Origin of the sequence: Phenylobacterium haematophilum, from assembly GCF_014196295.1 — a bacterium.
In the GTDB taxonomy this organism is placed as follows: Bacteria; Pseudomonadota; Alphaproteobacteria; order Caulobacterales; family Caulobacteraceae; genus Phenylobacterium; species Phenylobacterium haematophilum.
Genome location: NZ_JACIDK010000002.1, coordinates 1 through 54337, shown reverse-complemented (window position 1 = coordinate 54337; position 54337 = coordinate 1). Strand labels below are relative to the sequence as shown.

General features: G+C 67.5%; 57 protein-coding genes, 2 tRNA genes and 3 pseudogenes (1 of these 62 cut by a window edge). 29 read left to right on the top strand and 33 right to left on the bottom strand.

From position 1 onward, the window contains the following. On the bottom strand, positions 1-803 hold the 5' portion of the coding sequence (locus GGQ61_RS06080; protein WP_183770721.1) for an MFS transporter. The gene continues 577 nt to the left of window position 1, outside the view; 803 of the gene's 1380 nt are visible here — the first part of the coding sequence; it begins with the start codon at positions 801-803; its stop codon lies beyond the left edge, outside the window. 14 nt (positions 804-817) lie between these two features. After that, the gene (locus GGQ61_RS06075) at positions 818-3109 is read right to left on the bottom strand and encodes a TonB-dependent receptor (RefSeq protein WP_183770719.1); all 2292 of its coding nucleotides are present in this window, start codon (positions 3107-3109) and stop codon (positions 818-820) included. Positions 3110-3484: 375 nt separating this feature from the next. On the opposite strand from GGQ61_RS06075, the gene ssuD reads away from it, so the two are divergent. Continuing rightward, a complete protein-coding gene (gene ssuD / locus GGQ61_RS06070) occupies positions 3485-4633 on the top strand; it encodes an FMNH2-dependent alkanesulfonate monooxygenase (RefSeq protein ID WP_183770717.1) in 1149 nt (382 codons plus the stop codon). On the opposite strand, the gene GGQ61_RS06065 is transcribed toward ssuD, so the two are convergent. The 3 genes from GGQ61_RS06065 to GGQ61_RS06055 are packed head-to-tail and all read right to left on the bottom strand — an operon-like array spanning position 4630 to position 6268. Beyond that, positions 4630-5397 carry a sulfite exporter TauE/SafE family protein gene (locus tag GGQ61_RS06065; RefSeq protein WP_425500999.1) on the bottom strand — a complete coding sequence of 256 codons (768 nt, stop codon included), beginning with the start codon at positions 5395-5397 and terminating at the stop codon, positions 4630-4632. The genes ssuD and GGQ61_RS06065 overlap by 4 nt on opposite strands. A gap of 12 nt (positions 5398-5409) precedes the next feature. Beyond that, positions 5410-5940, bottom strand: a complete 531-nt coding sequence (locus tag GGQ61_RS06060) for a rhodanese family protein (protein ID WP_183770713.1) — start codon at positions 5938-5940, stop codon at positions 5410-5412. Further along, positions 5900-6268, bottom strand: a complete 369-nt coding sequence (locus GGQ61_RS06055) for an ArsR/SmtB family transcription factor (protein ID WP_183770711.1) — start codon at positions 6266-6268, stop codon at positions 5900-5902. Before GGQ61_RS06055 ends, GGQ61_RS06060 begins: the two co-directional genes overlap by 41 nt. 73 nt (positions 6269-6341) lie before the next feature. On the opposite strand from GGQ61_RS06055, the gene GGQ61_RS06050 reads away from it, so the two are divergent. After that, complete coding sequence (locus GGQ61_RS06050; protein ID WP_183770709.1) at positions 6342-7208, top strand: MBL fold metallo-hydrolase; 867 nt, start codon at positions 6342-6344, stop codon at positions 7206-7208. A gap of 102 nt (positions 7209-7310) precedes the next feature. Continuing rightward, the gene (locus tag GGQ61_RS06045; protein ID WP_183770707.1) at positions 7311-7727 is read left to right on the top strand and encodes a cupin domain-containing protein; all 417 of its coding nucleotides are present in this window, start codon (positions 7311-7313) and stop codon (positions 7725-7727) included. A gap of 42 nt (positions 7728-7769) precedes the next feature. On the opposite strand, the gene GGQ61_RS06040 is transcribed toward GGQ61_RS06045, so the two are convergent. After that, positions 7770-7845 (bottom strand) — tRNA-Ala (locus tag GGQ61_RS06040). A 125-nt stretch (positions 7846-7970) separates the two neighbouring features. Between GGQ61_RS06040 and GGQ61_RS06035 the strand changes: the two genes are divergently transcribed. Together GGQ61_RS06035 and GGQ61_RS06030 are read left to right on the top strand one after the other, a co-directional pair. Continuing rightward, positions 7971-8282, top strand: coding sequence for a YggT family protein (locus GGQ61_RS06035; RefSeq protein WP_183770705.1), 312 nt, complete (start codon positions 7971-7973; stop codon positions 8280-8282). A gap of 4 nt (positions 8283-8286) precedes the next feature. Further along, the gene (locus tag GGQ61_RS06030; protein ID WP_183770703.1) at positions 8287-8571 is read left to right on the top strand and encodes a DUF167 family protein; all 285 of its coding nucleotides are present in this window, start codon (positions 8287-8289) and stop codon (positions 8569-8571) included. Here the strand turns inward: GGQ61_RS06030 and GGQ61_RS06025 are convergent, their stop codons facing one another. From GGQ61_RS06025 to GGQ61_RS06015, 3 genes are read right to left on the bottom strand one after another with little or no spacing between them, the layout of a single operon-like run. After that, complete coding sequence (locus GGQ61_RS06025) at positions 8572-10872, bottom strand: methyl-accepting chemotaxis protein (protein ID WP_183770701.1); 2301 nt, start codon at positions 10870-10872, stop codon at positions 8572-8574. Between the two features lie 52 nt (positions 10873-10924). After that, positions 10925-11389 carry a chemotaxis protein CheW gene (locus tag GGQ61_RS06020; RefSeq protein ID WP_183770699.1) on the bottom strand — a complete coding sequence of 155 codons (465 nt, stop codon included), beginning with the start codon at positions 11387-11389 and terminating at the stop codon, positions 10925-10927. Then, complete coding sequence (locus tag GGQ61_RS06015) at positions 11389-13296, bottom strand: methyl-accepting chemotaxis protein (protein ID WP_183770697.1); 1908 nt, start codon at positions 13294-13296, stop codon at positions 11389-11391. Before GGQ61_RS06015 ends, GGQ61_RS06020 begins: the two co-directional genes overlap by 1 nt. 277 nt (positions 13297-13573) lie before the next feature. On the opposite strand from GGQ61_RS06015, the gene GGQ61_RS06010 reads away from it, so the two are divergent. Next, complete coding sequence (locus GGQ61_RS06010) at positions 13574-14317, top strand: SIR2 family NAD-dependent protein deacylase (RefSeq protein ID WP_183770695.1); 744 nt, start codon at positions 13574-13576, stop codon at positions 14315-14317. Between the two features lie 5 nt (positions 14318-14322). On the opposite strand, the gene GGQ61_RS06005 is transcribed toward GGQ61_RS06010, so the two are convergent. Then, on the bottom strand, positions 14323-14616 hold the full coding sequence (locus tag GGQ61_RS06005) for a hypothetical protein (protein ID WP_183770693.1): 294 nt from the start codon (positions 14614-14616) through the stop codon (positions 14323-14325). Positions 14617-14917: 301 nt separating this feature from the next. Between GGQ61_RS06005 and GGQ61_RS06000 the strand changes: the two genes are divergently transcribed. Then, positions 14918-15814 (top strand): SurA N-terminal domain-containing protein, encoded by an 897-nt coding sequence (locus GGQ61_RS06000; protein ID WP_183770691.1) that lies wholly within the window; start codon positions 14918-14920, stop codon positions 15812-15814. A 110-nt stretch (positions 15815-15924) separates the two neighbouring features. On the opposite strand, the gene GGQ61_RS05995 is transcribed toward GGQ61_RS06000, so the two are convergent. The 5 genes from GGQ61_RS05995 to hemC form a co-directional block, all read right to left on the bottom strand. Then, positions 15925-16000, bottom strand: a tRNA-Thr gene (locus tag GGQ61_RS05995). A 42-nt stretch (positions 16001-16042) separates the two neighbouring features. Next, positions 16043-17569 (bottom strand): heme biosynthesis HemY N-terminal domain-containing protein, encoded by a 1527-nt coding sequence (locus tag GGQ61_RS05990; protein WP_183770689.1) that lies wholly within the window; start codon positions 17567-17569, stop codon positions 16043-16045. Next, positions 17566-18426: a COG4223 family protein gene (locus GGQ61_RS05985; RefSeq protein ID WP_183770688.1), complete on the bottom strand. Its 861-nt coding sequence runs from the start codon at positions 18424-18426 to the stop codon at positions 17566-17568. The genes GGQ61_RS05990 and GGQ61_RS05985 overlap by 4 nt, the downstream gene beginning before the upstream one ends. Next, entirely contained in the window at positions 18423-19130 is a 708-nt protein-coding gene (locus GGQ61_RS05980; RefSeq protein WP_183770687.1) for a uroporphyrinogen-III synthase, read from the bottom strand. The genes GGQ61_RS05985 and GGQ61_RS05980 overlap by 4 nt, the downstream gene beginning before the upstream one ends. A gap of 62 nt (positions 19131-19192) precedes the next feature. After that, entirely contained in the window at positions 19193-20161 is a 969-nt protein-coding gene (hemC, locus tag GGQ61_RS05975; RefSeq protein ID WP_183770686.1) for a hydroxymethylbilane synthase, read from the bottom strand. Between the two features lie 83 nt (positions 20162-20244). Here hemC and tsaD point away from each other — a divergent pair, with 83 nt between their 5' ends. The 4 genes from tsaD to GGQ61_RS05955 are packed head-to-tail and all read left to right on the top strand — an operon-like array spanning position 20245 to position 22989. Further along, positions 20245-21336: a tRNA (adenosine(37)-N6)-threonylcarbamoyltransferase complex transferase subunit TsaD gene (tsaD, locus tag GGQ61_RS05970; RefSeq protein WP_183770685.1), complete on the top strand. Its 1092-nt coding sequence runs from the start codon at positions 20245-20247 to the stop codon at positions 21334-21336. Then, entirely contained in the window at positions 21333-22322 is a 990-nt protein-coding gene (locus GGQ61_RS05965) for an NAD(P)H-dependent glycerol-3-phosphate dehydrogenase (protein ID WP_183770684.1), read from the top strand. Before tsaD ends, GGQ61_RS05965 begins: the two co-directional genes overlap by 4 nt. An 11-nt stretch (positions 22323-22333) precedes the next feature. Next, entirely contained in the window at positions 22334-22624 is a 291-nt protein-coding gene (locus tag GGQ61_RS22445; RefSeq protein WP_183770683.1) for a YciI family protein, read from the top strand. Further along, the gene (locus GGQ61_RS05955; RefSeq protein ID WP_183770682.1) at positions 22624-22989 is read left to right on the top strand and encodes a Rieske (2Fe-2S) protein; all 366 of its coding nucleotides are present in this window, start codon (positions 22624-22626) and stop codon (positions 22987-22989) included. Before GGQ61_RS22445 ends, GGQ61_RS05955 begins: the two co-directional genes overlap by 1 nt. A gap of 2 nt (positions 22990-22991) precedes the next feature. Here GGQ61_RS05955 and GGQ61_RS05950 read toward each other — a convergent pair whose 3' ends face one another. From GGQ61_RS05950 to GGQ61_RS05940, 3 genes are all read right to left on the bottom strand, one after another. Then, positions 22992-23747: a creatininase family protein gene (locus tag GGQ61_RS05950; RefSeq protein ID WP_183770681.1), complete on the bottom strand. Its 756-nt coding sequence runs from the start codon at positions 23745-23747 to the stop codon at positions 22992-22994. A gap of 106 nt (positions 23748-23853) precedes the next feature. Continuing rightward, positions 23854-24093, bottom strand: a complete 240-nt coding sequence (locus GGQ61_RS05945; RefSeq protein ID WP_183770680.1) for a helix-turn-helix domain-containing protein — start codon at positions 24091-24093, stop codon at positions 23854-23856. Beyond that, positions 24093-24626 carry a DUF2975 domain-containing protein gene (locus tag GGQ61_RS05940; protein ID WP_183770679.1) on the bottom strand — a complete coding sequence of 178 codons (534 nt, stop codon included), beginning with the start codon at positions 24624-24626 and terminating at the stop codon, positions 24093-24095. Before GGQ61_RS05940 ends, GGQ61_RS05945 begins: the two co-directional genes overlap by 1 nt. 329 nt (positions 24627-24955) lie before the next feature. On the opposite strand from GGQ61_RS05940, the gene rdgB reads away from it, so the two are divergent. From rdgB to GGQ61_RS05910, 7 genes and pseudogenes are all read left to right on the top strand, one after another. Further along, a complete protein-coding gene (rdgB, locus tag GGQ61_RS22000) occupies positions 24956-25555 on the top strand; it encodes an RdgB/HAM1 family non-canonical purine NTP pyrophosphatase (protein WP_221220904.1) in 600 nt (199 codons plus the stop codon). Beyond that, entirely contained in the window at positions 25552-26694 is a 1143-nt protein-coding gene (gene hemW / locus GGQ61_RS21995; RefSeq protein ID WP_221220903.1) for a radical SAM family heme chaperone HemW, read from the top strand. Before rdgB ends, hemW begins: the two co-directional genes overlap by 4 nt. Before the next feature lie 26 nt (positions 26695-26720). Then, positions 26721-27587 (top strand): 16S rRNA (cytidine(1402)-2'-O)-methyltransferase, encoded by an 867-nt coding sequence (gene rsmI, locus GGQ61_RS05930; protein WP_183770678.1) that lies wholly within the window; start codon positions 26721-26723, stop codon positions 27585-27587. Beyond that, positions 27584-27958, top strand: a complete 375-nt coding sequence (locus GGQ61_RS05925) for a YraN family protein (protein ID WP_183770677.1) — start codon at positions 27584-27586, stop codon at positions 27956-27958. Before rsmI ends, GGQ61_RS05925 begins: the two co-directional genes overlap by 4 nt. Before the next feature lie 11 nt (positions 27959-27969). Next, positions 27970-28785 carry a transglutaminase family protein gene (locus GGQ61_RS05920; protein ID WP_183770676.1) on the top strand — a complete coding sequence of 272 codons (816 nt, stop codon included), beginning with the start codon at positions 27970-27972 and terminating at the stop codon, positions 28783-28785. Positions 28786-28967: 182 nt separating this feature from the next. After that, positions 28968-29915, top strand: a complete 948-nt coding sequence (gene gshB, locus GGQ61_RS05915) for a glutathione synthase (RefSeq protein ID WP_183770675.1) — start codon at positions 28968-28970, stop codon at positions 29913-29915. Between the two features lie 132 nt (positions 29916-30047). Then, positions 30048-30884: pseudogene (locus GGQ61_RS05910) on the top strand (ATP-binding protein); the annotation flags it as partial. A 413-nt stretch (positions 30885-31297) separates the two neighbouring features. On the opposite strand, the gene GGQ61_RS05905 reads toward GGQ61_RS05910, so the two are convergent. Further along, a complete protein-coding gene (locus GGQ61_RS05905) occupies positions 31298-32152 on the bottom strand; it encodes an ImmA/IrrE family metallo-endopeptidase (protein ID WP_343056057.1) in 855 nt (284 codons plus the stop codon). Positions 32153-32196: 44 nt separating this feature from the next. Then, the gene (locus GGQ61_RS05900; protein ID WP_183770672.1) at positions 32197-32520 is read right to left on the bottom strand and encodes a helix-turn-helix domain-containing protein; all 324 of its coding nucleotides are present in this window, start codon (positions 32518-32520) and stop codon (positions 32197-32199) included. Positions 32521-32658: 138 nt separating this feature from the next. Between GGQ61_RS05900 and GGQ61_RS05895 the strand changes: the two genes are divergently transcribed. The 6 genes from GGQ61_RS05895 (at position 32659) to GGQ61_RS05870 (ending at position 36849) form a co-directional block, all read left to right on the top strand. Then, positions 32659-32904: a DUF2188 domain-containing protein gene (locus GGQ61_RS05895; protein WP_183770671.1), complete on the top strand. Its 246-nt coding sequence runs from the start codon at positions 32659-32661 to the stop codon at positions 32902-32904. 65 nt (positions 32905-32969) lie between these two features. After that, positions 32970-33257 (top strand): hypothetical protein, encoded by a 288-nt coding sequence (locus GGQ61_RS05890; protein WP_183770669.1) that lies wholly within the window; start codon positions 32970-32972, stop codon positions 33255-33257. A 367-nt stretch (positions 33258-33624) separates the two neighbouring features. Continuing rightward, positions 33625-34113, top strand: coding sequence for a hypothetical protein (locus GGQ61_RS05885; protein ID WP_183770667.1), 489 nt, complete (start codon positions 33625-33627; stop codon positions 34111-34113). A gap of 227 nt (positions 34114-34340) precedes the next feature. Further along, entirely contained in the window at positions 34341-34613 is a 273-nt protein-coding gene (locus GGQ61_RS05880) for a hypothetical protein (RefSeq protein WP_183770665.1), read from the top strand. Between the two features lie 36 nt (positions 34614-34649). Continuing rightward, entirely contained in the window at positions 34650-36188 is a 1539-nt protein-coding gene (locus tag GGQ61_RS05875; protein WP_183770663.1) for a hypothetical protein, read from the top strand. A 436-nt stretch (positions 36189-36624) separates the two neighbouring features. Then, positions 36625-36849, top strand: coding sequence for a hypothetical protein (locus tag GGQ61_RS05870; RefSeq protein ID WP_183770661.1), 225 nt, complete (start codon positions 36625-36627; stop codon positions 36847-36849). A 34-nt stretch (positions 36850-36883) separates the two neighbouring features. Here the strand turns inward: GGQ61_RS05870 and GGQ61_RS05865 are convergent, their stop codons facing one another. The 5 genes from GGQ61_RS05865 to GGQ61_RS05845 form a co-directional block, all read right to left on the bottom strand. Continuing rightward, a complete protein-coding gene (locus tag GGQ61_RS05865; RefSeq protein ID WP_183770659.1) occupies positions 36884-37246 on the bottom strand; it encodes a hypothetical protein in 363 nt (120 codons plus the stop codon). Between the two features lie 283 nt (positions 37247-37529). After that, a complete protein-coding gene (locus GGQ61_RS05860) occupies positions 37530-38123 on the bottom strand; it encodes a 7-cyano-7-deazaguanine synthase (protein WP_183770657.1) in 594 nt (197 codons plus the stop codon). A gap of 2 nt (positions 38124-38125) precedes the next feature. Then, positions 38126-39325 carry a PfkB family carbohydrate kinase gene (locus GGQ61_RS05855; RefSeq protein ID WP_183770655.1) on the bottom strand — a complete coding sequence of 400 codons (1200 nt, stop codon included), beginning with the start codon at positions 39323-39325 and terminating at the stop codon, positions 38126-38128. Beyond that, positions 39325-39519 (bottom strand): hypothetical protein, encoded by a 195-nt coding sequence (locus GGQ61_RS05850; protein WP_183770654.1) that lies wholly within the window; start codon positions 39517-39519, stop codon positions 39325-39327. Before GGQ61_RS05850 ends, GGQ61_RS05855 begins: the two co-directional genes overlap by 1 nt. 104 nt (positions 39520-39623) lie before the next feature. Next, entirely contained in the window at positions 39624-40499 is an 876-nt protein-coding gene (locus GGQ61_RS05845) for an 8-oxoguanine DNA glycosylase (RefSeq protein WP_183770652.1), read from the bottom strand. A 1047-nt stretch (positions 40500-41546) separates the two neighbouring features. On the opposite strand from GGQ61_RS05845, the gene GGQ61_RS05840 reads away from it, so the two are divergent. Beyond that, positions 41547-42854: a hypothetical protein gene (locus tag GGQ61_RS05840; protein WP_183770650.1), complete on the top strand. Its 1308-nt coding sequence runs from the start codon at positions 41547-41549 to the stop codon at positions 42852-42854. Here the strand turns inward: GGQ61_RS05840 and GGQ61_RS05835 are convergent. From GGQ61_RS05835 to GGQ61_RS05820, 4 genes are read right to left on the bottom strand one after another with little or no spacing between them, the layout of a single operon-like run. After that, positions 42851-44059 (bottom strand): TniQ family protein, encoded by a 1209-nt coding sequence (locus GGQ61_RS05835; protein ID WP_183770648.1) that lies wholly within the window; start codon positions 44057-44059, stop codon positions 42851-42853. The two genes, GGQ61_RS05840 and GGQ61_RS05835, sit on opposite strands and share 4 nt — an antisense overlap. After that, positions 44056-44967, bottom strand: a complete 912-nt coding sequence (locus tag GGQ61_RS05830) for a TniB family NTP-binding protein (RefSeq protein ID WP_183770646.1) — start codon at positions 44965-44967, stop codon at positions 44056-44058. Before GGQ61_RS05830 ends, GGQ61_RS05835 begins: the two co-directional genes overlap by 4 nt. Next, positions 44967-46886: a Mu transposase C-terminal domain-containing protein gene (locus tag GGQ61_RS05825; protein ID WP_183770644.1), complete on the bottom strand. Its 1920-nt coding sequence runs from the start codon at positions 46884-46886 to the stop codon at positions 44967-44969. The genes GGQ61_RS05830 and GGQ61_RS05825 overlap by 1 nt, the downstream gene beginning before the upstream one ends. Next, positions 46873-47568 carry a TnsA endonuclease N-terminal domain-containing protein gene (locus GGQ61_RS05820; RefSeq protein WP_183770642.1) on the bottom strand — a complete coding sequence of 232 codons (696 nt, stop codon included), beginning with the start codon at positions 47566-47568 and terminating at the stop codon, positions 46873-46875. The genes GGQ61_RS05825 and GGQ61_RS05820 overlap by 14 nt, the downstream gene beginning before the upstream one ends. 138 nt (positions 47569-47706) lie before the next feature. Between GGQ61_RS05820 and GGQ61_RS05815 the strand changes: the two are divergent. Next, positions 47707-48399: pseudogene (locus GGQ61_RS05815) on the top strand (ATP-binding protein); the annotation flags it as partial. A 255-nt stretch (positions 48400-48654) separates the two neighbouring features. Here GGQ61_RS05815 and GGQ61_RS05810 read toward each other — a convergent pair. From GGQ61_RS05810 to GGQ61_RS22690, 4 genes and pseudogenes are all read right to left on the bottom strand, one after another. Continuing rightward, a complete protein-coding gene (locus tag GGQ61_RS05810) occupies positions 48655-49104 on the bottom strand; it encodes a hypothetical protein (RefSeq protein ID WP_183770641.1) in 450 nt (149 codons plus the stop codon). Positions 49105-49186: 82 nt separating this feature from the next. Next, a complete protein-coding gene (locus tag GGQ61_RS05805; RefSeq protein WP_183770639.1) occupies positions 49187-49537 on the bottom strand; it encodes a hypothetical protein in 351 nt (116 codons plus the stop codon). A 194-nt stretch (positions 49538-49731) separates the two neighbouring features. Then, positions 49732-50190 (bottom strand): hypothetical protein, encoded by a 459-nt coding sequence (locus GGQ61_RS05800; RefSeq protein ID WP_246370579.1) that lies wholly within the window; start codon positions 50188-50190, stop codon positions 49732-49734. 55 nt (positions 50191-50245) lie between these two features. Then, a pseudogene (locus GGQ61_RS22690) lies at positions 50246-50434 on the bottom strand (response regulator transcription factor); the annotation flags it as partial. A 101-nt stretch (positions 50435-50535) separates the two neighbouring features. Here GGQ61_RS22690 and GGQ61_RS05790 point away from each other — a divergent pair. The 3 genes from GGQ61_RS05790 to GGQ61_RS05780 are packed head-to-tail and all read left to right on the top strand — an operon-like array spanning position 50536 to position 54210. Next, a complete protein-coding gene (locus tag GGQ61_RS05790; RefSeq protein WP_183770637.1) occupies positions 50536-50916 on the top strand; it encodes a helix-turn-helix domain-containing protein in 381 nt (126 codons plus the stop codon). Between the two features lie 47 nt (positions 50917-50963). Further along, positions 50964-52466: a response regulator gene (locus GGQ61_RS05785; protein WP_183770635.1), complete on the top strand. Its 1503-nt coding sequence runs from the start codon at positions 50964-50966 to the stop codon at positions 52464-52466. Between the two features lie 40 nt (positions 52467-52506). Next, positions 52507-54210: an AmpG family muropeptide MFS transporter gene (locus GGQ61_RS05780; protein WP_183770633.1), complete on the top strand. Its 1704-nt coding sequence runs from the start codon at positions 52507-52509 to the stop codon at positions 54208-54210. The last annotated feature ends 127 nt before the right edge of the window (positions 54211-54337 follow it).

Below are 54337 nucleotides of genomic sequence, written 5' to 3'. Positions count from 1 at the left end.
CCCATATAGGCTGAGACGAAGAACACGAAGAGCGACGAGCGGATCAGCTGGCCGAGCGTGACCGCAAAGTCCGAGGTCAGCACCTTGCGAAGCAGCGGATCGCGCGCGGCCAACGCCAGATCACGGCGCAGGGTGGAGCGCACGGAGCTCGGCGGCGGGGCCGGCGGCTCCTTCACCAGCGCCAGGGCGGCGATCAGCGTGGGGACAAAGGTGGCCAGGATGAACCCGCCCATCGCCGCGACCTTCAGCCCCGGATCGGCGGGCAGACCGGCGCGGGCGCCGAGCTGGTCAAGCACCGCCGGCAGGACCAGCACGAGCAGCAGCCCGCCGGCCGTCGCCACCTGGAAGTAGGTCTGCACCCGGCTGCGCTCGTGATACTGCGCCGCCAGCTGCCCGGCCCAGGCCGAGACCGGGATCTGGATCATCGTCCAGCCGACGTAGAACACCGCCAGCCAGACGCTGAGCCAGGCCGCGCCGGGTCTCTCCACCCCGAACAGGCCCGGCGCAAAGATCGCCGCCGTCGACAGCGTGAACAGCGGCGCGCCGGCCGCGATCCACGGCTTGCGCCGCCCGAACCGGCTGCGGGTGCGATCCGACAGCACCCCGACCAGCGGATCGGTCGCCGCGTCCCAGACCCGGCTGAGCATGAAGATCAAGCCGACCGCGCCAAGCCCCAGGCCCAGCTCCTGTGCATAGTAGGGCGGCAGATAGACCGCCAGCGGCAGGCCCGCGCCGGCGAGCGGGATCGCCAGTGCGGCGAACACCGCCAGCCGCCAGGCGGGAAGACGGACCGGAGCGATCATCGCGCGCCCTCCTCTCAGTAGCGGCCGGTCACGGTGAGGCCGAAGGTGCGCGGCTCACCGAGGATGGCGATGTAGGGGGTGTTGGCCGAGGCGGCGCCGAAGGCGGCCGCGTACTCCTGGTCGAACAGGTTCTTCGCCCAGATATTGCCCGACCAGCGGCCGGCGGCGTCCTTCAGCCCGATCCCGGCGTGGGTCAGGCCATAGGCGTCCTGGCGGCCGTACTGCGACAGCGAGTGCTGGAACGTCGAGCTGCGCCAGGTCTGGTTGGCGTAGGCGAACAGCACCAGGTCGCCGGTCAGCGGGGCCTCGTAGTTGAGGCTGACCTGGCCGGTGAACTTCGGCGCGAATGGCACGCGGGTGTCGGACAGGTCGACGAAGGCCGGCCCGCCGGCATAGCCGTACTCCACCGGAACCGGGGCGCCCACGTAGGACTCATAGCGCGCGTCGCTGAACGCGGCGCTGGCCGACACCCGCCAGGCCTGCGTCAACTGCGCCTGGGCCTCGACCTCGACCCCGCGCAGCCGCACCTTGCCGACATTCGACAGGTAGGAGCGGGCGGTGGTTCCGACCTGGCTGGTCAGGGTCGCCTGATAGTCGGTGATGTCGTTCCAGTAGAGGTTGCCGTTGAGGATTGCGCGGCCGCCGAGCCAGGTGGTTTTCAGACCCAGCTCGTAGTCGATCGACTTCTCCGGCGAGATGATGATCGGATCGCCCGGCCGCGCGCCGAGATTGGCCGCGCCGGACTTCTCGCCATAGCTGACGCTGGCATAGGCCAGGATGTCGTCGCTCAGCTTGTACGACGGGTTGATCAGCCACGAGAACGAGCCGGAGTCCTTCTGGCCCTCGACCAGGAACGGCGCGCCCGCGACCGCCGCGCGGTACGGCGCAAGGGCGGCCAGCGCCCCGGTCAGCGGGGTCCCTCCGAACGCCAGGCCCTGGTTCGAGGCCTCGCGCTCCTCGTAGGTGTAGCGCAGGCCGGCGGTCAGGCTGGCGCGGTCGCTCAGCCGATAGGTCCCCTGGCCGAACACCGCCGCGCTCTTGGTCTGCGCCTTGCCGATCTGCTGGGTCTCCAGCCCGTTCAGCACGAAACCGGGAACCGTGGGACCCAGCAGGAAGGCGCTGGCGTCGTCGTAGAACAGGGTCCGGTAGTTGCTGGTGACGTCCTGCTTCAGCAGGTAGACGCCGGCCTGGTAGTCGAACGCTCCGTCGGTCGGCGAGGCCAGCCGCAGCTCCTGGGAGTACTGGTCGACATCGACGTCATAGCCGGCCCGGAAGATCGAGAACGGCGTCAGGTCGCTGTCGTTCTTGGGCCGGAAGTACAGGCGCCGCCAGGCGGTGACCGAGGTCAGGGTGTGACCGCCGAGCCGCCAGTCGAACTGGTTGGAGACCCCGTCGGTGCGCGAGACGATCTTCTCCTGGGTGTCCAGGTCGGCGTTGTCATAGACCTCGTAGCTCGGGACATAGCCGAAGGCGGTGCGCAGCTTGCGCTCCCAGCCGTTGCGCGGGGCGCCGTTGACGAAGGTCGTCGGGTCCCCGGCCGGCGGATAGAAGTTATTGTATTCCTTGGTCTCGTAGTGCTCGGCGATCAGCCGGTTGGAGAAGCTCTCGCCCTCGAACAGCAGCTGGCCGCGCAGCGCCCAGCGGTCGTTGCCGAGATAATCCTCGCCGTCGAACTTGTTGGTGATGTAGCCGCCGCCCACGTCGCGGTAAAAGGTCAGCCGCCCGGCCAGCTTGTCGCCGACCAGCGGCCCGGACACGTTGGCGCGCAGCTGATAGCGCTCGTTGTTGGCGATCGTACCGCTGACCTGGGCCTCGGGCGTGAACGACGGCTTCCTGGTGGTGACGACCAGAGCGCCAAGCGTGGTGTTCTTGCCCAGCAGCGTGCCCTGCGGACCGCGCGCCAGCTCGACGCTCTCAAGGTCCACGAAGTCCAGCCACGAAAAGCCCGGGTGAGTGAAGAACACGTTGTCGACGATCAGGCCGACCCCGGCTTCCGACCCGTCGCTGTTGGCGTTGCCGCCGACCCCCCGGATCGTCAGGGTCGAGACCCGCGTGTTCTGCTGCAAGGCGTTGAAGTTGGAGATCTTGGCGGCGTAGTCGGCGACCCGGTCCAGTCGCTCTGCGGCCAGGGTTTGGCCGCTCACGGCCGAGACGGTGATCGGCACGTCCTGCAGTTTCTCTGCACGGCGGCGGACGGTGACCACCACCTCCTCGACGAACGCGTCGGCGTCGTCTGCGAAGGCTGACGGCGGCGCGCCGATCAGGATCGCGACGGTCGCGGCCGACAGGATCAGTTTCGATTGCAAGTTCACTTCAGGCACAGCTATCCCCGCGGAGGCGCGCACCCGCGCCCCTGCCTCCAGATGATGAAACAGGTGTCGAGACGCCGTTCGGCGTCATATTGGGCGCTTGCGCGCCGGCGGTCGGGATGCGTCGCGTGGGCCCGACGGCCAGGCCCACGCTCCGCGATCGGTGCGACGTCAGAAGGGGAGGACGGACGTCACCCCTTATTCCTATGGATGAAATGGGAGATAGGTCGCCACAGTTTTTCTAAGGCGGCTTTCGGCCCCGCTATTGTTGGGAATCCTGGGGTTTCGCATGAGGATTTCTCGTAGTGCGATTAATCCCACCGCACCGATAGGAATATGGGCCGCGCCATGGCTGGCGCACAGGAGAAGCCCATGTCCAAGACCCCGCTCGACTTTCTCTGGTTCATCCCGTCGGCGGGCGACAACGCCTATCTGAGCCACCCGGAGACCGACCGCGCCCCGACCCCGCGCTACCTGCGCGAGATCGCGATCGCCGCCGATCGGCTCGGCTATTCCGGCGTGCTGCTGCCGACCGGCGCCCACTGCACCGACGCCTGGATCACCGCGGCTTCGATCGCCCCGTTCACCGAGCGCCTGCGCCTGCTGGTCGCCGCGCGACCAGGCCTGATCCATCCGTCGGAAGCCGTGCGGCAGGCCGCCGCCCTCGACCGCCTCACCGGCGGCCGCGCCCTGGTCAACATCGTCACCGGCGGCAGCCCCCAGGCCCTGGCCGCCGACGGCCTCTTCCTCGACCACCACGAACGCTACGTGCAGACCGAGGAGTTCCTCAACATCTGGCGGCGGCTGGCCAACGGCGAGACCGTCACACACCAGGGCAAGCACCTGTCGATCGACAAGGGCCGGCTGCTGTTCCCGTTCGTGCAGGAGCCGCACGCCCCGATCTGGTTCGGCGGCTCCTCGGACATCGCCCGCGAGATCGCCGCCCAACACGTCGACGTCTACCTGGCCTGGGGCGAGCCGCCGGCCCAGCTCAAGGAGGTCATCGACGACGTGCGCGAACGCGCCGCCAAGCGGGGCCGCACGATCCGCTTCGGCATTCGGCTGCACGTCATCGTCCGCGAAACCGAGGCCCAGGCCTGGGACGCCGCCAACGAGCTGATCAAGTACGTCACCGACGACGCCATCGAAGCCTTCCAAAGGGCGATGGCCAAGGGCTCGGACTCAGTCGGCCAGTCGCGGATGAGCGCCCTGCACAACGGCAGCCGCGCCAATCTCGAGGTCAGCCCCAACCTCTGGGCCGGCATAGGACTGGTGCGCACCGGGGCCGGCACCGCGCTAGTCGGCGACCCCGACACCGTCGCCGAGCGGCTGGAGGAATATGCGCAGCTCGGCGTCGATACCGTGATCGCCTCGGGCTATCCGCACCTGGAGGAAGCTTATCGGGTCGCCGAGCTGCTGTTCCCAAAGCTGAACCTCAAGCATCCAGTCGGCGAGACCAGCCTCAAGTTCCCAAACGTCTCGCCGTCCTTCACAGCCCCGCCGCTGCGCGCGGCGTCCTAGCCGAGCGTCCGCCAGACGACATACGCCGCGGTCGCCAGCACCATCAGCGCGAACGCTCGGCGGGCGCTCGCTGCGTGGCCCGCAAGCCGGGCGGCCAGCGGCCCGCCAGCCAGCGCGCCGACACCGCCCCCGGCGACCAGGGCCGCGAACACCGGCCAGTCGACCAAGCCCGAGATCGCGTAGCTGGCGCTGGTGGCCGCGCCGAACAGCACCACCGAGACCAACGAACTGGCCGCGGCGTTGGCCAGGGTCATGCCCGTGGCGGCCATCAGCCCGGGCACGATCAGGAAGCCGCCGCCGATCCCGAAGAACCCGGCCGCCGCGCCGACCAGAAGACCCAGCGGCGCGAGCTTGCGAGTTAGCGCCGCATCGAGCCGCACGCCGGGATCACCCTCGTCCTTCTTGGGGGCCAGCATCGACAGGCCGACCAGCGCCATGGCCCCGGCGAACCACAGGATCAGTTGGCCGCCGTCGATCATCTTGGCCAGGTGCGCCCCGACCAGCGAGCCGGCCAGGCCCGCACCGCCGAACACCAGGGCGCAGGGCCACTTTACGCGACCGGCCTTGGCCTGGGCGCCGAGTCCGACCAGGGCGTTGACAGCCACGGCGGCCGCCGAGGTGCCGATCGCCACATGGGGATCGCGCACACCGACCACATAGAGCAGCAGCGGCGTGGCCAGCACCGAGCCGCCGCCGCCGAACACCGACAGCAGCAGGCCGATCAGCGCGCCGCCCGCCGCCGCGAGCGCCAGGCTAACGACCAGGGGGTCCATGATTTAGCTCCTCGCGGGACGGTTCCAGGGGGCCAGGGCCAGCAGCCGCGCCATGCCGCAGAAGCCGGTGGCGCCGGCGAAAGTCAGGCCCGCGCCGACGAAGGCCGCCAGGCCGAAGAAGCCCGGATGGACCAGCAGGCCCAGACCGACGCCGATCAGCACCAGGCCCCCGGCGGCGATCTGCACCTGTCGCATCATCTCCAGCGGCGCCTTGCGGTCTTCGACCAGGGGCAGCCCCGCGGCCGCCCAGCCGTCGACGCCGCCGGCCAGCACGATGGCCTCGCCGCCGCTGGCGGCGGCCAGCTGGGCGCAGTTGGCGGCCGTCCGCATTCCCGAGCGGCAGGTGAAGATCGGCATCGCGCCCGGAGGAATGTCGAGGGGCGCGGCGCCAAGGCTGGCCAGCGGGCGCAGTCGCGCGCCCTTCACGTGACGGCGGGCGAATTCGTCCGGGTCGCGGACGTCGAACAGCACCGCCCGGCCTTGAGCCAACAGGTCAGCGACATCCTTGGGGTTCAGTTGAGTCGGAACGGTCATCGGCCTTCTTCATGTCTGGAGGACAGAAGATCTCCGCGAGCGTCGCCACCACCTTCATCGCGGCGGGGTCGGCGATCCGGTACCAGATAGTCTGGCCTTCGCGGCGCGTGGCCACGACGGCTTCCTCGCGCAGCACCGCCAGGTGCTGCGAAAGCGCCGATTGCGAGAGACCGACCAGGGGCAGCAGTTCGCCCACCGATCGCTCGCCTTCGGTCAACTGGCACAGGATCATCAACCGCCGCTCATTGCCGAGCGCCCGTAGAAGCTTTGCGGCTTCCCCGGCGCTGGACTCGAAACGGGTGATGTCGAAGTTCGCGAGATCGAACATGGCCGGAATATATGAGTTGTTTCTAATTTAGCAAGTTCTTATATGTTGACCGACGCCGAAGGAGGCTCCGACCATGACCCCACACGTACAGACATTCTTCGACAAGGCCACCTCGACCGCGACCCACCTGGTCAGCGACCCGGCGACCCGGGTGGCGGCGGTGATCGACCCGGTGCTCGATTTCGAGCCCAAGGCCGCCCGCCTCTCGACCGGCTCGGCCGACGCGGTTCTGGCCGCGGTTCGCGAGCAGGGCCTGACCCTGGCCTATGTGCTGGAGACCCACGCCCACGCCGACCACCTCTCGGCGGCCGACTATATCCGCCGCCGGACCGGCGCGGCGGTGGTGATCGGAGCACGCATCACCGAGGTGCAGAAGACTTTCATTCCGCGCTTCGAGGCCGACGACGTGGCCGACGACGGCCGGGTGTTCGACCGCCTGCTCGACGAGGGCGACGTCCTGCCGCTGGGCGCGCTCGAGATCGGCGTGCTGCACACGCCGGGCCACACCCCGGCCTGCGTCACCTATCTGATCGGCGACGCCGCCTTCGTGGGCGACACCCTGTTCATGCCCGATTACGGCACCGCACGGGCCGACTTTCCTGGGGGCGATGCGGCCACGCTCTATCGCTCGACCCGCAAGATCCTCGCCCTGCCGAGCGACACCCGGATTTTCGTCGGCCACGACTACCTGCCGGCCGGACGCGAAACCTTCGCCTGGGAGACCACCGTGGCGGCGCAGCGGGCCGGCAACGTCCACGTCCGTGACGGCGTGAACGAAGGCGAGTTCGTCGCCATGCGCGAGAGCCGCGACGCGACCCTGGCCGCCCCGACCCTGATCCTGCCCTCGCTGCAGGTGAACATCCGCGCCGGCGCCCTGCCGCCCGCCAGCCTGGCGGGGAACGTGTTCCTGAAAATTCCTGTTACGGTCGCTCAGGCTTGACCGTCATCGGGCGGTCACCGGCGCGGTCTTGATTTGCATCAAGGTCCGCGCCGTCCCGCAGGGTCAGGCTGGACGCCAAGCAGCATCAGGAAAGGACGCGCCATGAAGGGCTTTGTCGACGACATCGAGGAGCTGACCGAGAGCAACAAGGACTTCCGCCGCGTGCTCTACACGGGCAAGCACCTGCAGCTGGTCCTGATGTCCCTGAAGCCGGGCGAAGAGATCGGCGAGGAGGTGCACGACACCCACGACCAGTTCTTCCGCATCGAGAAAGGCAAGGGCGAGGTCTTGATCGACGGAGTGAAGACCAAGGTGAAGGCCGACTTCGCGATCATCGTCCCGGCCGGCGCCCGCCACAACGTCATCAACACCGGCGACAAGGCCCTGCGGCTCTACACCCTCTACAGCCCGCCCGAGCACCGCGACGGGATCGTGCGCGCCACCAAGGCCGAAGCCGAAGCCAGCGAAGAGCACTTCGACGGCGTCCTGACCGAGGACGGCCTCGGCACAAAGATCTGACTGTCCAAGATTTCCTGAGGTTCGACCAATTCCGAGAGGAATTGGTGGAGCCGAGGGGAGTCGAACCCCTGACCTCCTCATTGCGAACGAGGCGCTCTACCAACTGAGCTACGGCCCCAGGAGGCGCGGACTTAGGAGGCGAAGGCGGGGTCTGTCAAGCGGGTGATCGAGGTTGCGGCGTCACGACTTGCCAGCGCCGCCGCGCCAGCCGATACAGGAGGCCCATTCCACTCGGATTTTCTGATGGCCCCGCTGGTCGGCTTTATCTTCTACATCCTCAACGCGATCCTCGGTCTGCTGGTGTTCGCGCTCATCGCGAACGCGATACTGTCCTGGCTGGTCGCCTTCGACGTGATCAACCTGCGCAACCAGTTCGTCTACAACGTCGCGCGGTTCCTCGATGCGGTGACGCGGCCGGTGCTGGCCCCGTTCCAGAAGATCATCCCCTCGCTCGGCGGCGTCGACATCAGCCCGGTGATCGCCATCCTGGTGATCTCGGGCATCCAGCGCTATCTGCTGCCGGCCGCCGCCGGCGCGCTGATGGGCCTCGGCTAGGCCGATGCGCCTGGCCGTGCGGGTGACGCCCAAGGGCGGCCGCGACGGCGTGGACGGCTGGACCCTCGATCCCGAGGGCCGCCCCTATCTGAGAGTGCGAGTATCGGCCCCGCCCAGCGACGGCGCGGCCAACGCCGCCGTCGTCGCCCTGCTGGCCAAGACCCTGAAGCGCCCGAAATCGGCGCTGAGAATCGTCTCAGGCGAAAGCGCGCGGCTCAAGCTGCTCGAGATCGACGGCCTGGACGAGCCGGCGGCGTACGCCGTGTTCGGCCCGCCGCCGACCGCCTGATCAGAACTCTTCCCAGCCCGCTTCGGCGGGCGGAGCGGCGGCGCGCGATCCGCCTCCGGCCACGGCCAGGCGCGGGGCCGGGCGCTGGCGCGGAGCCGGCGGCGGCGCGGCGGCCGCGGCGCCTTGCTCGCCGGTCTTGAACTGACCGATCAGGCGGGCGAGCTCGACCGCTTCGCCGGCCAGCGAGTGGCTGGCGGCGGTCGATTCCTCGACCATGGCCGCGTTCTGCTGGGTCACCTGGTCCATCTGGTTGACCGCGGTGTTGACCTGCTGCAGGCCGACCGCCTGCTCCTGGGCGCTGGCGGCGATCTCGGTGACGATGCCGTTGATCTCGGCCACCTGACTGACGATCAGCTGCAGCGCCTTGCCGGTGTCGGCCACCAGGCTCACGCCCTGGCCGACCTGCGCCGACGAGGCGTTGATCAGGGTTTTGATCTCCTTGGCCGCTTCGGCCGAGCGCTGGGCCAGGGCCCGCACTTCCGAGGCCACGACCGCGAAGCCGCGGCCCGCTTCCCCGGCCCGGGCGGCTTCGACGCCGGCGTTCAGGGCCAGCAGGTTGGTCTGGAAGGCGATCTCGTCGATGACGCCGATGATCTGGCCGATCTGCTTGGAGCTCTCCTCGATCTCGCCCATCGCCGCGGTCGCGCGCTGCACGACGTTGGCGCTCTCGGCGGCGTTCGAGCGGGCCGTGGCGACAACGCCTTGCGCGTGATTGGCGCCCTCGGCGGTCTTTCGGACCGTCGCGGTGATCTGGTCGAGCGCCGCGGCGGTCTCTTCCAGGCTGGCGGCCTGCTGCTCGGTGCGGCGCGACAGGTCGTCGGCCGCCTTGCTGATTTCGTCTGCGCCCGAGCGCATGCTCGAGGTCGCACCGACCACCACGCCCATGGTGTTCTGCAGCTGGCTCATGGCGACGTTGAAGTCGTGTTTCAGGGCCTCGTATTCCGGGGCCACCTGGGCATCGACGCGAGCGGTGAGGTCGCCTTGCGCCAAGCGCTCCAGCGCCCGCGCCAGGGCGCCGACCACCACGTTCTGCTGCTCGGCGACGGCGGCGCGTTCGGCCTCGGCGCGGCGGCGCTCGGACTCGGCCTGGGCGTTGGCCGCCTCCTGACCGGCGCGCAGGGCGCGGTTCTCGGCCAGGCCGTGGCGGAAGCCTTCCAGCGCGCGGGCGATCTCGCCGACTTCGTCGTGCTTGTCGGCGCCGCCCACCGGCTTGTCATAGCGGCCGGCTGAGAGCTCGCCCACCGCCGCGGTGATGCCGGCCAGCGGCTGGCGCACCAGCTTGCCGACCGCGACGAACAGCGATCCGAGCACCAGGGCCAGGATCACGACGCCGCCCACCGCGAGCCAGATCGCCAGCTGGCGGGCCGGACCGGTGATGTGCGCGGTCGGCACATCCATGACCACCGCCCAGGTCGAGTTCAGGCCCGGCAGCGGGGCCGGCGTGACCAGGCGCTCGACCTTGCCGGCCGGCTGGTCCAGGCCGCTGAGCAGCACGGACTTGCCGCTCGACATCGCGTCCTTCAACTCGGCGACGCCGGTGTCGGCATAGGGCTTCATGCGCAGCTTGGCGTCCGGGTGAGAGACCCAGTTGGCGGCCGGCGAAACCAGCATCACGCGGCCGTCGCCGAACGGGCGCAGCACGTCGAGCTGCTTGGAGACGTCGTCCAGCGCCAGGTCGATGCCGGCGACGCCGATCAGTTGGCCGTTCGACATGACCGGGAAGGTCACCGAGGTCATCGAGATGGTCTTGCCGCCCACCTCATAGGGATACGGCTCGACGATCGCGGCCTTCTGGCTCTGGAAGCTGGTCTGATAGAACGGCTGTTCGTAGTCGCTGCCGGTGTCCAGCGGCTCCAGGCTCAGCGAACCGTTGTTGTTCACCCAGTAGGGCGTGAACTGGCCGAGCTTGTTGGAGCCGGTGTCGACCTGGCCCATGTGCGCCTCGTCCTGGCCGTCCAGCGCATTCGGGACTTCCATGAACCAGGCGCCGAGGATCATCGGCGAGGCCGAGGCAGCCGGCTTGATCATCTCGCTCAGCACCTTGCGGTCGCGGACGCCGGCGGCGTGGGCCGCGCCGAGGGTCTGGGCCATCGAACGGCCCAGCCCCTGGATCTCGCCGATGTCGCTGGCCACCTCGGCGGCGGCCTTGCCGGCCAAAGCCTGCGCGTTGTCGTTGGACAGGTCGCGGACCATGCCGCTGGCGTTGGTGGCGACCAGGGCCGCAGCCAGCAGCAGCAGCGCGCCGATCGCGCAACCGGCCGCGAGCATGAGCTTCCATGCGATGGAGAGACGAGCCAACATTGAGTTCCCCACGAACTGACTGAACTGCGCAGGTCCTTGAACGGACCGGTCGTTAGGCCGCGGCGGCGATGTCCGGCGGCAGGATGTGATCAAGCGAAAGCAGCGAGACGATGCCGGTGTCGGTAGTCATCACGCCGCTGACATAGGCGGTGGATTCGGGGCTGCCGACTTCCGGCGGCGGCTGAATCAGCCCCTCGGTCACGGTCAGGATGTCGGACACGGCGTCGACGACGAGGCCCATCTGGGCTTCGCCGATCTGCGCCACCACCACCACCGACGAGGCGCTGGGGTTGGCCGGGCCGAGGCCGAGCCGCGCGCCCAGGTCGATCACCGGAAGAATCGCCCCGCGCAGGTTCATCATCCCCAGCACGTGCGGCGGCGCGTGCGGCAGCGGCGTCGCCGCCGACCAGCCGCGGATCTCGCGCACTGCCATGATGTCGATCGCATAGGCCTGCTCGGCGATGCGGACCGAGATCAGCTCCGCGCCGGGCGACGGGATGCGTGTTTGGGCTTCCATCAGAATTCCTCCCAAGTGTCGGTTTCTCCGACCGGCTCGAGTTTCGCCGCGGTGGCGGCGCCGGAGCTGTACCCCCGGGTGGCGGCAGGCTTGCTGACGCGCCGTGCAGGGGTCTTGCTGACGATCGGGCGGCCTTGGTCCTGGCCGATCGAGAACTGGCCCATGAGGCGGGCGAGCTCGACGGCCTCGTTGGCGAGCGCATGGCTGGCGGCGGTGGACTCTTCGACCATGGCCGCATTCTGCTGGGTAACCTGATCCATCTGATTAACGGCGGTGTTGACCTGCTGCAGGCCGACGGCCTGCTCCTGGGCGCTGGCCGCGATCTCCGACACCGAACCGTTGATCTCGGCGACCTGGGCGGCGATGCGCTGCAGGGCCTTGCCGGTCTCGGCGACCAGGTCGACGCCCTGGCCGACCTGAGCGGTCGAGGCGTTGATCAGGGTCTTGATCTCCTTGGCCGCTTCGGCCGAACGCTGGGCCAAGGCCCGCACTTCCGAGGCGACAACCGCGAAGCCCTTGCCGGCGTCGCCGGCGCGGGCGGCTTCGACGCCGGCGTTGAGCGCCAGCAGGTTGGTCTGGAAGGCGATCTCGTCGATGACGCCGATGATCTGGCCGATCTGCTTGGAGCTCTCCTCGATCTCGCCCATCGCCGCGGTCGCGCGCTGCACGACGGCGGCGCTGCGCTCGGCGTCGGTGCGAGCGGTCTCGACCACTTCGCGGGCGTGATTGGCGCCCTCGGCGGTCTTTCGGACCGTCGCGGTGATCTCGTCGAGCGCCGCGGCGGTTTCTTCCAGGCTGGCGGCCTGCTGCTCGGTGCGGCGCGACAGGTCGTCGGCCGCCTGACTGATCTCGCCGGCGCCCGAGCGCATGCTGGTGGTGTTGCCGCTGATCACCCGCATGGTGTCCTGCAGGGTGGCGACGGCGGCGTTGAAGTCGGTCTTCAGCTGCTCGGCCTTCGGCGCGAAGGCCACGGTGATGCGGTGGGTAAGGTCGCCGTGGGCGAGCTTGCCCATGGCCTCGCCCAGGGCGCCGATGGCGATGGCGTCCTGCTCGGCTTCGCGGGCCTTCTCGGCCTCGCGGGCCTGGCGCTCGGCCTCGGCGGCGGCGCGCTGTTCGGCGGCCTCGGCCTCGAGCCGCAGCTTCTCGATCGCCGCATCCTTGAAGGCCAGAACGGCGTTGGCCATCTGGCCGATCTCGTCCTTGCGGCCGACCGCCGGCACGTCGACGGTGTTGTCGCCGCCCGCCAGCCTGTCCATCGTGCGGGTCATGGCGTTGACCGGCGTAGCGATGGCCCGCGACAGCAGCCACGCCATGGCCGCCGCCGCCAGGATCGCCAGCAGGCTGCCGCCGACGAGAGTCATGCGCGCGTGGCTGATGGCGTCCTGTTGTTCCTGCCAGCGCTGAGCGACCAGCTTGCGTTGCGCCGTCAGGATCTCGCCCTGCACCTCGCGCACCTTGGTCAGGCGCACGTCGTCGATCATCGCCAGCGCCTGGAACTCGGTGGCCGGATCCCGCGCCAGGGTGATGATCTCACCGTTCTTGGCGCGCCAGGCGTCGAGTTCGGCCTTCAGACGCGCGGCGCGCTCCTTCTGCTCCGGCCGCGTCGTGCGGCTGGCGAAGCCTTCAAGGCTCTTGTCGGCCGTCGCGCCGTCGGATTCGTAGGTCTTCAGGAAGTCGGCGTTGCGCGTCGCCGCGAATCCGCGCGCCGCGTTCTGCTGTTCGACCGCGTAGGTAAGCACCGCGGTGACGTCCTGGATGTTCAGGTTGCTCACATTGTTCTGCTCGGCCGCCTTCACGGTGACGCTGAGGCTCATGAACACGGCCGCTGAGGCCAGTGTGAAGACCGAAAGGATCACGGCGAACGCCATGATCAACTTCGTCGAGATACGCGCGTTACTGAAATTCACTGTGAGCCCCCAAGGTACAGATCACAGCATTCGTTAGATAAAACAGGCTTCCAGATTGTTAATGGCGATTAATGCTGAGCCGACAGATTGTCGCATATGAAGTCTACAGGCGTCTCACTTGCGACACATTGATAGTCAATCTATCATTTTAAGTCGGCGCTACTTAGCTCTCACGCCAGGTATGACCTTGAGATTTGTCGGCCATACCGCCATGGCGTTGCGCGCCACGACACGCTACCCATCTTTCTGACGCTCAATTGCGGCGAGGAGGAGCAAGATGGCCGGGCGTGCGCAGTTGGCCGAGGCGATCACCAAGGCGCGGCGCATCGTGGTGTTCACCGGCGCCGGCATCTCCACGGAGTCCGGCGTGCCCGATTTCCGCAGCCCTGGTGGGGTGTGGAGCAAGATGAAGCCGATCTACTTTCAGGAGTTCGTCGGCGACGAGGGCCGCCGCCGCGAAGCCTGGACCCGGGTGTTCTCAGGCGCCGCGAAATGGACCGGCGCGCGGCCCAATGACGGTCATACCGCTGTCGCCAAACTGGTTCGCAACGGTAGGGCCAGCGCGGTGATCACCCAGAACGTCGACAACCTGCACCAGGAATCGGGCGTACCGGACGACAAGGTCATCGAGTTGCACGGCAATGCGCACTATGCGCGCTGTCTGGCTTGCGGCCTGCGACACGAGTTCGAAGAATTTCGGGAAAGTTTCACGCAACGCGGCGAAATCCCGATCTGCCGCGCCTGCGGCGGCCTGGTGAAGTCAGCGACCATCTCATTCGGCCAGTCGATGCCGCAGGGCCCGATGGATGAGGCGCAGGCGCATACCCTCGGCTGCGACCTGTTCCTGGTCCTTGGCTCGTCGCTGGTGGTCTATCCGGCCGCCGGCTTCCCGCTGATGGCCAAGCGCAACGGCGCGACCCTGGCGATCGTCAACCGCGAGCCGACCGAGCAGGACCCGGTCGCCGACATCGTCCTGCACGACGAGATCGGTGCGGTGATGAGCGAAGTGATCGGCGCCTGACGCCCTTAGGACGCCGCGCGCTTGGTCGGCCGGGCGCGCAGCTTGGTCGGCGGCGGGTCGGCGCGGAAGTCGGCGACCGTGCCCAGCTTGGCGTTGCACGCCGGGCAGCGGATCACGACCTCGTCGGTCAGGTTGTCTTCGATCGAAAGCCCCGCCCCGCAAGGCTTGCACTTCCAGTCGTACTGCGGCGGAGGCGGCGGGGCCGGCGGCGGCGCAGGGCGCTTCGGCCCCTCGGGCACGACGACCTTCGGAGGATTCTTCAGGGACAGAATCGGGCGGCGCTTGGGTTCGTCGCTCATCGGCTGGGACTGGGGACCTCGTCGGCGGGCCCGCAGCGGCGCGGACCGCGCGGGGCGGCTCGGGTTTTCCCTTGTCCGGCCTTGAGTTGCAACACCTAACGGCAGGAATCCGCGGCGCGATGTCCGGCGGCGGGACGCGCGGTTCGTCGCATCCTGCTCCAGCCTCGCCGAAGATCGCTGTTCGTGACAGCTTAAGATGTTTCGGAGTTAAAGGGGCCAGCGGCTAGTCATGGTTGACCGGCGCCCGCAAACGTGGCGCCTCAGGTCGGCGGGGCCTTGCGGCTTACTCTGGGAGAAACCGATGAAGTTGAACTGGACTCATGGCGCAGCGCTGCTCGCCTGCGTGGCCATGAGCGGCTGCGGCATGATTGGAGGCGGCTCCAAGGCCCCCAAGGGCCAGGTCGTCGCCACGGTGAACGGCGAGGAGATTACGGTCACCGAGCTTAACCGGGAACTCGGCGGCGCGTCGGCCGCGGACGCGACCCAGCGCAAGGCGTTGGAACAGGCCGCGCTGCAGTCGATCATCACCCGCAAGCTGCTGGCCCAGGCCGCCAAGGAAGAGAAGCTCGACAAGACCCCGGCCTTCGCACAGCAGGAAATGCAGGCCAAGGAAGCGATGCTGGTCGGCGCGATGCAGCGCAAGGTCGCTGCGACCGTGGCCAACCCCTCGCGCGTCGACGCCGAAAAGTTCGTCGCCGAGCACCCGCACATGTTCGCCGACCGCCGCGTGATGGTCGTCGACCAGATCGTGGTCGGCAAGTTCAGCCCCGAACTGATGAAGCAGTTCGAGCCGCTGACCACGCTCGAACAGGTGGAAGCCGTGCTGGGCCGCGAGAACCTCGACTTCCAGCGCACCACCACCGTGCTCGACACCCTGAACGCGCCGGAAGGTCTGACCGAGACGCTGATGAAGCTGCCGGCGGGCGAGATCTTCGTCTTCCCGCGCGGCAACGCGGTGTTCGTCAATCAGATCCGCGAGAGCCGCACCCTGCCGTTCACCGGCGAGCGGGCGATCAACTACGCCACCGCCGGCCTGAAGCAGATGCGCACCCAGGAGGCCGTCGGCCGCCAGATCGAGTCCATCCGCAAGAGCGCCGAGGGCAAGATCACCTACAACGACAAGTACAAGCCCGACCCGGCCAAGCCGGTCGCCAAGCCGGCGACCCCGGCCGCCCCGGCGCCGGCCCCGAACACCTAAGGGCGCAACCCGACCAGCCGATCGAAGGGCGCGGCTCCGGCCGCGCCCTTTTTCGTGGGACTTCGGTCGGGCACGGGGCTGCGCGGGCAGATCGTCGATGTCTGGGAAGGTGGTGCCGCTTACAGGACTCGAACCTGTGACCCCCTCATTACGAATGAGGTGCTCTACCAGCTGAGCTAAAGCGGCCTGGTACGCGCTCGCCGGCCGATTTGGCCCGCGAGGGAGCGCCTACTTAGCGACTCTCGGGGCGCTCGCCAAGCGCCGCCTTCCAGAAGGGCGCCGTTCGCCGCCGCGCGGGGCCGGGGCCGGGGGCGGTTCGTCGTCTTCATAGACCCCGTCGGCGAGGTCGAATGGAGCCGGCTCTCCCCCGTGTCCGGCGAGCAAAGCCGCTGAATCGGCGTAGGAAATCGGCAGTTCGGGCAGCTCGCTCATGGTTCGTTCGCGCCGCTCATGGCGCGGATGAATCAGCTCGCCGCTCTCGGCGAAGCTCACCACCAGCCGCGCCCAATCGGCGGGCTGGTAGGCGAAGGCGCGGCCCTCGGGATCGAGATCGGACCAGTCCGGCTCCTGCGGCGCGCCGACGCCGCGCGCCATCCACACCCGCGCCTCGTCCGGCTGGCCGGCGGCGAAGGCGGCGCGCGCGAACAGCCCGGCGATGCGGGCGGTGACCGGCTCGGCCGCCAGCGCCTGCGCCGCCTCCTGGGCGCGCTCTGGGTCGCCGGCGATCAGCGCCTGCTCGACCAGCAGAATCCGGCTCTCACGGTCGGCAGGGTTCAGCGAGGCCAGCCGCCAGAGCCGCTCGCTGCGCTGGCGAGGCGTCTCGTCGGTCTTCAGGTCTCGATAGGCGAGCCACAGCGCCGGATGAGGCGCGGCCTTCCAGGCGTTCTCCAGAACCAGCGACGCGCGGCCGGCCTTGCCGTCGAGGCTCAGCAGCCGCGCGGCCATGACCACGCCAGGCGCGAAACCCGGCTGCAGCTTGGCGGCCTCGGCGGCGCGCTCCAGCGCCTGGGCGCGGCGCTTCGGATCGGCGTCGCCTTCAAGCTGCGCGGCCGACGCGGCGAGCAGCGCGGCGCGCGCCCGCTCGGCGACCAGCGGCGAGATGATCTTTCGCTCCAGCGCGTCCTTGGCCAGGTCCCGCGCGCCGTCCCAGTCGCCGGCCTCCAGCCGCGTCTCCAGGACCGCGCGCCAGGCCCAGCGGGCGGTGCGGGGTTCGGCGTAGGCGGCCTCGGCGTGCGCAGCCGCGCCGGCTTGGTCGCCCTGCGCCAGCGCCAGCTGCATCAGTCCCTTGCGCCCGGCCAGCCGCATGTCCGGCAGGCTGAGCATGGCGGTGTAAGCGGCCTGCGCGGCGACCGCGTCCCCTGCGGCCTCGGCCGCCTGCGCGGCGAGCACCCGCACCAGTCCAGGCGCCTCGTCGGCGAGGTCGGAGGCCTTCGCGGCCAGCCGCCGCGCCTCCAACCCGTCGCCGGCCGCCACCGCCACGAAGCCGCGGGTCAGCACCTCGTTGGCTTGCCGCTGCCTGGCCTCCGCCCGCGCCCGCTCGGCCCGACGCGGCGCCTCGACGGCCCAGACCAGCAGCCGCCAGGCCAGCATCGCCGACAGCGCGACGAACAGCGTGATCAGCACGAAAGCCGCCGCGGTCATGTCGGCCCGCCAGCCCAGCCAGGTGATGCTGGCGTGGCCCGGCTCGCCGGTGATGGCCAGCATGGCGGTCGCCAGGGCGGCGACCAGGAACAGGATGACCGCCGTGCGGATCATCCGCCGCTCCGCGCCAGCTGCGACAACTCCTGCAAAGCCTGGGCCCGGATCGCGGCGATCTCGCGGTCGATCTTGGCGCGGCGCTCGGCCCGATCTCGCCAGGGGCCCAGCGCATCCTTGGCGCCGGCCGGCAGCGCATCCAGCGTCGCCAGCGCCCCGACGATGTCGCCGTCATCGATCTGCCGCTCGGCCCGCGCCAGGATCGCGTCGGGGCCGTCGCCCGGCACCTCGCCGACCCGGCGCAGCGCCACCACCCGGCCCAGCGCATAACCGACCCGGTCCAGCACCCCGGCGCCGTCGCCCGGCGCGCGGGCGGCCGAAGCGGCACGGGCCGCGTAGTCCGGGAAGCTCGCCGCCAGCGCCGCGCGGCTGGGCGCGCCGCGCTCGGCGTCGACCTGCAGGGCGCGCAGGTCGAGGCTGGGCGCCAGCTCGGCCAGCGCCTTCACCTCCGGCGCGAAAGGCCGCGATCCCTGCGCCGCCTGCATCAGCGCGCTGGCGGCCAGGGCTGAGGCCGAGGCCGAGGCCAGCTTCCCGCGGTCGGCCTCCAGGGCGTCGAGCCGGCGGGCCGTCGCATCGTCTCCTGCCGGCTCCGGCAGGGCGATGGGCGCGGGCGCCGCGACCGGAGCTTCCTCGGCCGTCACAGGCGGCGGCTCGGCGGCCCAGGGCGCGACCTCGCTCGTCGCGCCGGCCCGCGGCTTGTCCGGATAGATATCGGGCAGCGTCGGACCGAACCGCGCCAGGCTGTAGCCGCCGGCCACGCAGGCGATCCCGAAAAGGATGAGCGCGCCGACGCCAAGGCCGGCGCGGCGGCGGGAGTAAGAGCCAGGATCGCGCGGGGCGGACAGCTGGTCGCTCATGCTGAACGGTCTATCAGATTCAACAGCGCCGCTTCGAGCGGAAAGGGCGCGGATCGCCGGGACGCGAGCGAGGTGTCGGTCAGCGGCGCCAGCACCGCCTTCGACAGGCCCAGCACCTTCAGCCCGGGCATGGGATGAGCGGCCAGCACCTTGGCCAGCGCCCGGCCGGCCTTGGCCGAGTGCACGAGCGCGACATCAGCCTGGGCCAACGCCTCGAGCTGATCCGGCGTCGGCTCGACCGGCACGGTATCATAGAGCGTCAGGGCGCGGACCTCGACGCCGGCGCGGCCCAGCGCCCCGGCCAGGTCGCCGGCCAGCTCGGCCGCGCCCGGATGCAGCACCGCCCCGCCGATCTCGCTGCGCCGCGCGGCGATGCCGTCGGCCAGGGCGTTCACGTCGCCGTCGGCCGACAGCACCCGCCGGAAACCCGCCTCGCGTGCGGCCTGGGCGGTGGCCGCCCCCACCGCAAACACCTGCAGAGAGCGGTCCGCGCAGGCGCTGGCGAAGGCACGCAGGCCGTTGGCGCTGGTGAAGGCCAGGGCCCGCACGCCGCTCAGGTCGATCTGCGGGTCCTCGACCATGCGCACGGCCAGCAGCGGCGCGACCAGCGGCGTATGCCCACGCTCGCGCACCCGCGCGGCGGTGGCCTCCGCCCCCGGTTCGGCGCGAGTGATCCAGATCTTCAGAGGGCGCTGACTGCTCATGGCTCAGCTGCAACCCTGGAGAGATGCAGCGTCTGAATCAATCCGCTGCGTTGCAAAGCGGTCTATTCCGGCGGCAGGATCAGGTCGCCGCCCTCGGCCTTCACCGCTGCGCCCAGCGACAGGCCCAGCGCGCGGGCCGCTTCCTGCGGGTCGGCGGCGGCCGACAGCTCGGTCGAGCCCTCGTGGCGGAACTTGTGTACGCCGTCGGCGGACAGCGCCTCGACGATCAGGTGCAGCGAACCGTTCGCCAACCGCGCGTAGGCGCCGATGGCGGTCTTGCACGAGCCTTCCAGCGCCATGAGAGCGCCGCGCTCAGCGGCGACCGCGACCACGGTCGGCGCGTGGCGGATCGCCTCCAGCCACGGCTTGTCGATGTCGCTGACCCGGGTTTCGATCGCCAGGGCGCCCTGGCCGGGGGCCGGCGGATATTCGACCGGGTCGAGCAGACTCTGCGGCAGGTGGCCGAGGCCGAGGCGGTTGAGGCCCGACATCGCCAGCAGGATCGCATCGGCCTCGCCGGCGGCCAGCTTGGCCAGCCGGGTGTCGACGTTGCCGCGCAGCATCCGCACGTCCAGGTCGCCGCGGCGGTTCAGCGCCTGGGCCTGACGGCGCAGCGAGGCGGTGCCGAGGATGGCCCCCAGCGGCAAATCCTCCATCTTCTCGACCTTGTGGCTCAGGAACGCATCGCGCGGGTCCTCGCGTTCAGGAATCGCGGCGATGCACAGCCCCTCGGGCAGCAGGGCCGGCATGTCCTTCATCGAGTGCACCGCGCAGTCGATGGCGCCGCTCAGCAGCGCTTCTTCGATCTCCTTGGTGAACATGCCCTTGCCGCCGATTTCCAGCAGCCGGCGGTCCTGAACGCGGTCGCCGGTCGTCGTGATCACCACGATCTGGGCGACGGCTTCCACCTCGGCGGGGTTGGTCGGGTCGGCGCCGAGGGCGGCGGCGATACGGCGCTGGACGATGCCGGTCTGGGCCAGCGAAAGCTTGGAGCCGCGGGCTCCGATCCGGACGGGCGGTTGCGTGGGCACGACGCGCAGTCTACCTCGGCGTTTCAAAGGAAGCCCCGGCCTATAGGACCGGACCGAATGCCGCAACCTGCGGGAGCCCTTAGTTGACAAAGCCGCTGACCGTCCTTGGCCTGGAAACCAGCTGCGACGAAACCGCCGCGGCGGTCGTGCGCCTGGACGAAACCGGACAGGTCCAGGTGCTGTCGTCGGTGATCGGCGCCCAGTTCGCCCTGCACGCCCCCTATGGCGGCGTGGTGCCCGAGATCGCCGCCCGCTCGCACGTCGAGACCATCGACGCGGTCGCCGCCGAGGCGATGAAGACCGCCGGCCTCGGCTACGGCGACCTCACCGGCGTCGCCGCCACAGCCGGGCCCGGCCTGGTCGGCGGGGTGATGGTCGGCCTGTCGTTCGGAAAGGCCGTCGCCCTGGCCCGCGGCCTGCCGCTGGTCGCGGTCAACCACTTGGAAGGCCATGCGGTCTCGGCCCGGCTGGCGGCCGACATCCCCTATCCGTTCCTCCTGCTGCTGGTCTCCGGCGGCCATTGCCAGTTGCTCAGCGTCGAGGGCGTCGGGGCCTGCAAGCGGCTCGGCTCGACCATCGATGATGCGGCAGGCGAGGCCTTCGACAAGATCGCCAAGTCCATGGGCCTGCCCTATCCGGGCGGCCCGGCGCTGGAGAAGCTCGCCGAGGGCGGCGATCCGTCCGCCTACGACCTCCCGCGCGCCCTGCTCGGGCGCAAGGGCTTCGACTTCTCGTTCTCGGGCCTGAAGACGGCCGCCGCCCGCTTCGCCGCCGCCGTCGAAACCGACGCCCAGCGCCGCGACCTCGCCGCCGCGGTCCAGGGCGCCATCGCCCGCCAGCTGTCGGAACGCACCGAGCGGGCCATGGTCGCCTACGCCCAGGACCGTCCCGGCCTGCCGTTGCGCTTCGTGGTGGCCGGCGGCGTCGCCGCCAACAAGGCCGTCCGCGCCGCCCTGCAGCAGATCGCGACCAAGCACGGCTACTCGTTCGACGCCCCGCCGCTGGCCTACTGCACCGACAATGCGGCGATGATCGCCCTGGCCGGGGCCGAGCGCCTGGCGCTGGGCATATCCGATCCGATGGACGCTCCGGCTCGGCCGCGTTGGCCGCTGGACCCGGAAGCGGCCGCCGCCAACCCCACCCACGCATTCGGCCGCAAGGGAGCCAAGGCATGAAGACCGCAGGCGTCATCGGCGGCGGAGCCTGGGGCACCGCGCTCGCCCTGGTCTGCGCCCGCGCCGGCCTCGACACCACGCTCTGGGCGCGCGAGCCCGAGGTGGTCAGCGCCGTCAACGAAACGCGCGAGAACAGGACCTTCCTGCCCGGCGTGGTGTTCGACGCCCCGGTCCGCGCCAGCGGCGACCTCGCCGACCTGGCCGGCGCGGACTTCGTGCTGAACGTGACGCCGGCCCAGCACCTCCGCTCCAGCCTCGACGCCTTCCGACCCTACGCCCGGGCCGGCGTGCCGATGGTGCTGTGCTCCAAGGGCGTCGAACAGGGCTCTCTGAAGCTGATGACCGAGGTGCTGGAAGAAGGCCTGCCGCAGGCCTCGCCCGCCGTTCTGTCAGGCCCCAGCTTCGCCATCGACGTGGCCAAGGGCCTGCCGACCGCCGTCACCCTGGCCTGCCCGGACGAAGAGCTGGGCTTCCAACTGGCCGCCGCGCTCAGCCTGCCGACCTTCCGGCCGTACCTCGCCACCGACATGATCGGGGCCGAGATCGGCGGATCGGTGAAGAACGTCTTGGCCATCGCCTGCGGCATTTCCGAGGGCAAGGGCCTGGGCCGCAGCGCGCACGCCGCCCTGATCACCCGCGGCTTCGCCGAGATGACCCGCATGGCCGTGGCGCTCGGCGCCGAGGCCGAGACCGTCGCCGGTCTCTGCGGCCTGGGGGATCTGGTGCTGACCTGCTCCTCGCCGCAGTCGCGCAACATGAGCGTCGGCCTGGCGCTCGGCGGCGGCCAGACGCTGGAACAGGCCCTGGCCGGCAAGGTCTCGGTGGCCGAGGGCGTCGCCTCGGCGCCCGCCGTCGTCGCCCTGGCCCGCAAGCTGAACGTCGAGGCCCCGATCTGCGAGGCCGTCGCCGCCATCCTGGCCGGCGAGGCGCAGGTCGACCAGGCCATCGCCGGCCTCCTGTCGCGCCCGATCAGATCCGAACGCTAGAAGGAACGCCCGTGACCATCTTCGCCATCCACTGCCTCGACAAGCCGGCTTCGCTGGAGCTGCGGCTCGCCAATCGCGAGGCCCACCTGGCCTATGCTGGGAGCTTCAAGGCGCACATCAAGCTGGGCGGCCCGCTGCTGAACGAGGCGGGCGAGATGGCCGGCTCGATGCTGATCATGGAGTTCGACGACATCGCCCAGGCCCGCGCCTTCTCGGCCGACGATCCCTACGTCAAGGCCGGGCTGTTCCAGCGCGTGGACATCACCGCCTTCAAGCCGACCCTCGGCGGTTTCGCCAGCTGATGCGCGACGGCCCGGACAACCCGGCCCGGCCTGGCCCCGGCGTGCCGCTCTGCGCGCTCGCCGACCTGGCCGACCCCGGCTCGAAGGGCTTCCGCTTCCGCGAGGACGGCAAGATGTTCGCCGGCTTCGTGGTCCAGGTCGGCGGTCAGATCCGCGGCTATGTCGACTCCTGCCCGCACGCCGGCTGGCCGCTGGCCGCCTGGGACGACCGCTACCTGACCCGCGAGGGCGACCTGATCCTCTGCGGCGGCCACGCGGCGCTGTTCCGTCCGCTCGACGGCCACTGCGTCGTCGGCCCCTGCGCCGACCAGAGGCTCACCCCCTGGCCGGTTCAGGTGGTGGGCGGCCAGATCCTGACCGCCTGATCCTAACCCCGCGCCGGGAACGGCTCGGCGGCGAAGGCGGCGACGTCCTCGACCAGGCCCGCGGCGGCCAGCATCACCAGCTCGCCGCCCTTTTCCGGGGTCGCCAGCGCCGGGTCCGAGCCCATGCGGCCGTCGGGGTAACGGGCGCGGAAGTCCACCGCCTCGCGGATCGGACCGGTCGGGGCGATCTGCGGCGAATACTCGGCGGTCTTGACGGCGCCCGGATAGGCCCACTGGGTCACGGCGATCTCCGACGGGGTCGCATGGCTGCCGTGACCGACCGGGAATTGCCGCTGGGCCAGGGCGTTGACGCCCTTCAGCTCCCACCAGTTCTTGAGCTTGCAGGCGAAGCCGCGCTCGGCCCGCGCGAAGCTGGCCTCGGCGTAGAGCTCGGAGAACGCCGCCTCGATGGTGGCGACGTTGCCGCCGTGACCGTTCAGGAAATAGATCTTCTCGAAACCGTGGCCGGCCAGCGAGCGGCACCAGTCGCCGATCGCGGCGATGAAGGTGGTCGGGCGCAGCGAGATGGTGCCCGGGAAGCCCAGGTGGTGCTGGGCCATGCCGATGTTGAAGGTCGGGGCGATCAGCAGATCTGAGTCCTTCTGCGCCTCGTGGGCGATGATCTCCGGGCACAGCCAGTCGGTGCCGAGCAGGCCGGTCGGCCCATGCTGCTCGTTCGACCCGATCGGCACGACCACCGTCTTGGAGCGTTGCAGATAGGCTTCGATCTCTTGCCAGGTCGACAGGTGCAGCAGCATTCGGAAATTCCTAGGTGGTCCTGCCGGGCGGCAGGGGTTTGGCGCACACTAGCGCCCTAACCGGTCCGTGGGCCAACCACGCCGCGCCAGGTGCGACGGCGTGGCGCTAGTCAAGATCGTCGTCGTCGCCGAGGTCGTCGGGACCGGGCTCGTAGACCAGCAGGTCGCCGGGCTGGCAGTCGAGCTCGCGGCACAGCGCCGACAGCGTCGAGAAGCGCACCGCGCGCGCCTTGCCGGTCTTCAGGATCGACAGGTTGGCGATGGTCACGCCGACCCGGTCGGCCAGCTCGGTCAGCGACATCCGCCGCTGCAGAAGAACTCGGTCGAGGTTCACCCGAATAGGCATCAGATCGTCAGCTCGGCTTCACGGCGCAGGCGCGCGCCCTCGCGGAACACCTCGGCCAGCACGAACACGACCAGCACCGAGAACCAGGCGGTCGGGCTGAACTCCGGCTGCGAGATGGCCGCGTCGGGCAGCGCCCAGGCGCCCAGGCCGTAGATCACATAGCGGCCGATTTCCAGGCCTGCGAGCACCAGGCCGATGACCCGCAAGCGGCGGACGTTCTCGGGATGAAAGGGATCGCCGGCGGTCAGGGTGGCGAAGATCCGGCGCAGGCGCTCGACGATGACCAGCACCCCGCCGAGGTAGAGGCCGGCGGCGGCCAGGCCGCCCAGCAGCACCGGGCCGCCGGCGTCGATCTCGGTCCCGCCGCCGGTCCGGATCGACATGTTCTTGATCAGCTCGGGATTGAAGCTGAAGAGGACGGCGGCCAGCATCATCAGGCAGACCGCGCCGATCCCGATCCACAGGGCGAAGAACACCACGTCGAGGATGATCTTCAGGAAGCTCGAAACCGAGCCGGGCCCCAGGGCGCGCATCGCCGTTCTCCGTCCTCTCGCAGCGATGCGAGCTTAGGCGAAAGCCCCGCCCGTCACCAAGGCGGCGATCGGCAGGGCGGCGAGGAGAACCGCAGCGATCATCAGGGTGCGGTCGAGATGGGACATAAACATGAGAGGGTTTTCCTTTTTTCTTATGTTGCGCCGCAGCATATGGCGCTGCGAAGCTCGGGCTTCAATAGCCAAACGTCGTTTTTCGATCAAACAAAACATCGAAAAACGATATTAAAATTTTGCAATGCAACATGACGGCCCCTGGCCTATGGTCCGCCGCCCGTTGTTCCGATCCGTTGTCCCCCAGGTAGATATCCATGGCCCTGAAGCTCGAACCCGGCGCCAAGCTGGTGGTCGCCACCCACAATCCGGGCAAGGCCCGCGAGCTGGCCGCGATCCTCGACAACCGCTTCGAGCTGGTCACCGCCGGCGAGCTCGGGCTCGGCGAACCGGACGAGACCGAGAGCACCTTCGTCGGCAACGCCCTGCTGAAGGCGCGCGCCGCCGCCGAGGCCAGCGGCCTGATCGCGCTCGCCGACGACAGCGGCCTGTCGGTCACGGCCCTGGGCGGCGCGCCCGGCATTTACTCGGCCCGCTGGGGCGGTCCGGAGAAGGACTTCGTCGGGGCGATGAAGAAGGTCGAGCAGCGGCTGGAGGAAGAAGGCGCCGACGACTTCTCGGCCTGGTTCACCTGCGCGCTGGCCGTCGCCTGGCCGGGCGGCCCGGCGGTGGTCGTCGAGGGTCGCGTCGACGGGACCCTGGTGTTTCCCGGCCGCGGCGACCGCGGCCACGGCTACGACCCGATCTTCCAGGCGATCGGCGCCGACATCACCTTCGGAGAGATGGATCCCGTCGCCAAGGACCAGATCAGCCACCGCGCCCTGGCCTTCGCCAAGCTGAAGGCCGCGCTGCTTTGACCGCTGAGCTGGGCCTCTACATCCACTGGCCCTACTGCGCGAAGATCTGCCCCTACTGCGACTTCAACGTCTATCGCGACCGCGGCCGAGGCGAGGAGCAGGCCGCCCTGGTCCGCGCCATCGCCGCCGACCTCGAGGCTCAGCGCGCCCTGAGCGGCGATCGCCGGCTGGTCTCGATCTTCTTCGGCGGCGGCACGCCCTCGCTGATGGACCCGGCCGCGGCCGGCGAGCTGATCGCGCTGGCCCGCGGGCTGTGGACCCCGGCCGAAGCGGTGGAGGTGACCCTGGAGGCCAACCCCACCGACGCCGAAACCGATCGCTTCGCCGCCTTCGCCGCCGCCGGGGTCGATCGCCTGTCGCTGGGCCTGCAGGCCCTGGACGACGCCAGCCTTTCCCTGCTCGGCCGCAACCATGACGCCGCCGAGGCCCGCCGCGCGGCCCAGGTCGCCGCCGCGACCTTCCCGCGCCTGTCCGTCGACCTGATCTATGCTCGCCCCGGCCAGACGCCGCAGGCCTGGCGCGACGAACTAGCGGAGGTCCTCGATATCGGGGCCGAACACGTCTCGCCCTACCAGCTGACCATCGAGGCCGGCACCGCCTTCGACCGCGCCGTGCGCCGCGGGACCCTGGTCCCGCCCGGCGACGAGACCGCCGCCCAGCTCTACGAGACCACCCAGGCCGTGCTCGAGGCGGCCGGTTTCACCGCCTACGAAGTCTCCAACCACGCCCGCGGCGCGGCCGCCCGCTCGCGCCACAACCTCGTCTACTGGACCGGCCAGGACTATGTCGGGGCCGGCCCCGGCGCCCATGGCCGCCTGACCCTGGACGGCGTGCGCACCGCCACCTTCGCGCCGGCCAAGCCTGCCGACTACATCGCCGCCGTCGCCGGGGGCCGAACCCCGGCCGGCCGCGAGCCGCTCAGCGCGACGGAGACCGCCGAGGAGCGCCTGCTCGCCGGTCTGCGGATCACCGAGGGCCTAAGCTTCGCCGAGGTCGCCGCGTTGGACCTGTCTCCCGATCATCCGAAGGTCGCGGACCTGGTCGCCGCCGGCCTGATCGCCCCCGATCGCCAGCGCCTGCGCGCCACGCCGGCCGGACGCCTGCTGCTCGACCACGTCACCTCCAGGCTTGCGACCTGAGCGATAACCGGCGAAGCCTTGCCCCCATGTCGCGTCATCCTCCCCCGCCGGCCCTTTCCGAAGCCCCGCTCGATCCCGGGCTCTACGTGGTCGCGACCCCGATCGGGAACCTGCGCGACATCACCCTGCGCGCCCTCGACGTGCTGGCCGGCTGCGACCTGGTGCTGGCGGAGGACACCCGTGTCGCCGCCAAGCTGCTCTCAGCCTACGGCCTCTCAAAAAAGGTCGAGCGCTACGACGAACACTCCGCCGAGCGCAGCGGCCCCAAGGCCCTGGCCCTGCTGGCGCAGGGCGGCCGCCTCGCCCAGATCTCCGACGCCGGCACGCCGCTGGTCTCCGATCCCGGCTTCCGGCTGGTGAGGGAGGCGCTGGCCCAAGGCTCGGCCGTCTATCCGATCCCTGGCGCTTCGGCGCTGCTGGCCGGCCTGGCGGTCGCCGGCCTGCCGACCGACCGCTTCCTGTTCGCCGGCTTCCCGCCGCCCAAAAGCGCCGCCCGCAAGGCGTTCTTCGAGGAACTGGCGGGCATCCGCGCCACCCTGGTGTTCTTCGAGGGCGGCTCTCGCCTGGCCTCCAGCCTCGCCGACATGGCCGCCGTGTTCGGCCCGCGTGAGGCCGCCGTCGCCCGTGAACTGACCAAGCTCTACGAGACGGTCACCCGCGCCCCGCTGGACGTGCTGGCCGCCGATCCGAAGATGGACTTCCCGAAGGGCGAGCTGGTGATCCTGGTCGGCCCCGGCCGCGAGGAGGCGGCCACCGCCGCCGACGCCGACACCGCCCTGGCCGACGCCCTCACCCGCCTCAAACCCGCCGACGCCGCCGCCGAGGTCGCCAAGGCGCTCGGCCTGCCGCGCCGCGATCTCTACCGCCGAGCGATGGAGCTCAAGCAGAAGTGAACCGGGTCCGTCAGGCGCGGGGGGCGGCGGCCCGAACCGCCGGACGCCGGGCAGAGGCCTGGGCCGCGCTCTGGCTGATGGCCAAGGGCTACCGTATCCTCGGCTTTCGGTTGCGCACGCCACAAGGGGAAATTGACCTGCTGGCCCAGCGCGGCAAGGTGCTGGCGGTGGTCGAGGTCAAGCAGCGCACCACCCTCGAAGCGGCGCTGGAAGCGGTCACCGAGACCCAGCGCGACCGCCTGCGGCGGGCGGGGCGCGCAATCGCCGCACGTCGGCCAAGCTTGCAAAACATGGCCGTTCGGCTCGATCTGATCGCCCTGGCGCCCGGACGGCTGCCTGTTCACAGTCCCGACGCCTGGAAGGGCGCATAACTCCGAGCGAGATGACCCAAGAGGACGCCGAAAACGTACTGCGCGAGGCCGGTCAGGCCCCGGACGAGAGCTTCCCGCTGCTCGACGCCGCTGTCGCTTGCGCCGTGCACGAGGACCCGGCACGCGATCCGCGGCCGGCGCTGGACCTCGCCAAGCTGGGGGTCGAGCGGCTGTCCGCGCGCCTGGGCTCCGAAAGCCCGGAAGAAGCCCTGGCCGAGACCCTGGCCGGAGACCTCGGCATGACCGGCGACCTGCTCACCTACGACCATCCCGACAACGCCTGCGTGGTGGCGGTGGCCGAGCGCCGCCGCGGCCTGCCGGTGGCGCTGGGCGTCTTCTATCTGCACGTGGCGCGCAAGTGCGGGCTGGCGGTCCAGGGCGTCGACTTCCCCGGGCACTTCCTGCTGCGCATCGAAACCGTCGAGGGTCCGCTGGCGCTCGACCCGTTCAGCGAGGGCCGGGTGGTGCTGCCCTCCGAGCTCACCCGCCGCGCCCTGCACGCCGGCCTGACCCCCAACGTCGCCGACCGGCTCGACCGGCTGATGGCGCCGGCCAGCGACCGCGCCGTGCTCATCCGGCTGCAGAACAACGTCTTCGCCCGCGCCACCGCGGCCGGCGACTTCGGCCGCGCCGAGCGCGCCGCCCTGCGCCGCGCCCTGCTCGACCCGCTCGATCACCGCCCCTGGCTCGACGTCGCCGCCGCCCGCGAGGGCCAGGGCGCCCTGGCCGGCGCACTGCAGGCTCTAGCCCACGCCAGCACCCTCGACGGCGGGGCCGCCCTGGCCGCCCGCGCCCAGCGCGAACGCGTCCGCCTGCGACTGAACTGACCCCACGTGTCATCCCGGAAGCCGCGGAGCGGCTGTCCGGGACCCAGCCTTGAAGCGCAGGCACGAATGGGTCCCCGTCTTCGGCTGCGCCGAAGCCGGGATGACAGCAACAATGCGCTGCGCGCTGGCGCTCGCCGCGCTCCCGGCCTATCTCAGACGCCTTGACCGTTGAGGAGCCCGCCATGTCATTGAAGGTCGCCGTCCAGATGGACCCGCTCGAGGCCATCAAGATCGAAGGCGATACGACCTTCCTGATGATGCTGACGGCCCAGGCCCGCGGTCACTCGCTGTTCGTCTACACTCCGGACCGGCTGGTGCTGGAAGAGGGCCGTGTGTTGGCCCGCGGCCGCCCGGTGACCGTCCATGACGTCAAGGGCGACCACGCCAGGTTCGGCGACTGGGAGCTGGTCGAGCTCGCCGACTTCGACGTCGTCCTGCTGCGCCAGGATCCGCCGTTCGACATGGCCTACATCACCTCGACCCACTTCCTCGACGTGATCCATCCGAAGACTCTGGTGGTGAACAACCCGACCGAGGTGCGCAACGCCCCTGAAAAGCTGTTCGTCACCGGCTTCCCCGGCGTGCAGCCGCCGACCCTGATCACCTCGGACGTCGAGGCGATCTACGATTTCCGCGCCCGCCACGGCGACATCGTGCTGAAGCCGCTCTATGGCGGCGGCGGCTCGGGGGTGGCGCGACTGCTGGCCGACGACCCCAATCTCGACGCCATGCTCGACCTGCACCGGATGATCGGCCGCGAACCGGTCATCGCCCAGAAGTTCATCCCGGCCGTGAGCAAGGGCGACAAGCGCATCCTGCTGGTCGACGGCCACCCGGTCGGGGCGATCAACCGGGTGCCCGACGCCGGCCAGATCCGCTCCAACCTCGCGGTCGGCGGTCGCGCCGAGGCGGTCGAGCTGACCGACCGCGACCGCGAGCTCTGCGAAATCATCGGCCCGGAGCTGAAGCGCCGCGGCCTGATGTTCGTAGGCATAGACGTGATCGGCGACTACCTGACCGAAATCAACGTCACCTCGCCGACCGGCGCACGGGCGCTGGAGCGGTTCACCGGGGTCAATGCGACGGCGATTCTCTGGGACGCTATTGAAGCCGCCCGCACAACGGCTTAGGTTGCAACTCAAAGAGACACGCATAAGTCGCGGAATCGTCTCATCTTCCTGAAAAGTTCGACTTTTGTTCTTGATCCGGCCCGCGCGGCGTGCTGGGCTTGTGGATAAGTTGAGCCATTTCTAGGGGTTGGCATGGCTTCCCGCGTCGTGACCGTAGCTTTCCAGGGCGTCGAGGCCCGGCGTGTCGACGTCGAGGTCCAGCTGACCACCGGCGAGGTGAAGTTCATGCTGGTCGGCCTCGGCGACAAGGCCGTCGCTGAAAGCCGCGAGCGGGTGCGCGCCGCCTTCGCAGGACTCGGTCTGGCCATGCCCAGCCGCCGGATCATCGCCAACCTCGCCCCCGCCGACCTGCCTAAGGAGGGCAGCCACTACGACCTGCCGATCGCCCTGGCGGTGATGGCCTCGATGGGGGTGCTGCCGCCGGACGCCCTGACCGAGTGGGCGGCGATCGGCGAGCTCTCGCTCGACGGCCGGATCGTCGCGGTCGCCGGCGCCCTGCCCGCCGCGGTCGCGGCCGGCGGCATGGGGCTCGGTCTGATCTGTCCGGAGGCCTCGGGCCCGGAAGCCGCGTGGGCGGGCGACACGCGCGTGCTGGCCGCCCCCTCGCTGGTCGCGGTGGTCAATCATTTCCGCGGGACCCAGATCCTCGCGCCGCCCAAGCCCGGCGCCATGCTGGACGGGGAGCGGGTTCCCGACCTGCGCGACGTCAAGGGCCAGGAGAACGCCAAGCGCGCGCTCGAGATCGCCGCCGCCGGCGGCCATAACCTGCTGTTCCGCGGCCCGCCGGGCTCGGGCAAGTCGATGATGGCCGCGCGCCTGCCCGGCCTCTTGCCGCCGCTGTCGCCGGCCGAGCTGCTCGAGACCTCGATGGTCCATTCGGTGGCGGGCCTCATCGCCAAGGGCGAGCTGACCCGCGCCCGCCCGTTCCGCACCCCGCACCATTCGGCCAGCATGGCCGCGCTCACCGGGTATGAATTTCCAATGATAATGCGATATGCCATAGAAAGTGAGAAAAACGCTCGGCGAGGGCTACGGTCGCCGAGGATGGGGCTATGCGTAAACCCCCATCTGCATCAGCAAGCTGGCTATCAGTCCCTGACCTTCGATCGAGTCGAGAAGCTCGATAGGCCAGGAACCTCCAAGTGCGGGAGTGGCGCAGTTAGCCCGTTCAGCGACGCGCTGGGCAGACGCTTCAAGCACACGCGACGTCGGCGAACTCCCGTGTGGTTGGCCGAAGATTTCGATGTCCTTTGTCGCTCGATATTTGCGTCTTCATCGTTGCCCGCCGCTGCGTGATAGCGCGGGCAACTGTTGGCTTCTCCCGGGTCGCCTAAGCGAGTCAGGGAAGAACAACAAAGCCGGCCATAGCGACACGTCTAACGCTACCATTCGCGGCGACCGGCAGGCGGAGATATCTGATCGACGGCGTCCATTTCCGGGTCTGCCTCGAGATGGAAAAAGTGAGCCTGGTTCTCCAACAGGAGGAGTGAGATGGCAAAATCATACTGCTCGGCGAAGATGGTCATCTCGCGCACGGGTTCGCGGAACCATACTCCCGGTGGATGGTTGACCCCGATTTTTCCATCAACTAGCAGGCCCTGGCGACCGACGATTGAGTTTGGCGGCACTTCGATAGGCGCGCTGGACGCCCGAAAGAATGCTCCAGTCTTCAAGGCTGAGGGACTCGATCGCGACCACAGAATGTAGCCGTCGCGGGACACGACGAGCACAGCGCGACGATCAGTGTAGCTCAGCCATCGCAGGGTCGCTGCAATCAGGGATACTTTGTAGCGGTCGGCGCAGTCGGAGATTTGGTCGAGGTCGACCGTCGCGCTAGCCGCGATCCGTCGCCGGAAATCGTCCAGAGGCATCAGCAGGTTCGCGGCGAACGTATTGGCCTGCTGTTCAAGCTGCGCGTAGTTGGAATCCCATCGCACCATATCCTGCTCCCCGCACTTGATCCCATCGGGATGGGCGATGCGGTGAAGAAGGAAGTGGCCAAGTTCGTGAGCGAGTGTGAAGTTGATACGTCCCCGTGAGCTTATCCGGCTGTTGTAGAAGATACCCCAGCCCGACTTGCCCTGTGGCGCGCGGAACAATGCGCCGTCGAACCCTGGCAAATCAGCGCCGACTACGCGGGTGATAGCGTCGCCGGGATATTTCTGAATCGTATACTCCTGAGCCACAGTGGGCACGTCGACCGGAAACCGGTCGCTGCCTAAGACGGCGTTGAGCACGTGCGTGATCTCGAAGGCCCACCGCTCAGGAGAGAACGCCCCGCTCACTCGTCATCGCCCCAGAGATCCACCATCCGACGAATCTTTTCTTTCGTTTCGTCAGGCATTTTTCGATATTTGCGGTAGAACGCCGTGTCGGCAGCGTCTTCCACTTTCAATGTCGCCGTCTGATCTATCAAGTAATCAGCGGTTACGCCCAAGACGGCGGCGATCTTCGCGATCTTCTCGCCCGAAGGTCTCGGCGGGTTCTTATTCTCTAGTTCCCATATATAGCTCTTGCTAGACTCAGAAAGTTCCGCAAGCTTCTCAAGCGTATACCCTTTGTCCTTGCGCAAGGTGCGAATTTTCTCGCCTAGGGGGGTGGACACGAAACGCTCCTCTTACTGAACTGCCGAAGTTCAGAGTAGGCGCACGGGACGACCTTGACAACGCGTATTGGAGTTCGTAGCTATCAAGTTCGGAGTAGGCGCACTTTTTATTTTTCGAAAGCGGAAGGGATCGTAGATATGGTGGGACGTAAAGGGCCGGACACACATCATGTGGTGCCCAACCCCGACGGCGGATGGGATGTGAAGCGCGGCGGCGGCCAGCGGGCTAGCGGTCACTTTGACACCAAGCGCGAGGCGATCGAACAAGGCCGCGCGATCAGCCGGAACCAGGGCACCGAGTTCCGTATCCACAATCGGGATGGCCGGATCGCTCAGAGCGACAGCCACGGTCACGATCCCAACCCGCCAAAGGACAAGCGCTAGGCAGAGATGGCGGCGCGCCAGCGGCCCGGCTCATTCTTTTGCATTATCAGACTCGAGGAATTCCGATGAGCGTCTACCTAGCAACCTGGGATCTCAACAAGGAAAAGCCCGAATATGCGGCCGCCCGTAAGCGCTTCATCGACCGCTTGAACCAGTACGAGACCATCCGTGACCCTGGCCTCGACTCCGTCCGCTATATTTCGACGCAGCTGACCGCTGAACAGCTCTCGACGGACCTACGAAAGTACACCGACGCCAACGACCGAATCGTAGTGTCCAAAATGGTGAACGGTGATTTTCACGGCTGGCTGAAGGAAGAGGTCTGGGCCTGGATTGAGGCCCGCCTCAAGTGACGCCACGCGGTGCAACAACTCGCAGGAGCAAGAGATGTCCGAACGGCGACCAGCTGTAAGCACCCATGATGGCCTAACGACGGGACATCTGTCCCGCGTAGCGCCGGTTCCGCGGCAGAACGGGCTGACAACCGGCCACCTGAGGCCAAGCCCCGCGGCGAGCTCTCCCCCTCCGAAGCCGGCGTCGCCGGCACCGGAAAAATAGCCCCTCTGGCCAAGCTTCAAAGGTAAGCCACATGCGAGACCGTAGGCCCAGCCTTGAGACCAAAGTTGTTCGGCCAAAAGAACAGGCTGGCCTCACAACTGGACATCTTCGGCCATCCCCAATTCCACGGCCGAGCATCCCCAGCCCGAAGCCGAAGAAGCCGTGAGCACTGAGGCGCTGAAGGCACTGACGGACATGGCGGCGCTGCTCATCAGCGGTGCCTCCCTAGTCGCTGCAATCGTGGCGTTGGTTGTCGCTCGCGACGCCATCAGGAAGTCCGACCGCAATACGTCAGCAGCGATGCTTGTCACACTGTACGAAGCGTTCCGCCAAGGCTGGGCTCGTTTCCAGGCCGAGACAGATCCTGAGCGTAGCCGCTACGAGATGGCTGAGCTGATGAACACTTTCGAGATCGCTTGCGCCATTCATCACGAGCAATCGATCCATGGCGTTTCACGCGAAATCCTCGAGGAGTACCTTCGCGATACGCTAAGAAAGTTTGCCGACGACGAAGATGCGGCTGGATGCATCCGCGCGATGAGGGACGGGCCGTCGACATTCAAGTATCTAGCGCTATTCCTACACGGACAGCGCCGGTACGCGCGAATTGCACGCGAACCTCTAATCACTCTTGGTTTCATCGCGACGTAGCAGAGTCTGCGGACCCTAGACTGCGCGCTTCACGTGCTGAGCACGTCGTACGGTACAACGCGAAGCCGAGAATTCGCGTTGACAGCGCGATTCAAAACAACATTACAATCCCCCGTGGATCACTGGGGGGCGCGAATTCAACGATAAATCTTCGTACTTGACGGTGCCCGACCGGAACCTGTATACGGCCCGGCCCGTTTAGCGGCGTATCGTTGGCGCGAAAATCCATGGCTGAATTCGTCCAAATGATCGGCATCGTTGTCGTCGGAGCTATTGCTGCCGTTGGCGCGCGACTGCTGCTTGACGTCATTCGTGGCGGTACGCAACGCGTACGCGAAATCCGCGAAGAAGGCGGCGGCCTTCGTCAAAAGTGGCGCGGCGAACTAGACGGTGGACAGCGGAAGCCGAGTACGGCCCGCGCGCATGGCCTGCACATGGTGGTGCGCGACGGCAAGCTCGTCTACCGCAAGAAATCAGTTATTGCGCGGGAAGCAGCGTAACTACACGCTGCGTTCCACGCGGGGGGCCGTTCGGGAATGCAAGGCCCCAGCGGCGAATCCACTTCGACGGTGCGTACGTTTTCCGGGTGGGTGCCAACCATCACGGGACAGCTTTCGTTTAGCTTGATCGGCCTTGGTGCTAGCGCGGTGAAATGCGTCACCGCCAACATCGAGTGCTCGAATCCACAGAACATTCACGTACCAATTAGACATGTCGCCGTGTCGCAACGCCGGATCACGCGCGACCTGCCCCTTACGGTATGGCCGGTCCCCCTCTTCAAACCGTGGATCGCATCCGAGTTCATTCTTATCGGTTCAAGCCAAGCAGCCAGTCGACCGCGATTGGACAGCATTACTCGTGGCGATGAGGCGCTTGCACTCCACCACGACGACATAGGGGTGCTCAGCGGTCGGGTTCTGGTGATTCCGCATCATGAGGACGCGTCAGAGCCCGCGAAGGCGCTCGTCGATAAAATTCGCTCCCGCGCGGTCGCGATCAGCAATGAGTTCCCCCGCGGCACGGTTTGCGGGGAAACGGAATTCGCGGCCGGTTTCGATCAGTTGCTTTCCGACGCCCGGAAGCAGGGCGTGATGGCGGCCGAGGCCTCCTTTGAACTCTTTCGAAGCGGGGAGTTGCGCCTGATATTCCGAGGTGAAGAAGGCTTGGTGACGCAGAGCGCGCAGGACGCGAGCGACGAGGACTTCACGTCCGACATCGCCAAGCAAATCTACTATTTCATCAAGGACATATCTCACCGGCACTATCACCACGATCGCACCTCCGACAACCTGCTGCCGATCGTCGAGACGCAGAAATACAACGATGAGAATTGGCGCCGCGAAACACTCTGGGCATTGGCGCGGGCGGTCTTGGAGACGAGACGACGCAACCACCTACCGGGGCATAAGAGCGCCCTTGGTATTCTCGCTTATGCCGAGGCCTTTCAGCAACAACTGGCCCGCGTAAAGCGCCTAGCCGACGGCACCGGTTTTGAGCGATCGGAGGTCGGCGAGATTTATGATTTCAACCACACGAGATCTAGCCTGGACGCGACGATCGACGAATTGTCGTATCGAAAGTCCTTCTTTGCGCAGCTCCAAGCGCTGGCGATCGGCAGCGCGCTTGCTGCAGCTGCGCTTTGGCTCACGACCTACCAGGTGCGAAATGACCTTTGCGTTGGCATCGCCAACTGCGTCGCGCCCGTCCCCCCGACTTGGCTTCGGGGCCTATTGCACGCCCTTCTTTCCCGCCCGCTGGTACCCATCAGCATCTTCTTCGTGGCCGGCTTACTTTACTTCGAAATAACCCGCCGCAGTCTCCAGAACATACGCAGCGTTCGCGATATCAGGTGGTTCATCGCTAGTTGGGCGGGGGCAGCCGGCGCGTCCGCTAGTAGGTATTTCCGACGCAAGCATCCAGTGTGGGGCGACACCTTCGGGGCGTTCATCGCGTTCGCCGTTGTCCTAGTGGCGGTAGTCGCCACAATGTATGTGGTCGCAGGGTTCTTTGGCTTAGCGCCATTCCCCCATTGGCTGAAAATCGAGACTTGGTTCAGCCTGCTCCAAGCAAAGTGAGGGACGCCCTGGCGCTCCGACTCAAAAGGACCGCTTCCCAACGAGAGGCGAGTTTGGCTGTGTCTAAGCGCCACCAGATCGACCCGGGATCCGAACCGCCAGGGATTGGGAGATTACGCTCACGGCTGCTCAGGACTGGGCCGAGCAGAGCGGCCTTGATCGGATCTAATCACCCGGCCGACGTGCCGGCCTGCCAGCACTGAGTTATGTGCACGTGCGCCTGTCGCCGCTAAAGTGCTCCAAACATCAGAGAGCAAGCTCGATGAAGAAACGGCTTGTTGGACGACGCGTCCTAACGTCCCCGTTTGTCTTTCTTGCGGACCATCCGGTGTGGCTGGCCGTCGTTAGCCTATCGGCCGGCGCGGGCATGTTCGGAGGCTTAATCTTGCTGCTCGCGCATCTGCGCAGCGCTGCGAATTGATGCCGGAGGACGACGATGACCATCGTTCTTGTCATCGTGTTAGGTGTGCTGGCGGCAGGTTTCGTCTGGCTCATGTGGCTGATGGTGACGCCGGACCCGGAAAGTGCCGCTGGCCATCAGCACCGCAGTGATGGCGACACGTCGGATAATGGGTTGGTAGCGGTCGCCCTCATAGCGTACTCGGCTCAAAGCGAAGCTAGCATCGACGACAACGCCAGCAGCGACACCACATCCCATTAGCCCTGCGGCCGCTCAGCACACGAGCATGCTGGGGCTAGCTTGTGATTTGGATTGCGCCGACACCGGCATACTGGTGGTCGGGGAATTTGAGTTCCGCGACGATGGACGACCCGAGCGCGCCCAATAGGCACGCTTCTAGACCCGACCAATCGGCGCAGAGTGCGACCGTCGCCATCAGGCAACCGGCGTCGCGGAGCAGCAAGCTCTCCGGCCGGTGATACGCCGCATTGGCCTTTTGGAGGTCGGCGATCAGACGAAGAGTGCATCCGCCGCTGCGCCCGACCAGCACCTCAACCTCAGCATCGTTCATCTCGACAACGCCAGGGACATCTAGCGCATGGAAGCGGTGCCCGGCGGGCTCGTAGAGCGCGACCTGCCTGCTATCACTGTCGATCATCAACAATCGGATGCAGTGAAGCCCCCCGGCCGACGGATATGGCCGGTGCTCAATAGCCAAGCCTGCGCGTCCAATCCCCATGGAGGTTGGCGCCATTGCGTACCAAAGTAGATCGGCGACCTGCTGGAACCCGACCGGGCCGCCGAGTGCTGATCGCCGCGTCTGCAGCACGTCCCAAAACGACCGCCCTGGTCGTTTGCGCGGCGGCGCAGGGCTTTCTATCCGCGCGGCTGTGGGCCAGTACTCTGACCATACGCCTGGCTCTGCCCTGGGAACCGGCTCGTCAGTGAGGATCCCAGCCAAGCGCTTCCCATGTCTTGTAGTGCTTGATGCAGCCTCGACATTGGCCGCAGGCGAGATTGCCCGTGTGGCAAGAGTGCGCCCAGCCAAGCACTTCTCGGGGGATGGCCGAGGTCCTCACTAGTTCGACGGCGTCCAAGCCGATCGCCGGCGCCTCAACTGTCAGCCCGCCTTCCTGCATGGCCATCAAGGCGGAGATCCGTTCGATGAATTCGGGACGACCGTCCGCGTGTTCGCCATCGGTCCGAAGGGCTCCAATCTCCAGGCGCCGAGCGCCCAACTTGATCGCGAACATGCCGGCGAGCGTCAGAAGCAGCTGGTTGCGGAAGGGCCACCACTCGGGGACGGGAGCGACCGCGGACGCTGGCGTCCCCGCCATGTCGCCCGACCCGAGCGCCGAGCAATCGACCTTGATCGCTTCGTGTCGAATTTCCATCGCGGCGCATGCCGCAGCTCCAGCATCGAACTCCGCTTGGGCTGCACGTTGGCCGTAGTCGACAAAGATGGCGACGTCAGGTCGACGCCACCAGGCGACGCTGATGGAGTCCATGCCGCCAGACATCAGAATGGCGCGCATAGCTAGGGCAGCCGCCAAACGACGCGATAGAGGGCCGAGGCGAAGTCTTCCGTGATCTCACACCCGGTGCCGGCGACCATCTTGAGGTCCTCCTCTTTGATGTTCTGGGCGAGAGCGACAACGGGAATACCCATCTTCACTGCATAACCGACTTCAAAGATCGTTCCGGGGTCCAGCCCATTGAGGATCGCGAACACGACGTCGCTGGCTTCCAGACCCGCGATGTCCTCGGGAGCGACGTAGTTCGCCGGACCCGGTCCGACCGCGTGCACCGGAGAGAAGACGTCGGCTCCCAGGCCGTTCAGCATGCTTAGGCTCTCCTCCACCAACCATCGCTGACCGAGGTCGAAGAACGGAGCTGCTAGATAAATAGTGCCGCTGCCGGGCTTGATCGGCGGCAACGTGAGCGCCTCCAGACTCGTAACATCCGGCGTCGGCAGTGATCGGGTCTCGACGTAGTGCGCGGTCGCCCGCGACGCGAGGTCCGCGGCCTTCTCCGGCGCGAGGCCCTGGCACGCCCACAAAGCCGCGAAGGTCGCAGAGAAGACGTCGCCAGATCCCACCTTCCACACGTAAGCCGTCTCGTAGGCCGGGACCGGATGCTCCCCAACTGCGGTAATGACGAGGGCGCCGTGGCTGCCACGCTTCAGAACGATGACTTCCGCCCCCTCGCTGATCATCAATTCCTTAGCCGCGAGCACCGGGTCGTCGATCCCAGTCATCGCCCGAGCTTCGGCACGATTGAGCACAATCGCCAAGCGATCAGCCTTCGAGCCGTTGGCCGAAAACCGCTGGGGATCGAAGGCGGACTGCGGGTCGTAGACAGCGGACTTCGCCTCCACGATGGCGTCGCCTTCCATCATGCCGTAGCGCAGGACGACGTCGCCCTTCACGATGATCGGGGTTTCCTGCGAGAGCTGGGCAGGAGGAGGATAGATCGCAGGCGTCGCCAGTGGGTGCAGATAGTCGAAGCTCACGAACGCCTTCGACGGATGTGCGACCAGGGTCGCGCCGCAGCGATCGGCCAGGTCCTGGACGCTACTAGTCGCGTCGGCTGCGACATAGGTTACGAGCTCGACTGGTTCGTCGACCAAACCTTCAACAGCCTGCGCCGCGCGACCGGCAGAACCGAAGACGGCGTCCCAAGCAGGCTGGATGCACCGCTCGCCATAGACGCCGCCGACAATGGTCAAGGTGGCCATTAGACTGGCGCCACGCGCACTTCATAAACCGCGCCGCTGATGTCGACGATCGTCGCCCCGTAGACGACGCCTTTGTCGATGCAGCTGATGACCGTGAGATAGCCGTTAAAGGTCAGCGAGCCGGCCTCCAGACCGCCCCGCTTCACCACCAGCACTGGCGAGCGCCCGCTCTTATCGACGCCGACGTCCAACACGTCACCGACTTTTGCACCCGCGAGCACGGCAGCCTTGGGGCTATTGATCGGCCCGCGACGGGGCACAGAACACGGGTCGCCTGGGCCGCTAGGCCCCCCAGGGCCTAGCCCGCCGCCACCGCCCGAACCGCCGCCACCGAAGTAGTCGTCGCTGCGGCCTCCGCCGGATCCTGACACTGCCGCTCTCCCCACCGCAAAAGAGGTAGAGCTTCACCATTACAATCTGGAGTGTCAACTAGCGCGGAGAGCAGTTTGCGCCCAAGGCTCCGCATGGTCTGCCACATGACCGCATCGACGACTGACGCGCGCACGCCGCCCGCCGAGCAAAAATCGAGGAATCGTCGCTCCAGCTCGAAATAGTGGCGAGCAGGATCTGAGCCTCGCGGAAACACCTCCATATGCTCACAGGCGCGGACGATGTGCACATCCAGGATGGCCACCGCGTCACTGGCGCGGCGATTGCGGACGATCCACGAGGCGGTCTTCGGGCCAATGCCCGGAAGGCCGCATAGAGCATCGCGGAATGCGACATCATCGAGATCGCTCTCGTCGATCTCATCGAGACCGGTTAGCGACCCGGCCAAGAACTTCGCCCTTTGGCGCGCGAAGCGATAACGCACCTGGCGACCGCGAACCGTCAGCGGTTCAAGCAGCATAGCCTCCAAGCATTCCTGCGACAAATGCCCGGTCGACTCTTGCGCGAGCGCCTCGAGAACTCGTGCTGAGGCCGCCAATCCGACTTCGGCAGGCGCGCCGTGCCCGCCCAGCAGACATGTCACGACCTCTTCTCTGAGCGATTGGGTCAGAGTGAAATCAATTTCGCCGCCCTCGTCCTGCTGCCACGCCTGACTGACCCAAAAGGCGGGTGTCAGGGCATGCTCAAACGAGCCCCACAGGACGCCCGGCAGGAAGCTGGCGTCGGGATCGGGCAATTCCAAAAACCTGTAGCTCCCTCGCGAGCCGCCGATGATTTGTTGCATGGCCCTTCCAACCCATGTAATGCATGGCATCTTATGCAATTTATGCTTGGTTTGCAATGGCTTCGGCCGGCTTTATCGAGGAAATTCTGGCGCGAATGGCGGCTCTCAATGTGAGCCAAAGCTCCCTCGCGCGTGAATGCCGGCTCTCTCAGCCGCACCTTAGCCGAGTTCTTGGTAAGCAACTGAAGTTAGCTCCAAAAACGCGATCCAAGCTTGAAGCTTGGCTGGCTAAATCAGACGCCGCTAGGGCCCCAAAGGGGGGCTTCGCGCCTACCCGAGAAGAGCTCGAAAACCTTATCGAGCGGCTCAGCTCGTCCTCCCCGGACAAGCGTATGCAAATTATGCATTTACTTCGCGCCATCGAGGCGATCGTCGTCGAAGACCGATCTTCCTAGCGCCGCGCGCGGAACTCGTAAGCTCTACCGTAACGCTACCTTTAGAAGGTTTCCGATAGGCGCGAGGAACGCCGCGCTATCTCCTGGCCTGTGGCGCTACAACGTTTGCTGACGGGCGCTGACTGTGTCGAAGGTTCTTGGATCACAGCTGATCCTATCCGCATTCCCCCGCGATGGACGTACCTGGCAGGTCGTTGGTCACGGCAGGATCCGCGCCCCATCCGAAGTCGATGAATCCGCCTGCGAGGTGTTCCTGGCCGAAGACGGCTGGGACAAGCCCCGCTGGACTGAGCCGCCGGCAACGGTGACACGTTCGACGTGGCTGGGGGTTGGTCAGTTGCCCCTCGCGCCCGTTGGAAGCCTTTGGCATGACGGCGTCTACAAGGGCCAAACGCCGCGCCGGCAACACAAGGTTGAAATAGTCGGCCCGTCCAAGAAATGGCCGAGCGGCCAACTTGGCGCTACGGCCGCCTACCAGGGAGCACCCCGAGCGCCTTGGACGCCAATCTACCCGATCGGCCCAGGCGCCGACCTACCGCTGCTTTGCGTCCTCGCAGCGGACGGGGGCGTCCTTTGGGTATCTGCTCTCGAGCTCGCCAGGGCCACCTTTGGTGTAACCAGTCAGTGGCTCCGCTTGATGATTGAAGGCGGAATGGAGGTCTGGCCCGAGCTCCGGGGCCGGATCATCGATCCGAAGCGGTCTGGTCGCTACGGAGATGGCGGCCGATCGTTGAAGCTATGGGCCTATCGGGGCCTGGATGGTCTCGACATCCTCGCAGCCGCACGAATTTGCGCCGATGCTGCGCTCGGCTCGGCCTTCAAGCATGTGGCCGACAGCCTCAGAAGCCATGGCTTTGCGCAGAGCCCGGCCCATGTACGGATGCCCTTTCCTTTTCAGGGCCCCAGCACCTGGATGATTGAGGAGCAGTGGATTGGCGCTGCGACTAAAGACGGTCCGCCTAGAAAGCGGCGCTTGATCACCCGCGTGGTCAGCATCGAGTACGAACTCGGCATCGACCACGTACGGGTTTTTCATCCGGGACAAGTCGAGACCGAAGACGACGACCTCGGAATAGAGACCAGCGGCCAACACACCCGACTTCGAGCGAAAGGCGACATCACCGACAGTGTCCGAGTGATCACCGGCCAGGCCAGCTGGTCCGCACTTGGCGTGATGCAGAAGACCTCCTCCAACCAGCGCGCCGCCGGCGCCTGGACCGTGGAGCACGTCCCTGTCGAGCCAGTTGAGGGAGTCTCCGGCAAGACCAAGGTCTTGCCAGTCGATGGGCCGATCATGACGGCCACCACAGCCGGGCACGGAACCAAGTCCGAGCGCGGCGGCCGCCTCGCGATCAAGCTGAACGTGAAAGATCAGGTACAGGCAAAGATGGATGTAGCTCGCTCGCCCCTGGCTCGCGTCGCCTCGACCATATCGGCGCTGCGGCGGCTCTCGGGCGACCTTGAGCGTGATTTCCACATCGTGGCGCCCAGGGATGGCCCAGGCAGAGACCCGAACGATTCGCTCTGGCGCTATCCCCTCGACGATGGGGCCCGCAAGCTTCATTGGGCGACCACGAAGGAAGGGCGCCAGCGACGCGCGCTCGTCGCGAGAATGAAAGGCCGCCGCGGGTGGATCTACTTTTTCGAGGCGGAACACCTTGAGATCGAGTCTGAGGACTCACTGCCGGGCGGCCCCACGATCATCGGTCAGGACGGCTACTCGGCGCTGTGCGTCACCGCCATTGCTGGCGAGGATTTGCTCTCGGCCGATATGATCAGCGACGTTCTTCGCACCAATGCAGTTGCACGCGGCGTGTGGCGACGCCCAGCGCTAGCGATCCCGATGACTACGGTGCGGCGCGCCAATGCGTGGCTTCATGATCATGACGGCTACGCCCGAGCGATAGAACGCGCGATACGTCGCCTGGAGGGCGAGCTGCCTGCTGAGGCCTTGGCCTAGTCAAAGCCTTCCCGGAGGAGCTCCTCGGCGAACGCATGGAGCCTCTCCACGGCATCAGTTTTGAAGAGGGTCGGGATCGCCTGACAGTCGCCGACCAGGTCTCGAAGCTTCGACATCGTGACAGGGCCATCGGTGTTTCGCAGGTACGCCAGGGCGGAGCTGATTTCGGCCACGCTCGGCTTGTAAGAGCCCAAGCTCAGATGTTCATTGACGATCGTCGCCACCACGTGAGGCGGGTTCGGCTCGTCTCGGAGAAACCAGCTTCGCCACACGCGCGCCTCCTGGCACGCGACGATGAGACGGTTGGGCCATTGCTTGACCAAGGCCGCCACGAGATCGATGAGCCGGTGACGATCGAGGACTCCAAGGTGCTCGAGCGAGCGCCCCAGGGTCGGGGGATAGGGGGACGGATCTCCGCCCCAACGGCGAGCGATTACCCGCCTGAGGTCCTCGGAGCGGGGGCCAAAGGCCACCACCTTGGCAATGATCCTCAAGCTCTCGAAATAGAGATGGCTCCAGCCAAAAGTGCTGCTTCCCAGACGCCCCCAGCCCCGCGCTAGGATGGAGAGCGACCGGGTTTGCATTTCCATGACCCGCGGAATAGCTGCCCGCGCTTCCGCCTCCCGCAGATCGGCGCCGCAACGCGAGCACTGATGGAGGCTGGCAGCTCGATGCGGTTCGAGAGTGGCGTTGCAGGCGCTGCATCGATCGAGCAGACAACAGCTATGGGCGACGCAACAGGTCACGAAGCCAAGCCGCCAGGCGCGCCGAAGGTAACCGGACTCCCTCAGGCAGGCCGGGCAATACTGGAGTCCGGCAAGATTTCGGGCTCGATGCCGGACACCGAGCTGGAGCACCCATGAGTTCCTGCCTCCCGACGCGTAACGCTCCACGAGAAGCCCGTCATATGCGGCCAAAGTCGTAGCCCAGGCTTGTGCCGTCGAGACATCCGTCTTCGCCGCCATGGCGCCCACCACGCGGGGATCGGCGAAGTTGTCGATATCCCGTGTCAGTATGGGCGGCGTTGAGCGCCAAGTGAGATGGGCAAGCGTGTACGGCTTGAGCTCCAGCCCATGAGCGACCCGGAGGAACCAAGACGACAGGAGCTCGTCTGGACGGGGCTGAGGCCGGTAGGGCCAGGGTCGCGATTTGGCGAGGTCGGGGCTATCTTTCCAGGACTGGAAGACCGCCTCGACGGCGATCATCTTACCGACCGGACCAGGGCTTCGGTGATGCGCTCCTCACCGCTGTCAACGGCAGCTAGCGCAGTGTCGTAGAGGAGATTGGAGAGCTCGCCGATCACGCCATTCGACAGTGAATAGAGCCTCTCACTAAGACTCGTCTCCGTGAGGTCGCTTGGAGCTCGCAGTGGGATGAGCTTGCCATACGCCCGCAGAATCTTGCCCCACTCGCCATCCAGCCTCATGCGTTCAAGCTTGATCCGATTGAAGCGGCGATTGAGCTGATCCTCTTTCTGGAAGACCTGATCGACGCTCTCCGTCCCAGCCGCGACGATCGGCACTCCAGTTTCGTTAGTCAGGTTCTTGATGAGAACGTTGAAGTGCAGGCGCTTGTCAAATCTGCCTGACAGCGCGTTGTGGAACTCGTCCATGACGAGGACCTTGACGCCGCACTGCGCGATCAGGCTGCGAACCATAAGCTCCTTCTGCGCCAGGGCCATTGAGGGCGAGACCTTCACGCCGAAAGCGAGAAGGAGGTTATTATAGAGCTTGGCTTCGTCACCCGCCGGTGGCGTCTGAATGCGGATCGCCGGCAACGACGCCCAATCTCCACTTCCGCCGAAGTCGTCGGTCTCAATCCGCTTGGCGTTTTCTGCGCGCACACGGCTTTCCCAGCGCTCGAGGATCGTCGACTTTCCGACGCCGGACTCCCCGAACACCAAGAGATTTCGCGGCCGAATGGATGGCGGAGTGATCAGGTAGCGATTGAGGGTCGTGAACACTTGATCAGCCGCGCGGTGGCCAATCCAGAGGCTCGGCCACCGCGCAATGATCCGCTCTTCAACGGGCAGATGGGCGAGTTCCCGGGCCTTGGGGTGCAGATGCTCGAGCCCCTGCAGCGTTGCTTTAGTAGGCAGCTGGAGATCGTCCATCAGATATCCAGATCATCGTAGTCGTCGTCGGGCTCGACGACAGGAAAGGTCGCAAGCGCAACAGCCTTGGCGCTTGGCTCATGGGGTGCGGGGCCCCTACGCGCAATTGGAGCTGCCGCGGTTGCCTCGTCCGCCGTCGCCATCACCGCCTTCTCCCTCGCAATCGCAGCTCCTTGGCTGCGCTTACGCTGGTTCTCCCGCTGGGTTTTTCGGGTCAGTTTGCCAGCCTCCTCAAGTCTGGCATGGCGCTCCTGCCGCTCCCTATAGGCGTCGAAGATCTCAAGCTCGGTGTATGCCCGTCGGCCCTTGGCCTTGAGCTCAGCACGTACCGCCCGTAGTTCCCACAGGCTCATCGGCGGTACTTCGGCGTGGCGGTAGGGCACCGTCAGATAGCGCTTGTTGTCAGGATCCCAGACGTAGACCTTGCTAATGTCGCGGGGATCACGGCGCACAGTGAAGGTCTTTCCCTTCGCGCCTGCATATCGATGGCGCATCGCAACCAGTTCGTCGGAGTCGTACTTGATCAGGTCCCAGACGACGCCGTAGGCCTGCAGCGTCAGCGCCTTGAAGGGCAGTAGCTCGATCCGCATCTGCTCAAGATTATTGGGCTCCTCCGGCAGTTCGCGAACCTGAACGCCGTCCTCGAAGAAGCAAGATCGCCACTTCTGAAGGGGCGTCAGGCCGCCAAGCGAGGAGTGCGGAGTATTCATGTACTCCTTGAGCAGGCTGAGCAGATGGATCTCGAGGTCATGTAGCGTCAGGCCCGCGGACTTGGCGCTGTCACGCGTCTTGCGCTCCCTTAGGTTGGCGCCTGTCGCCCCTGGAATGGACTTCACCTTCCTAGCCAGGGTGCCGAAGAACCGCTCGATGTGCGCGCCGAACTGGGGCCGTTTCACGGGACGATTTATGAGCTCGCGATCTTCCTGGGACAGGAAGCGGCGAAGCATGGTTCCGCGAAACTCCTTGGCGTTGTCGGCCATCAGGATCTGGGGCGTTCCCCAGACCGGCCAGGTCATCTCGAAGCCGATCTCACGCAGCCAGGCTTCTTTGCGGGTGATGGAATGGAAGAGGGCCGCGCCAGCAACGCTGGCCGAAGGCGGATCCAGGGTCAGGACATAGCCCGTCGGCATGCAGGTATGAGTGCATATGATCATCGCCAGCCAGGGGCGGCCGATCGGCAGGCGATAGACGTCGTCGACGACCTCAACGTCATAGGGCCAATAGTCGATCTGCACGCAGGAGAGCGGAGCCGTTCCGAAGGGGAACTTTCCCATGAGCGTGGCTTTGGCGTCGCGAGCTGCGCGCTTGCCCATGCGTTTCTCAATCGCATGGATCGGATCCGCATTGGCGACGTACCGGTAGACCGTGACCATGCCTGGAGGCGAAAGACCGGCGTCCGCAAAGGCAGGAAGTACGAAGTCGTTGTAGACCTCTTTGACGTTCCGCTGCTTGCGGTTGAAGTATTCTTTGTCGAGGATATGCGCGAGCAGGGCTTCGCGCACGTCGCCAAGCCGGCTCTTACCACGACCACCGGGCCGCTTACCCGGCAGGAGACTCACCGGGTCCCCATTCCACTGGTCCAGGCGCCGGTAGATCGTAGCGCGGCTCACGCCGAGCTTTTCCGCGGCGTTGGCGATGAAGGCATCCCGCTCCCCACGATCGACAGCGCCGTCGAGGAGCGGCTGCAAGGCATCGCGCCAACGGTAGGCTTCTTCGATCTCCGCAGGAGAGCAATCGTCGAAGTGCCTTTTGGCGGCTCCAATCACTGGCGCGCCGTCGAGGTCTTCCGACGCGACAACGCCCGTGTCGCCGTTTTCAAACCGGACGAGGTAGCGGTCGAAGTCGAGAATTCTGACAAAGCGCCCCAACCGGCCGCCAATGGCGACTTCCTCGCCGACGCTAAAGCTAGCCGGTTTCAAGGACGCCCTCCTCAACAAGCACGTTCGCCCACCATTTCATCCTGGTCTCGTCAGTGATTGGGAGGTTCAGGTCAGCGACGAGGTAGCCGATGCCCAGCATGTGAAGCAGGGCTTGCTGGGCGGTGTCTCGCAGAAGCCCATCTGCGATGAGCAGCTTCTTCACCTCCCCAAGCGACCGGTCCTCAATCCCTGGATAAGTCAGGATCGCTCGAACTGTTGTGATGATGTCCTGCGATAGCGGGCGGCGCATTGGAGGTCCGAGCAGCACCGCATTGGCCTGCTTGGTGCAATAGATCGACCGATCCGTGACCACTCTGAACCCGACCCCCTTTGAAGCGAAATGCCTCTTGGCCGCGCGAAACTTCGGCGCAAGCTCGCTGTGGTCCCGCTTCAGGACTGAGTAGGGCTTCACCTCGAAGATCATGCGACGCTTGCCATAGGTGAAGTGTGCGTCATCCCACCAGGTGGCCAGGATGTCCGGCGTATATCGCCGCCGGCGTCCCTCCACCACCAAGTCAAGGGTGACAGGCTGGGTCTCGACCAGTTCGAGGCCCGCGTCGATTTCCAACAAGATCAGGAAATCTCTCTCGAGTTTGGACTCGTAGTGCAGTTGGCGCGCGGGAAACCGCGTCGGAAGCGACCCAGTGATCGATCGATGGCTCGGCGGGATGATGCGAGTCACTGAGAAACTCCAATAGCATCGCATCTACTACGGGAATTCTGCACTCCGTCTCGCAGACTGTGGAAATATCCTGTGCGCAGATCGCCCCCACCCGGGGGAACAAACGAGGATTTCATCTCATAATCTCCGGAAATTGACACCGGGGGCGGGCTGCGGGTCAAGCCCGGCGAGGTCTCGCTGGCCCACAACGGCGTGCTGTTCCTCGACGAGCTGCCGGAGTTCTCGGCCCAGTCCCTCGACAGCCTGCGCCAGCCGCTGGAGACCGGCGAGGTCGTGGTCGCCCGCGCCAACGCCCACGTGCGCTATCCGGCCCGCTTCCAGCTGGTCGCCGCCCAGAACCCCTGCAAGTGCGGCCTGGGCGGGGCCGGACGCGGCGCCTGCGGCCGCGCGCCCCGCTGCCAGAGCGACTACCAGATGAAGGTCTCCGGCCCGTTCATGGACCGCATCGACCTGCAGGTCGACGTGCCGCCCGTCAGCGCCGCGGACCTCGCCCTGCCGCCGCCCGCCGAGGGCACCGCCGAGGCCGCCGCCCGGGTGGCCCAGGCCCGCGCCCTGCAGGCCGACCGCGCCGGGACCGAGGGCCCGCCGCTCAACGCCCGCGCCGAGGGCGACTTCCTCGAGAAGATCGCCGATCTCGATCCGCCCGCCCGCGCCCTGCTGGCCCGCGCCGCCGAGGCCGGCGGTCTGACCGCCCGCGGCTGGACCCGCACCCTGCGGCTGGCGCGCACCATCGCCGACCTGGAAGGCTCTGGCCCGGTGCGCCGCGCCCACGTCGCCGAGGCCCTGATCTATCGCCGCGCCGGCCAGCCCGGCGACCTGATCGGCGCCTGACGGCCCCGGCGTCCGCGCTCCCGGCCTCAGCAATGTTCCTGATGGCGCGCTCCGGCGCCAGCCCGATACTCGGCCGGGAGCGTCGCCAGCCGCGCGCAGGATGAAACCACGCCGACGCTTCGCGCGTGGCCGGCGAAGTCCTGGCCGAGGCCAAGGCGGTCGGCGCCGACCGCATCATCGTCGGCGCTCACCAGCCCAACGCCGTCTCGCGGCTGCTCGGCTCCAACGCCTAGCGCATCGTCCGCGAGTCCGCGCTTAGCGTGCTGGTCGCGCGCTGAGCGGCGCCCGCTGGCGCGCCAGCAGCCGCCAGCGCAGGTGCGCGCCCAGCGCCAGGGTGATCAGCACTAGGTAGCTCCAGAGGATCAGGGCCGTGATGTAGGCCCGCGCCCGCACGCCGCCGTCGACGATGATCGCCGCGTGGGTGATCACCAGCAGCAGCTGGAAGGCGGCCGCCGCCAGGATCCAGTTGCGATCCGAGCGCACCACCAGGGCCAGCAGCACGCCCAGGAACAGGACGTCGACGGCGAACACGCTCCATTGCGGGTCGACCCAGTTGGTGCGGTTCTGCAGGGCCGCCGTGGCGACCCAGGCCAGCACATTGGCCACCGCCACCACCCGCTCGACCCAGCCGCCGCGCCACCAGGCGTAGGTGGAGACAGCCAGCATGGCGACGGCCCAGATCTGTTCGGGCAGGGAGCTGAGCACGAAAAAGGGGCCCTCAAGGGTGAGGGCCCCGATACTGAGGCTTACGCCGCAGGATGCAACTTCCGGAAACCCGAACCGGGTCTTAGGCGGCCGGCGCCACCTGCATGATGTGGCGGGTCCGGGCCGAGGCTTCCGGAGGCTTCTCCATGCCGCCGTACATCACTGCGCCCAGGCCGATCTGGGTCTTGGCGACGTCCAGTTCCTTGTGGGTCTCGCAGATCGCCCGGCGGGCCTGAGCCAGCAGGGCGATCGCCTCGCTGGCGCGTTCCACGGCGCCCTGACCGACCAGGGCCGACAGTCCGGCGTCGGTGCGCAGGCTCGGCATCACACCCGCCAAGCCAGCCGTCTTCGCCAGGGCGGCGTCGATGGCGGCTTCAGCTTCGAACAAACTCGCCGCGACTTGATCGGCGATCATACGACGTTGCTTGAGCATGAGAGGTCTCCTGGCGCGCGGCCGAACGCCGGCGCCTTCTGCGTGTTCAGTTGTCGGGGAACAGGGCTAAGGCCCTGTTTGGAAATAGGATTAAATCAGGCTCTGGAGCGCGTGGAGGCCCGCAAGCAACGCGCCGAACGCCAAGGCGGCGACGATTGCGATGAGCCCCACCAGCCCCAGCCGCGTGAGTGGGCTTAGTCTTGCGGCGGATAGTCCGAGGCCTCCGGTTGGAAGCCCTCGTCCAGCAGCGCCCAGCTGGTGCAGAGGATTTCCCGCAGCACCATTTCCGGCGGCTTGAACTGCGACATCTTGCGCAGGCCAGAAATCAGGTCGCGGGCCATAGCCGCCTTCATCGGCGAATCCGCCAAATCCGCGAGCTGCCGTTCCAGCTGGCTCCAGGTAAAGCTCGGGACGCTGTCCTCGTGGCTCGGCGGCGCCGGCCAGCGGCGCTCGAACGCCGCCACCTCGTTGCGCACCCGCATCGCGCGGCTGACCGCCGCCCGCTGATCCATCGTCTTGCGGTTGGGGTGCAGATCCACCACCGCGCCCCTGGCGTCCGCCAGTTCTCGCAACCAGTCGCCCATCAGCCTCGTCTCCTTGCTGGGCTTCATCAGCCCATAGGACGGGGTCGGCGTCTGTCCTGATCGCGTCATGTCCCGATCCGATCGGGACAGCGACTTCGTGGTCGGCCAGGGCCCGCGCGGCGGCGTAGCGGTCCGGTACGCCCAGCTTGCGGCGAGCCCGGTCGCAGTAGGTGTCGACCGAAGCTTTTGACATGCCCAGTTCGCGGGCGATCTGCTTGGAACTCAGGTGCCGGTCGACCAGACGCAGGCAATCGCGCTCTCTCGGGGTGAGAAGTTCGACTGGATCCAGGACGGTCTCAGGCGGTGCGCGCATAGGACGAATACGTTAGCGACTCGCGTTACCGGCCGTCTACTTGTTATGCTGCGGCAGGCTTAACGCTAAGATAGAATATCCCAAGCAGTGGGGAGGACAAAATGCCCCTCGACGACGCCATCGGTCCGGACCCCGTAGACATCGCCATCGGCGCGCGGATGCGCCTTCGCCGCAAGTCGCTCGGCATCAGCCAGGGCGTGCTGTCCGAGCGGGTCGGCGTCTCGTTCCAGCAGATCCAGAAGTACGAGCGCGGGGCCAATCGCGTCTCCGGCTCGATGCTGGTCGCCATCGCCGCGGCGCTCGACACCTCCGTCGGCTGGCTGGTCGGCGAGGAGGGCGGTCTGGCCGAAGCCGCCGACGAGGTGATCTCGGCCCTGGCCCTGACCGGCGGCGTCGACCTGCTGGAAGCCTTCGCCGCCATCCCGCAGGCCTCGGCCCGCGCCGCCCTGGTGACCCTCGCCCAGGAAATGGCCGCGCTCTGACGCGCGTTTGACCGCCCGTTAAGCGGTCTGCGGTAAACCCAGGGTCGATGACCCAGGATCACACCCGCCGCGCCCGCGTCAGCGCCGAGCAGCTCGCCTCGCTCAGCCACGAGTTCCGCACCCCGCTGAACGGCGTGCTTGGCATGACCCGCCTGCTGGCCGGAACCGCCCTCACAGACGAACAGCGCGCCTATGTCTCGGCGCTGCGCGAGTCCGGCGAGCACCTGCTGGGGCTGGTCAACGACGTGCTCGACTTCGCCCGTCTCGGCGCCGACAAGATCGAGCTGCATCCGACCGACTTCGAGGTCGAGAGCCTGCTGCGCTCGGTCTGCGAGCTGCTGTCCCCGCGCGCCCAGGAAAAGGGCCTGGAGATCGCCTGGGCCGCCCCGGCCGGCATCGGCGCCGTCCATGCCGACGAAGGCCGCCTTCGCCAGATCCTGCTCAACTTCGCCGGCAACGCCGTCAAGTTCACCAGCCAGGGCGGGGTGCTGCTCAGCGTCGCCGAAACGCCGAACGGCCTGCGCTTCACCGTCGAGGACTCCGGCCCCGGCGTCAGCCAGACCGCCCGCGAAACCATCTTCGAGGCCTTCGAACAGGCCGATCCCCTGCGCGACGTTCAGCTCGGCGGCGCGGGCCTGGGCCTGGCCATCGCCCGCAAGCTGGCCGGCGCCATGGACGGCGAGGTCGGGGTCGAGACCGCAAGCCTCGGCGGCGCCGCCTTCTGGTTCGAGGCGCCGCTGCCCCGCCGCCCGGGCCGCGCCGACCGCCCGCTCGGTCGCCGCACCGTCGCCATCGTCAGCGCCAACCGCATCGTCGCCGAAGCCGCCCGCCGCCAGATCGAGGCCTCCGGCGGCAAGGCCCTGGTCGCCGCGGACCTACCGTCGGCGCTGGCCGCCACCCGCCCCGCCGACGTCGTACTGGTCGACCGCGCCCTCGCGCCCGAGCGGCCGCCTGCCAAGCGTTCGCTGCTGGTCATGCTGACCCCGGAGGAGCGCGGCCGCATCGAGGAACATCGCGCCGCGGGCTTCGCCGGCTACCTGATCAAGCCGCTGCGCCGCGCCTCGCTGGCCGAGCGCGTGCTCGCCGCACGCCGCGACGAGGATCCGGCCCGCGCGGTGGAGGACGACCGCATCGCCCCGGCTGCCGCCCCCGGCGCCCGCATCCTGCTGGTCGAGGACAACCCCATCAACGCCCTGCTCGCCCGCACGCTCTTGTCGCGCGAAGGCTGCCGCGTCGACCAGGCCGGCGGCGGCGAGGAGGCCCTGGCCGCCCTCAAGGTCGGCGCTTACGACCTGATCCTGATGGACATGCGGATGCCCGGCATGTCGGGGCTGGAGGCCACCCGCAAGGTGCGCGACATGGGCGTGCGCACGCCGGTCGTCGCCCTCACCGCCAACGCCTTCGAGGAGGACCGCCACGCCTGCCTCGCCGCCGGCATGGACGACTTCCTGGTCAAGCCGCTGACCCCCGACGCCCTGCGCGCGGCGCTTGGCCGCTGGACCGCCGCCCCCGACTGGACGCAACAAGCGGACCACGCCAAGGTCGGCTGACGTCCAGGGGCCGCCCCGGCGTCGTTCCGGGGAAGCCTACATGACCACAGAGACGCAGGCCGGCGAGGCCAAAAAGCCCGGCACGCTGGCGGCTCTGGCCGTCTATCTCGAGCGCCGCTCGCTGGTCATGCTCTCGCTCGGCTTCGCCTCCGGCCTGCCGAACCTTTTGATTTTCGACACCCTGTCGGCCTGGCTGCGCGACGCGGGCCTGTCGCTGGAGGTGATCGCCTTCTTCGGCCTGGCGACGCTCGCCTATTCCCTGAAGTTCCTGTGGGCCCCGCTGGTCGACCGCGCCAAGGTCCCGGTGATCACCAGGTGGCTCGGCCATCGCCGCTCCTGGATGCTGCTCTGCCAGGGGCTGATCGTGCTCGGCCTATGGTCGATCGCCGGCACCGATCCTGTCTCCAGTCTCGGGCTCATGGCGCTGTTCGCGGTGCTGGTCGGCTTCGTCTCGGCCACCCAGGACATCGTCATCGACGCCTGGCGGATCGAGGCGGCCGTCACCGAGAAGCAAGGCGCAATGGCCGCGGCCTACCAGTGGGGCTACCGCATCGCGATGATCGTCGCCGGCGTGCTGCCGCTGGCGCTGTCGGAATACGCCGGCTGGAACACCTCCTATGCGATCATGGCGGTGCTGATGCTGGTCGGCGTCCTCGGGGTGCTCGGCGCCCCGCGAGAGGCCCAGCACGAGATCCGCGCCATCGACACCGGCGACATCCCCGCCGCCCCGGCCCGCGACGGCGCCGAGTGGGCGATCCGCCTGCTGCTGTTCGTGGTCGGCGCCGTCGTGCTGGGCTCCGGCCTGGCCGGCAACGCCGCCATCCTCGCCGCCGCCTTCGAGCGCCTAGGCCTGACTGGCGCCGCCACCCAGGTGACCACGCTCTGGGAGGCCAAGCCCTGGGGCGTGTTCGCCCAGCTCGGCGGGGTGGTGGCCGGCGCCCTGGTGATCTTCTTCGCCGCTCGCCCGGCTCCTGGCCTGCAGACCCGCCCCGGCCGCTATCTCAGCGTCGCGCTCGGCGCGCCGCTGGCCAACTTCTTCGCCCGCTACGGCCAGGCCGCGGGGCTGATCCTGGCGCTGATCTGCGTCTACCGGCTGAGCGACTTCGTGCTCAACATCATGAACCCGTTCTATCTCGACATGGGCTACTCGAAGCTCGAGATCGCCGAGGTCCGCAAGGTGCTCGGCGTGGTGATGAGCGTCCTCGGCGTCGGCCTGGGCGGCTTCTGCATCGCCCGCTTCGGCCTGATCCGCTCGATGGTGGTCGGCGCCTTCGCTGGCCCGCTCTCCAACCTGGTCTTCGCCTGGCTGGCCGCCCAGGGCCCGCATCTCTGGGCGCTCAGCGTCGCCATCGGGATCGACAACATCGCCTCCGGCTTCGCCGGCACCTGCCTGATCGCCTACATGTCCAGCCTGACCGGCCAGGGCTTCACCGCCACCCAGTACGCGCTGTTCTCCTCGCTCTACGCCCTGCTCGGCAAGCTGGTCGCCTCGCAGTCGGGCCGCATCGTCGAGGGCGCCGCGGCCAGCGCCGACGCGGGCGGCGTCTTCGCGGCCTTCAAGCCGCTATTCGCCGGCCTGCCGCCGCAGACCTTCGCCAACGCCATGGAAAAGTCCGGCGTCACTCCCGAGGCGCTCGGCGCCGGCTACATGACCTTCTTCTTCTACTCCGCCGCGCTCGGCCTCATCGGCATCGTCCTGGCCTTCGCGGTCGCCCGCCTGAGCCCGCAGCCGAAAGAAGCCTGACAACAGAAGAGCAGGTCCCCTCCCCGCTCGGGGCAGGGGAATCGCATATGGCGGTGGAGTCGAAATTTTAGTTCGAAGCGGACTCTGCAGGCGTCTCCTTGGTGTGAGGAGGCGGCGGATTGGAGAG

Coding starts and splice junctions, on each gene's coding strand:
- ssuD (WP_183770717.1), top strand. CDS start 3,485: ATGTCCAAGACCCCGCTCGACTTTCTCTGGTTCATCCCGTCGGCGGGC.
- GGQ61_RS06060 (WP_183770713.1), bottom strand. CDS start 5,940: ATGACCGTTCCGACTCAACTGAACCCCAAGGATGTCGCTGACCTGTTG.
- GGQ61_RS06055 (WP_183770711.1), bottom strand. CDS start 6,268: ATGTTCGATCTCGCGAACTTCGACATCACCCGTTTCGAGTCCAGCGCC.
- GGQ61_RS06050 (WP_183770709.1), top strand. CDS start 6,342: ATGACCCCACACGTACAGACATTCTTCGACAAGGCCACCTCGACCGCG.
- GGQ61_RS06045 (WP_183770707.1), top strand. CDS start 7,311: ATGAAGGGCTTTGTCGACGACATCGAGGAGCTGACCGAGAGCAACAAG.
- GGQ61_RS06035 (WP_183770705.1), top strand. CDS start 7,971: ATGGCCCCGCTGGTCGGCTTTATCTTCTACATCCTCAACGCGATCCTC.
- GGQ61_RS06030 (WP_183770703.1), top strand. CDS start 8,287: ATGCGCCTGGCCGTGCGGGTGACGCCCAAGGGCGGCCGCGACGGCGTG.
- GGQ61_RS06025 (WP_183770701.1), bottom strand. CDS start 10,872: ATGTTGGCTCGTCTCTCCATCGCATGGAAGCTCATGCTCGCGGCCGGT.
- GGQ61_RS06020 (WP_183770699.1), bottom strand. CDS start 11,389: ATGGAAGCCCAAACACGCATCCCGTCGCCCGGCGCGGAGCTGATCTCG.
- GGQ61_RS06010 (WP_183770695.1), top strand. CDS start 13,574: ATGGCCGGGCGTGCGCAGTTGGCCGAGGCGATCACCAAGGCGCGGCGC.
- GGQ61_RS06005 (WP_183770693.1), bottom strand. CDS start 14,616: ATGAGCGACGAACCCAAGCGCCGCCCGATTCTGTCCCTGAAGAATCCT.
- GGQ61_RS06000 (WP_183770691.1), top strand. CDS start 14,918: ATGAAGTTGAACTGGACTCATGGCGCAGCGCTGCTCGCCTGCGTGGCC.
- GGQ61_RS05990 (WP_183770689.1), bottom strand. CDS start 17,569: ATGATCCGCACGGCGGTCATCCTGTTCCTGGTCGCCGCCCTGGCGACC.
- GGQ61_RS05985 (WP_183770688.1), bottom strand. CDS start 18,426: ATGAGCGACCAGCTGTCCGCCCCGCGCGATCCTGGCTCTTACTCCCGC.
- GGQ61_RS05980 (WP_183770687.1), bottom strand. CDS start 19,130: ATGAGCAGTCAGCGCCCTCTGAAGATCTGGATCACTCGCGCCGAACCG.
- GGQ61_RS05965 (WP_183770684.1), top strand. CDS start 21,333: ATGAAGACCGCAGGCGTCATCGGCGGCGGAGCCTGGGGCACCGCGCTC.
- GGQ61_RS05955 (WP_183770682.1), top strand. CDS start 22,624: ATGCGCGACGGCCCGGACAACCCGGCCCGGCCTGGCCCCGGCGTGCCG.
- GGQ61_RS05950 (WP_183770681.1), bottom strand. CDS start 23,747: ATGCTGCTGCACCTGTCGACCTGGCAAGAGATCGAAGCCTATCTGCAA.
- GGQ61_RS05945 (WP_183770680.1), bottom strand. CDS start 24,093: ATGCCTATTCGGGTGAACCTCGACCGAGTTCTTCTGCAGCGGCGGATG.
- GGQ61_RS05940 (WP_183770679.1), bottom strand. CDS start 24,626: ATGCGCGCCCTGGGGCCCGGCTCGGTTTCGAGCTTCCTGAAGATCATC.
- rdgB (WP_221220904.1), top strand. CDS start 24,956: ATGGCCCTGAAGCTCGAACCCGGCGCCAAGCTGGTGGTCGCCACCCAC.
- rsmI (WP_183770678.1), top strand. CDS start 26,721: ATGTCGCGTCATCCTCCCCCGCCGGCCCTTTCCGAAGCCCCGCTCGAT.
- GGQ61_RS05920 (WP_183770676.1), top strand. CDS start 27,970: ATGACCCAAGAGGACGCCGAAAACGTACTGCGCGAGGCCGGTCAGGCC.
- gshB (WP_183770675.1), top strand. CDS start 28,968: ATGTCATTGAAGGTCGCCGTCCAGATGGACCCGCTCGAGGCCATCAAG.
- GGQ61_RS05895 (WP_183770671.1), top strand. CDS start 32,659: ATGGTGGGACGTAAAGGGCCGGACACACATCATGTGGTGCCCAACCCC.
- GGQ61_RS05890 (WP_183770669.1), top strand. CDS start 32,970: ATGAGCGTCTACCTAGCAACCTGGGATCTCAACAAGGAAAAGCCCGAA.
- GGQ61_RS05880 (WP_183770665.1), top strand. CDS start 34,341: ATGGCTGAATTCGTCCAAATGATCGGCATCGTTGTCGTCGGAGCTATT.
- GGQ61_RS05875 (WP_183770663.1), top strand. CDS start 34,650: ATGCAAGGCCCCAGCGGCGAATCCACTTCGACGGTGCGTACGTTTTCC.
- GGQ61_RS05870 (WP_183770661.1), top strand. CDS start 36,625: ATGACCATCGTTCTTGTCATCGTGTTAGGTGTGCTGGCGGCAGGTTTC.
- GGQ61_RS05865 (WP_183770659.1), bottom strand. CDS start 37,246: ATGATCGACAGTGATAGCAGGCAGGTCGCGCTCTACGAGCCCGCCGGG.
- GGQ61_RS05860 (WP_183770657.1), bottom strand. CDS start 38,123: ATGCGCGCCATTCTGATGTCTGGCGGCATGGACTCCATCAGCGTCGCC.
- GGQ61_RS05855 (WP_183770655.1), bottom strand. CDS start 39,325: ATGGCCACCTTGACCATTGTCGGCGGCGTCTATGGCGAGCGGTGCATC.
- GGQ61_RS05845 (WP_183770652.1), bottom strand. CDS start 40,499: ATGCAACAAATCATCGGCGGCTCGCGAGGGAGCTACAGGTTTTTGGAA.
- GGQ61_RS05840 (WP_183770650.1), top strand. CDS start 41,547: ATGGAGGTCTGGCCCGAGCTCCGGGGCCGGATCATCGATCCGAAGCGG.
- GGQ61_RS05835 (WP_183770648.1), bottom strand. CDS start 44,059: ATGATCGCCGTCGAGGCGGTCTTCCAGTCCTGGAAAGATAGCCCCGAC.
- GGQ61_RS05830 (WP_183770646.1), bottom strand. CDS start 44,967: ATGGACGATCTCCAGCTGCCTACTAAAGCAACGCTGCAGGGGCTCGAG.
- GGQ61_RS05805 (WP_183770639.1), bottom strand. CDS start 49,537: ATGCTCAAGCAACGTCGTATGATCGCCGATCAAGTCGCGGCGAGTTTG.
- GGQ61_RS05800 (WP_246370579.1), bottom strand. CDS start 50,190: ATGACGCGATCAGGACAGACGCCGACCCCGTCCTATGGGCTGATGAAG.
- GGQ61_RS05790 (WP_183770637.1), top strand. CDS start 50,536: ATGCCCCTCGACGACGCCATCGGTCCGGACCCCGTAGACATCGCCATC.
- GGQ61_RS05785 (WP_183770635.1), top strand. CDS start 50,964: ATGACCCAGGATCACACCCGCCGCGCCCGCGTCAGCGCCGAGCAGCTC.
- GGQ61_RS05780 (WP_183770633.1), top strand. CDS start 52,507: ATGACCACAGAGACGCAGGCCGGCGAGGCCAAAAAGCCCGGCACGCTG.